The organism is Siculibacillus lacustris, assembly GCF_004328075.1.
GTDB lineage: Bacteria > Pseudomonadota > Alphaproteobacteria > Rhizobiales > Ancalomicrobiaceae > Siculibacillus > Siculibacillus lacustris.
In genome coordinates, this window is sequence record NZ_SJFN01000031.1 from 1 (window position 1) to 52,943 (window position 52,943).

General features: G+C 70.2%; 64 protein-coding genes (1 of these 64 running past the window's edge). 40 read left to right on the forward strand and 24 right to left on the reverse strand.

Annotated elements, in window-relative coordinates; translation table 11 throughout:
• Positions 1–173: ATP-binding protein (locus tag EYW49_RS17440; RefSeq protein WP_165498311.1), on the forward strand; the 173-nt coding region annotated here is incomplete at its 5' end.
• Between the two features lie 48 nt (positions 174–221).
• Here the strand turns inward: EYW49_RS17440 and EYW49_RS23055 are convergent.
• Both EYW49_RS23055 and EYW49_RS17450 read right to left on the reverse strand, forming a co-directional pair.
• Positions 222–521: a DUF992 domain-containing protein gene (locus tag EYW49_RS23055; protein WP_165498312.1), complete on the reverse strand. Its 300-nt coding sequence runs from the start codon at positions 519–521 to the stop codon at positions 222–224.
• 172 nt (positions 522–693) lie between these two features.
• Positions 694–1,896, reverse strand: a complete 1,203-nt coding sequence (locus EYW49_RS17450; RefSeq protein WP_131310910.1) for a pyridoxal phosphate-dependent aminotransferase — start codon at positions 1,894–1,896, stop codon at positions 694–696.
• 363 nt (positions 1,897–2,259) lie between these two features.
• On the opposite strand from EYW49_RS17450, the gene EYW49_RS17455 reads away from it, so the two are divergent.
• Complete coding sequence (locus tag EYW49_RS17455) at positions 2,260–2,514, forward strand: YjhX family toxin (RefSeq protein ID WP_131310911.1); 255 nt, start codon at positions 2,260–2,262, stop codon at positions 2,512–2,514.
• An 85-nt stretch (positions 2,515–2,599) separates the two neighbouring features.
• Here the strand turns inward: EYW49_RS17455 and EYW49_RS17460 are convergent, their stop codons facing one another.
• From EYW49_RS17460 to EYW49_RS17470, 3 genes are all read right to left on the reverse strand, one after another.
• Positions 2,600–3,190, reverse strand: a complete 591-nt coding sequence (locus tag EYW49_RS17460; RefSeq protein WP_131310912.1) for a TetR/AcrR family transcriptional regulator — start codon at positions 3,188–3,190, stop codon at positions 2,600–2,602.
• Positions 3,191–3,214: 24 nt separating this feature from the next.
• Positions 3,215–4,225, reverse strand: a complete 1,011-nt coding sequence (locus tag EYW49_RS17465) for an aldo/keto reductase (RefSeq protein ID WP_131310913.1) — start codon at positions 4,223–4,225, stop codon at positions 3,215–3,217.
• A 197-nt stretch (positions 4,226–4,422) separates the two neighbouring features.
• On the reverse strand, positions 4,423–4,686 hold the full coding sequence (locus tag EYW49_RS17470; RefSeq protein ID WP_131310914.1) for a SemiSWEET transporter: 264 nt from the start codon (positions 4,684–4,686) through the stop codon (positions 4,423–4,425).
• A gap of 335 nt (positions 4,687–5,021) precedes the next feature.
• On the opposite strand from EYW49_RS17470, the gene EYW49_RS17475 reads away from it, so the two are divergent.
• On the forward strand, positions 5,022–5,402 hold the full coding sequence (locus tag EYW49_RS17475) for a DUF3775 domain-containing protein (protein ID WP_131310915.1): 381 nt from the start codon (positions 5,022–5,024) through the stop codon (positions 5,400–5,402).
• Between the two features lie 19 nt (positions 5,403–5,421).
• On the opposite strand, the gene EYW49_RS17480 is transcribed toward EYW49_RS17475, so the two are convergent.
• Entirely contained in the window at positions 5,422–6,102 is a 681-nt protein-coding gene (locus tag EYW49_RS17480; protein WP_131310916.1) for an MBL fold metallo-hydrolase, read from the reverse strand.
• 191 nt (positions 6,103–6,293) lie between these two features.
• On the opposite strand from EYW49_RS17480, the gene EYW49_RS17485 reads away from it, so the two are divergent.
• The 7 genes from EYW49_RS17485 to EYW49_RS17515 all read left to right on the forward strand — a co-directional run bounded on the left by EYW49_RS17485 (position 6,294) and on the right by EYW49_RS17515 (position 12,074).
• Entirely contained in the window at positions 6,294–6,920 is a 627-nt protein-coding gene (locus EYW49_RS17485) for a DM13 domain-containing protein (protein ID WP_131310917.1), read from the forward strand.
• 295 nt (positions 6,921–7,215) lie between these two features.
• The gene (locus EYW49_RS23670; RefSeq protein WP_131310918.1) at positions 7,216–7,839 is read left to right on the forward strand and encodes a cold-shock protein; all 624 of its coding nucleotides are present in this window, start codon (positions 7,216–7,218) and stop codon (positions 7,837–7,839) included.
• Between the two features lie 176 nt (positions 7,840–8,015).
• A complete protein-coding gene (locus EYW49_RS17495; protein WP_131310919.1) occupies positions 8,016–8,888 on the forward strand; it encodes a 23S rRNA (adenine(2030)-N(6))-methyltransferase RlmJ in 873 nt (290 codons plus the stop codon).
• A 120-nt stretch (positions 8,889–9,008) separates the two neighbouring features.
• A complete protein-coding gene (locus EYW49_RS17500; RefSeq protein ID WP_131310920.1) occupies positions 9,009–9,491 on the forward strand; it encodes a hypothetical protein in 483 nt (160 codons plus the stop codon).
• Positions 9,492–9,529: 38 nt separating this feature from the next.
• A complete protein-coding gene (locus tag EYW49_RS17505) occupies positions 9,530–10,201 on the forward strand; it encodes a ribonuclease T2 family protein (protein WP_131310921.1) in 672 nt (223 codons plus the stop codon).
• Positions 10,202–10,203: 2 nt separating this feature from the next.
• Positions 10,204–11,445: a DUF1176 domain-containing protein gene (locus EYW49_RS17510; RefSeq protein ID WP_131310922.1), complete on the forward strand. Its 1,242-nt coding sequence runs from the start codon at positions 10,204–10,206 to the stop codon at positions 11,443–11,445.
• A gap of 29 nt (positions 11,446–11,474) precedes the next feature.
• Positions 11,475–12,074 (forward strand): glutathione S-transferase family protein, encoded by a 600-nt coding sequence (locus EYW49_RS17515; protein WP_131310923.1) that lies wholly within the window; start codon positions 11,475–11,477, stop codon positions 12,072–12,074.
• Between the two features lie 63 nt (positions 12,075–12,137).
• On the opposite strand, the gene EYW49_RS17520 is transcribed toward EYW49_RS17515, so the two are convergent.
• Together EYW49_RS17520 and EYW49_RS17525 are read right to left on the reverse strand one after the other, a co-directional pair.
• Positions 12,138–12,770, reverse strand: a complete 633-nt coding sequence (locus tag EYW49_RS17520) for an outer membrane protein (protein WP_131310924.1) — start codon at positions 12,768–12,770, stop codon at positions 12,138–12,140.
• Between the two features lie 221 nt (positions 12,771–12,991).
• Positions 12,992–13,675: an outer membrane protein gene (locus tag EYW49_RS17525; protein WP_131310925.1), complete on the reverse strand. Its 684-nt coding sequence runs from the start codon at positions 13,673–13,675 to the stop codon at positions 12,992–12,994.
• 349 nt (positions 13,676–14,024) lie between these two features.
• On the opposite strand from EYW49_RS17525, the gene EYW49_RS17530 reads away from it, so the two are divergent.
• The 10 genes from EYW49_RS17530 to EYW49_RS17575 all read left to right on the forward strand — a co-directional run bounded on the left by EYW49_RS17530 (position 14,025) and on the right by EYW49_RS17575 (position 23,197).
• The gene (locus tag EYW49_RS17530; protein ID WP_131310926.1) at positions 14,025–14,795 is read left to right on the forward strand and encodes an SDR family oxidoreductase; all 771 of its coding nucleotides are present in this window, start codon (positions 14,025–14,027) and stop codon (positions 14,793–14,795) included.
• 10 nt (positions 14,796–14,805) lie between these two features.
• On the forward strand, positions 14,806–15,792 hold the full coding sequence (locus EYW49_RS17535) for an acetylxylan esterase (RefSeq protein ID WP_131310927.1): 987 nt from the start codon (positions 14,806–14,808) through the stop codon (positions 15,790–15,792).
• 10 nt (positions 15,793–15,802) lie between these two features.
• Complete coding sequence (locus EYW49_RS17540) at positions 15,803–16,531, forward strand: esterase family protein (protein ID WP_131310928.1); 729 nt, start codon at positions 15,803–15,805, stop codon at positions 16,529–16,531.
• Positions 16,532–16,646: 115 nt separating this feature from the next.
• Positions 16,647–18,587: an excinuclease ABC subunit UvrC gene (gene uvrC, locus EYW49_RS17545; RefSeq protein ID WP_131310929.1), complete on the forward strand. Its 1,941-nt coding sequence runs from the start codon at positions 16,647–16,649 to the stop codon at positions 18,585–18,587.
• A 100-nt stretch (positions 18,588–18,687) separates the two neighbouring features.
• On the forward strand, positions 18,688–19,689 hold the full coding sequence (locus EYW49_RS17550; protein WP_131310930.1) for a hypothetical protein: 1,002 nt from the start codon (positions 18,688–18,690) through the stop codon (positions 19,687–19,689).
• A gap of 78 nt (positions 19,690–19,767) precedes the next feature.
• Positions 19,768–20,349, forward strand: a complete 582-nt coding sequence (gene pgsA / locus EYW49_RS17555; RefSeq protein ID WP_131310931.1) for a CDP-diacylglycerol--glycerol-3-phosphate 3-phosphatidyltransferase — start codon at positions 19,768–19,770, stop codon at positions 20,347–20,349.
• On the forward strand, positions 20,346–20,597 hold the full coding sequence (gene moaD / locus EYW49_RS17560) for a molybdopterin converting factor subunit 1 (RefSeq protein WP_131310932.1): 252 nt from the start codon (positions 20,346–20,348) through the stop codon (positions 20,595–20,597). Before pgsA ends, moaD begins: the two co-directional genes overlap by 4 nt.
• Before the next feature lie 158 nt (positions 20,598–20,755).
• Positions 20,756–21,079, forward strand: a complete 324-nt coding sequence (locus tag EYW49_RS17565) for a hypothetical protein (protein ID WP_131310933.1) — start codon at positions 20,756–20,758, stop codon at positions 21,077–21,079.
• Positions 21,080–21,082: 3 nt separating this feature from the next.
• Positions 21,083–22,543, forward strand: a complete 1,461-nt coding sequence (locus EYW49_RS23290) for a methyl-accepting chemotaxis protein (protein ID WP_131310934.1) — start codon at positions 21,083–21,085, stop codon at positions 22,541–22,543.
• A 183-nt stretch (positions 22,544–22,726) separates the two neighbouring features.
• Positions 22,727–23,197 (forward strand): molybdenum cofactor biosynthesis protein MoaE, encoded by a 471-nt coding sequence (locus tag EYW49_RS17575; RefSeq protein ID WP_131310935.1) that lies wholly within the window; start codon positions 22,727–22,729, stop codon positions 23,195–23,197.
• Positions 23,198–23,254: 57 nt separating this feature from the next.
• Here the strand turns inward: EYW49_RS17575 and EYW49_RS17580 are convergent, their stop codons facing one another.
• Complete coding sequence (locus EYW49_RS17580; protein WP_131310936.1) at positions 23,255–24,127, reverse strand: branched-chain amino acid aminotransferase; 873 nt, start codon at positions 24,125–24,127, stop codon at positions 23,255–23,257.
• Between the two features lie 209 nt (positions 24,128–24,336).
• On the opposite strand from EYW49_RS17580, the gene EYW49_RS17585 reads away from it, so the two are divergent.
• The 4 genes from EYW49_RS17585 (at position 24,337) to EYW49_RS17600 (ending at position 29,431) form a co-directional block, all read left to right on the forward strand.
• Positions 24,337–24,897: a MarR family winged helix-turn-helix transcriptional regulator gene (locus EYW49_RS17585; RefSeq protein ID WP_131310937.1), complete on the forward strand. Its 561-nt coding sequence runs from the start codon at positions 24,337–24,339 to the stop codon at positions 24,895–24,897.
• 49 nt (positions 24,898–24,946) lie between these two features.
• A complete protein-coding gene (locus EYW49_RS17590; protein ID WP_131310938.1) occupies positions 24,947–25,669 on the forward strand; it encodes a response regulator transcription factor in 723 nt (240 codons plus the stop codon).
• Complete coding sequence (locus EYW49_RS17595) at positions 25,666–27,081, forward strand: ATP-binding protein (RefSeq protein WP_131310939.1); 1,416 nt, start codon at positions 25,666–25,668, stop codon at positions 27,079–27,081. Before EYW49_RS17590 ends, EYW49_RS17595 begins: the two co-directional genes overlap by 4 nt.
• Before the next feature lie 262 nt (positions 27,082–27,343).
• Positions 27,344–29,431 carry a methyl-accepting chemotaxis protein gene (locus tag EYW49_RS17600; protein WP_131310940.1) on the forward strand — a complete coding sequence of 696 codons (2,088 nt, stop codon included), beginning with the start codon at positions 27,344–27,346 and terminating at the stop codon, positions 29,429–29,431.
• A gap of 45 nt (positions 29,432–29,476) precedes the next feature.
• Here EYW49_RS17600 and EYW49_RS17605 read toward each other — a convergent pair whose 3' ends face one another.
• From EYW49_RS17605 to lgt, 6 genes are all read right to left on the reverse strand, one after another.
• Positions 29,477–30,130: a TetR/AcrR family transcriptional regulator gene (locus tag EYW49_RS17605; RefSeq protein WP_131310941.1), complete on the reverse strand. Its 654-nt coding sequence runs from the start codon at positions 30,128–30,130 to the stop codon at positions 29,477–29,479.
• Positions 30,131–30,199: 69 nt separating this feature from the next.
• Positions 30,200–31,132 carry a ribose-phosphate pyrophosphokinase gene (locus EYW49_RS17610; protein WP_131310942.1) on the reverse strand — a complete coding sequence of 311 codons (933 nt, stop codon included), beginning with the start codon at positions 31,130–31,132 and terminating at the stop codon, positions 30,200–30,202.
• A 166-nt stretch (positions 31,133–31,298) separates the two neighbouring features.
• Positions 31,299–31,853, reverse strand: a complete 555-nt coding sequence (locus tag EYW49_RS17615) for a hypothetical protein (protein ID WP_131310943.1) — start codon at positions 31,851–31,853, stop codon at positions 31,299–31,301.
• An 82-nt stretch (positions 31,854–31,935) separates the two neighbouring features.
• On the reverse strand, positions 31,936–32,703 hold the full coding sequence (gene pgeF, locus EYW49_RS17620; RefSeq protein ID WP_131310944.1) for a peptidoglycan editing factor PgeF: 768 nt from the start codon (positions 32,701–32,703) through the stop codon (positions 31,936–31,938).
• On the reverse strand, positions 32,700–33,824 hold the full coding sequence (locus tag EYW49_RS23485) for a class I SAM-dependent methyltransferase (protein ID WP_131310945.1): 1,125 nt from the start codon (positions 33,822–33,824) through the stop codon (positions 32,700–32,702). Before EYW49_RS23485 ends, pgeF begins: the two co-directional genes overlap by 4 nt.
• The gene (gene lgt / locus EYW49_RS17630) at positions 33,821–34,651 is read right to left on the reverse strand and encodes a prolipoprotein diacylglyceryl transferase (RefSeq protein ID WP_131310946.1); all 831 of its coding nucleotides are present in this window, start codon (positions 34,649–34,651) and stop codon (positions 33,821–33,823) included. Before lgt ends, EYW49_RS23485 begins: the two co-directional genes overlap by 4 nt.
• Positions 34,652–34,840: 189 nt before the next feature.
• Between lgt and EYW49_RS17635 the strand changes: the two genes are divergently transcribed.
• The 4 genes from EYW49_RS17635 to proC all read left to right on the forward strand — a co-directional run bounded on the left by EYW49_RS17635 (position 34,841) and on the right by proC (position 37,243).
• A complete protein-coding gene (locus tag EYW49_RS17635) occupies positions 34,841–35,161 on the forward strand; it encodes an accessory factor UbiK family protein (protein ID WP_131310947.1) in 321 nt (106 codons plus the stop codon).
• A 3-nt stretch (positions 35,162–35,164) separates the two neighbouring features.
• The gene (locus tag EYW49_RS17640; protein ID WP_131310948.1) at positions 35,165–35,674 is read left to right on the forward strand and encodes a DUF523 domain-containing protein; all 510 of its coding nucleotides are present in this window, start codon (positions 35,165–35,167) and stop codon (positions 35,672–35,674) included.
• Positions 35,675–35,921: 247 nt separating this feature from the next.
• The gene (locus EYW49_RS17645; RefSeq protein WP_131310949.1) at positions 35,922–36,422 is read left to right on the forward strand and encodes a type III secretion system chaperone family protein; all 501 of its coding nucleotides are present in this window, start codon (positions 35,922–35,924) and stop codon (positions 36,420–36,422) included.
• Positions 36,419–37,243, forward strand: a complete 825-nt coding sequence (gene proC / locus EYW49_RS17650) for a pyrroline-5-carboxylate reductase (RefSeq protein ID WP_131310950.1) — start codon at positions 36,419–36,421, stop codon at positions 37,241–37,243. Before EYW49_RS17645 ends, proC begins: the two co-directional genes overlap by 4 nt.
• 61 nt (positions 37,244–37,304) lie before the next feature.
• Here proC and EYW49_RS17655 read toward each other — a convergent pair whose 3' ends face one another.
• Positions 37,305–37,931 (reverse strand): glutathione S-transferase family protein, encoded by a 627-nt coding sequence (locus EYW49_RS17655; protein ID WP_131310951.1) that lies wholly within the window; start codon positions 37,929–37,931, stop codon positions 37,305–37,307.
• Between the two features lie 301 nt (positions 37,932–38,232).
• Between EYW49_RS17655 and EYW49_RS17660 the strand changes: the two genes are divergently transcribed.
• The 5 genes from EYW49_RS17660 to ychF all read left to right on the forward strand — a co-directional run bounded on the left by EYW49_RS17660 (position 38,233) and on the right by ychF (position 41,544).
• Positions 38,233–38,835, forward strand: coding sequence for a 50S ribosomal protein L25/general stress protein Ctc (locus EYW49_RS17660; protein WP_131310952.1), 603 nt, complete (start codon positions 38,233–38,235; stop codon positions 38,833–38,835).
• 26 nt (positions 38,836–38,861) lie between these two features.
• Positions 38,862–39,548, forward strand: coding sequence for an aminoacyl-tRNA hydrolase (gene pth / locus EYW49_RS17665; RefSeq protein ID WP_131310953.1), 687 nt, complete (start codon positions 38,862–38,864; stop codon positions 39,546–39,548).
• Positions 39,549–39,753: 205 nt separating this feature from the next.
• Positions 39,754–39,963, forward strand: coding sequence for a cold-shock protein (locus tag EYW49_RS17670; protein WP_131310954.1), 210 nt, complete (start codon positions 39,754–39,756; stop codon positions 39,961–39,963).
• A 107-nt stretch (positions 39,964–40,070) separates the two neighbouring features.
• Positions 40,071–40,349, forward strand: coding sequence for a translation initiation factor IF-1 (gene infA / locus EYW49_RS17675; protein WP_131310955.1), 279 nt, complete (start codon positions 40,071–40,073; stop codon positions 40,347–40,349).
• Between the two features lie 97 nt (positions 40,350–40,446).
• The gene (gene ychF / locus EYW49_RS17680) at positions 40,447–41,544 is read left to right on the forward strand and encodes a redox-regulated ATPase YchF (protein ID WP_131310956.1); all 1,098 of its coding nucleotides are present in this window, start codon (positions 40,447–40,449) and stop codon (positions 41,542–41,544) included.
• 45 nt (positions 41,545–41,589) lie between these two features.
• Here ychF and EYW49_RS17685 read toward each other — a convergent pair whose 3' ends face one another.
• Complete coding sequence (locus EYW49_RS17685; protein WP_131310957.1) at positions 41,590–41,880, reverse strand: DUF4282 domain-containing protein; 291 nt, start codon at positions 41,878–41,880, stop codon at positions 41,590–41,592.
• 115 nt (positions 41,881–41,995) lie between these two features.
• Between EYW49_RS17685 and EYW49_RS17690 the strand changes: the two genes are divergently transcribed.
• From EYW49_RS17690 to EYW49_RS17700, 3 genes are all read left to right on the forward strand, one after another.
• Positions 41,996–42,442, forward strand: a complete 447-nt coding sequence (locus EYW49_RS17690) for a MaoC family dehydratase (protein ID WP_228259661.1) — start codon at positions 41,996–41,998, stop codon at positions 42,440–42,442.
• Positions 42,439–42,927: a MaoC family dehydratase gene (locus EYW49_RS17695; RefSeq protein WP_131310959.1), complete on the forward strand. Its 489-nt coding sequence runs from the start codon at positions 42,439–42,441 to the stop codon at positions 42,925–42,927. Before EYW49_RS17690 ends, EYW49_RS17695 begins: the two co-directional genes overlap by 4 nt.
• 116 nt (positions 42,928–43,043) lie before the next feature.
• Positions 43,044–43,970, forward strand: coding sequence for a pirin family protein (locus EYW49_RS17700; RefSeq protein ID WP_131310960.1), 927 nt, complete (start codon positions 43,044–43,046; stop codon positions 43,968–43,970).
• A 91-nt stretch (positions 43,971–44,061) separates the two neighbouring features.
• On the opposite strand, the gene efp is transcribed toward EYW49_RS17700, so the two are convergent.
• Positions 44,062–44,628, reverse strand: a complete 567-nt coding sequence (efp, locus tag EYW49_RS17705; RefSeq protein ID WP_131310961.1) for an elongation factor P — start codon at positions 44,626–44,628, stop codon at positions 44,062–44,064.
• Positions 44,629–44,823: 195 nt separating this feature from the next.
• On the opposite strand from efp, the gene epmA reads away from it, so the two are divergent.
• The gene (epmA, locus tag EYW49_RS17710) at positions 44,824–45,927 is read left to right on the forward strand and encodes an EF-P lysine aminoacylase EpmA (RefSeq protein ID WP_131310962.1); all 1,104 of its coding nucleotides are present in this window, start codon (positions 44,824–44,826) and stop codon (positions 45,925–45,927) included.
• 116 nt (positions 45,928–46,043) lie between these two features.
• Entirely contained in the window at positions 46,044–47,066 is a 1,023-nt protein-coding gene (locus EYW49_RS17715) for a cation diffusion facilitator family transporter (protein WP_131310963.1), read from the forward strand.
• 30 nt (positions 47,067–47,096) lie between these two features.
• Here EYW49_RS17715 and EYW49_RS17720 read toward each other — a convergent pair whose 3' ends face one another.
• The 6 genes from EYW49_RS17720 to petA form a co-directional block, all read right to left on the reverse strand.
• Entirely contained in the window at positions 47,097–47,624 is a 528-nt protein-coding gene (locus EYW49_RS17720; RefSeq protein WP_131310964.1) for an adenine phosphoribosyltransferase, read from the reverse strand.
• Positions 47,624–48,085, reverse strand: coding sequence for an SAM-dependent methyltransferase (locus tag EYW49_RS17725; protein ID WP_131310965.1), 462 nt, complete (start codon positions 48,083–48,085; stop codon positions 47,624–47,626). Before EYW49_RS17725 ends, EYW49_RS17720 begins: the two co-directional genes overlap by 1 nt.
• Entirely contained in the window at positions 48,082–48,966 is an 885-nt protein-coding gene (locus EYW49_RS17730; RefSeq protein ID WP_131310966.1) for an S-methyl-5'-thioadenosine phosphorylase, read from the reverse strand. Before EYW49_RS17730 ends, EYW49_RS17725 begins: the two co-directional genes overlap by 4 nt.
• Positions 48,967–49,150: 184 nt before the next feature.
• Positions 49,151–50,014, reverse strand: coding sequence for a cytochrome c1 (locus EYW49_RS17735; RefSeq protein ID WP_131310967.1), 864 nt, complete (start codon positions 50,012–50,014; stop codon positions 49,151–49,153).
• 26 nt (positions 50,015–50,040) lie between these two features.
• A complete protein-coding gene (locus EYW49_RS17740) occupies positions 50,041–51,273 on the reverse strand; it encodes a cytochrome b (RefSeq protein WP_131310968.1) in 1,233 nt (410 codons plus the stop codon).
• A 23-nt stretch (positions 51,274–51,296) separates the two neighbouring features.
• Positions 51,297–51,821 (reverse strand): ubiquinol-cytochrome c reductase iron-sulfur subunit, encoded by a 525-nt coding sequence (gene petA, locus EYW49_RS17745; protein WP_131310969.1) that lies wholly within the window; start codon positions 51,819–51,821, stop codon positions 51,297–51,299.
• A 351-nt stretch (positions 51,822–52,172) separates the two neighbouring features.
• Between petA and EYW49_RS17750 the strand changes: the two genes are divergently transcribed.
• Entirely contained in the window at positions 52,173–52,709 is a 537-nt protein-coding gene (locus EYW49_RS17750) for a tRNA (cytidine(34)-2'-O)-methyltransferase (protein WP_228259662.1), read from the forward strand.
• Positions 52,706–52,943, forward strand: partial view of an oxygen-dependent coproporphyrinogen oxidase gene (gene hemF / locus EYW49_RS17755; protein ID WP_131310970.1) — the beginning only. It continues 653 nt past the right edge of the window; the window shows 238 of its 891 coding nt (coding positions 1–238); it begins with the start codon at positions 52,706–52,708; its stop codon lies off the right edge, out of view. The genes EYW49_RS17750 and hemF overlap by 4 nt, the downstream gene beginning before the upstream one ends.

Here is a 52,943-nt window from a genome sequence, read left to right on the forward strand (position 1 = left end):
GTGAATGGGCGACCGTCTTCGGCGATGCCAAGAYGACGACCGCGTTGCTCGACCGGCTCACCCACCACTGCCACATCCTGGAGACAGGGAACGACAGCTTCCGCTTCAAGAACAGTTCGGCGAAAACGGCCAAACCAACCAGGGAGAAGACGAGGAACTTGACCGCCAACTGACCAACCGACCATCATCAAGGCGGGTCAGTTCTCAGTGGAAAGCCTGGGTCAGTTCTCCGCGGAAATCAACATCCAGCGGATGTCGGTGTTGCGCGCCTCGCCGATTTCCACGCCGATCCGGGTGATTTCGCCGTCGTAGGTCTCGGGGCGACGGCCGTCGGCCGGCTCGAACAGGCAGCGCAGGGTGCGGTTCGAACCGGCCAGGAAGTTGTCGCCGGTGGCGACGCGACACCGGAGGACTCCGATCTCGACCCTCTCCGGTGCCGCGAGCGCCGGCAGGCTCACGAGCCCGAACCCGCTCGCCACGCCGAGGGCGGCGGCGAGACGACGGGCGGCGATCTTGATCATGGAATTCTCCTCGTCGGACGGGCGGCCGCCGCCGGGCCGGACCGTGATTCGGCCGGCACACGGGGGCGGACTTCGATCCCGGCCTCCTCGGCAACGCGGCAGGGCCCGGAACGTTCCCGTCCCGAGCCCCTTTATTTTCAAGATCTTTCCACGTCGTCGCGCGGACGCCCGCTCAGCGCAGGTTGCCGCAGAAGCGCTGGATGCGGCGGCCGGCTTCTTCGAGCGCCGAGGTCGCGGTCGCATAGGAGATGCGGAAATGCGGCGCCAACCCGAAGGCCGAGCCCTGCACCACCGCCACGCCCTCGACCTCGAGCAGTTCGGTGACGAACACGTCGTCGGAAGTGATCACGGTGCCCGACGGCGAGGTCTTGCCGATCGTGCCGGCGCAGGACGGATAGACGTAGAACGCCCCTTCCGGCGTCGGGCAGGAGATGCCGTTGGCCTGATTGAGCATCGACACGATCAGGTCGCGCCGCTCCTTGAACACCGCGTTGTGGCGCGCGATGAAGTCCTGCGGCCCGTTCAGCGCCTCGACCGAGGCCCACTGGGCGATCGACGAGGGGTTGGAGGTCGACTGCGATTGCAGCGTGGCGATCGCCTTGATCAGCTTCTCCGGCCCCGCGCCGTAGCCGATGCGCCAGCCGGTCATGCAATAGGCCTTGGACACGCCGTTGAGCGTCAGCGTGCGGTCGTAGAGGCCCGGCTCGACCTGGGCCGGGGTGGTGAATTCGAAGTCGTCGTAGACCAGGTGCTCGTACATGTCGTCGGACAGCACCCACACCTGCGGATGACGCAAGAGAACGTCGGTCAGCGCCTTGATCTCGGCACGGGTATAGGCCGCGCCCGACGGGTTCGACGGCGAGTTGAAGATGAACCACTTGGTCTTCGGGGTGATCGCCGCCTCGAGCGCCGCCGCTGTCACCTTGAAGCCGGTGTCGATCGAGGTCGCCACAGCCACCGGCGTGCCGCCGCCGAGCAGCACGATGTCGGGGTAGCTGACCCAATAGGGCGCCGGGATGATCACCTCGTCACCGGGGTTCAGCGTGGCGAGCAGGGCATTGTAGAGCACTTGCTTGCCGCCGGTGCCGACCGACACCTGCGACGGCTTGTAGGTCAGGCCGTTCTCGCGGGCGAACTTGGCGACGATCGCCGCCTTCAGCTCCGGGATGCCGTCGACCGCGGTGTACTTGGTCTGACCGTCGCGGATCGCCTTGATCGCCGCTTCCTTGATGTTGTCGGGCGTATCGAAGTCGGGCTCGCCGGCCCCCAGACCGATCACGTCGCGGCCCGCCGCTTTCAGCTCGCGCGCCTTGTTCGTCACGGCGATCGTGGCGGAGGGCTGGATGCGCGAAAGACTGTCGGCGAGGAATCCCATGACGGTTCTCCAGATGAGGGGGTTCTCGGGGAGGGAAACCCACGCGGACGGACACGAGGCTCACGCGGCGTGGGACGGCTCGGACCCTAATCCCCGCTCCCGGCCCCGGCAAGATTTTTCCTCTGATCGATTCGATCGCCGCCGTCGATGAGTCGTGCGTCCGCGCGGGTCTTGCCGCGGCGCGCCCTCCGGGTGTAGGCACTCGCCATCGATGGAGGCTGGATGCCGCAGATTGCGGGAACCGATCGACGCGGGCGCGGCTGAGGCCGTGCGATCCCGCGTCTCGTGAGCGACGACCGCGCTCGATGCGTCAGCATCCGGCGCCGGGTCGTCATGCCCCGGTTCCCGTTCGAGTCCTCATCCGTGAACATCTCCCGAATCGAGCAGCGCGTGCTCCACGTGCTCGCTCAGGGCGGACGCATCCGCCATCTCCGCGACGGCGCCCATGTCGTCGCCGTCGACTGCTTCGATCGTGACGACCGCCGTCTCGCCGACTGCGACCTCGCCACCTTCCAGGCGCTGCGCCGCAAGGGCCTCGTCGCCTCGTGCGGCGGCGCGCCCTACGTGATCTCGGCCCGCGGCCGCCGCAGCGTCCGCGCCCAGGCCGACAATCGCTGACGGCTCCGAAACAGGGCGTCGACGGTCATCGCCGACGCCCCGATTTCACCGCGGTAGCGGTCACAGATCGCGAAGGCACTGAGGGTCAGTCCGGCCGCGCCCGCAGCCCGGCGATCACCAGGCGCCACACCCCCTCGAAGGCGGCGTCGTTCTCCGGCGTGCCCCATTCGCCGGCATGGGCGGGATTGTGGAACCGCGACGTGGCGTCCAGCACCGCCGCGGCCAACGCCGCCGGATCGCCGGGGGCGAACCGGCCCTCGGCGATGCCCTCGGCGACGATCGCCGCGATCTGGTCGATCAACTCGGCGACATGGGCGGCGACCACCTCGCGGGTTTCCGCGACGATCGCCCCGTAGGTGGTGAACACCTCGGGATCGTCGAGGACCTTCGCCCGCTTGATCTCCCGCAGCGCGTCGAACCACGCCCGCAGCTTGACGTCGGCCGGCCCCGGCGCGGCGACCACGACGCGAAGCGGCGTGACCACCCGATGCAGCCAGGCCGCCACCACCGCGTCGCGCAGCGCCGCCTTGGACGGGAAGTGGCGATAGATGCTGCCGTGGCTGACCCCCAGGGCGCGGGCCACATCGACCACCGTCGCCTTGGCCGGCCCATAGCGGCGCAACACGTCCTCGGCCGTGTCCAGGATCATCTGCGCCGTCAGGGTCTGTTCGGTCATCGCGTCCTCACCGGACGCCGGCGCTCACCCGGCGCCGGTCGTCCGCTCGCTGTCGAGATGGGCCATCATCGCCGTCGGGTAGCGGTCGCCCGCCGCGGCCCCCGGCGGCACCGCCCGTTCGATGGCCGCGAAGTCTTCCGCCGTCAAGACCACGTCGAAGGCGCCGAGCGCTTCGTCGAGCCGATCGCGCCGCCGCGCGCCGACCAGCGGCACGATGTCCTCGCCCTGCCCCAGCACCCAGGCGATGGCGATCTGGGCGACGCTCGCCCCCTTCTGTTCGGCGATGACCCGCAGCGCCTCGACCAGCGTCAAGTTGCGGTCGAGATTGTCGCCCTGGAAGCGCGGCGAATGGGTCCGGAAGTCGCCCGCGGCGAAGCCCGCATCCTTCGACCAATGGCCGCCGATCAGACCCCGCGACAGCACCCCGTAGGCGGTGATGCCGATCCCCAGCTCACGGCAGGTCGGCAGGATCGCCGCTTCGATACCGCGGGTGAGCAGCCCGTATTCGATCTGCAGATCGACGATCGGATGTACCGCCGCCGCCCGCCGCAGGGTCGCCGACCCGACCTCGGACAGACCGATGTGGCGCACCCAGCCGGCCTTCACGCAGTCGGCGATCGCTCCGACCGTCTCCTCGACCGGTACCTGCGGATCGAGGCGGCCCGCACGATAGATGTCGACGTGGTCGACCCCGAGCCGCTGCAGCGTATAGGCGAGCGCCGTCTTGACCGCCGCCGGCCGCCCGTCGAAACCGAGCCAGGCGCCGGCCGGGTCGCGCTGCGCCCCGAACTTGACGCTGAGCTGCACCGCGTCGCGATCGACCCCCTTCAGGGCCTCGGCGATCAGCAACTCGTTGTGGCCCATGCCGTAGAAATCCCCGGTGTCGAGCAGGGTGACGCCGGCCTCGAGCGCCGCATGGAGCGTGGCGATGCTCTCCGCCCGATCCGACGGCCCGTAGGCGCCCGACATGCCCATGCAGCCGAGCCCCATCGCCGAGACGATCGGCCCTTCGCTTCCCAGACGACGCGTGTCCATGACGGCTCCCTCCGTTGTGTGAGGAGCACAATGAAATATGCACTGACAGATGTCAATATCTGTCAGTACGATTTACGCCAGAGCACTCGCTCGCCGCAACTCCGCGGCGAGCGGCCCGCACCGCGGCGAGCGGCCCGCGCCCCGGCGCCTCCGCTCGGCACCCGCGCCGCCGGTCACGCCGGGACCGCACTGCCGGCTCAGCCGTGGCGCAGCTTCTGCGCCAGGATCACCAGATTGAGCATCAGGGTCAGGACGTTGGCGACGATGATCGGCCAACTGCCGATCAGAATCCCATAGATCAGCCACAGAATCAGCCCGCCGACGAACACCGAGAAGGTCGCCAGCGACAGCGACGCGGTGTCCCGCGTCCGGATCGACCGGATCGTCTGCGGCAGCCAGCACAGCGTCGTGAACAGGGCCGCGCAACTGCCCAGAAGCTCCACGTAGAGAGGTTGACCCATCGCGACCACCCGTTCCGGAAGACCATGCCCGCACCGTCGGCGATCGGAGCGACCCCGACGCGACTCCGATCGATCGGGTCTCCGCGAGGGAAGGCCGACAATACGGCGAAGGCGAGGGCCGTCCCACCCCGCATCGCGCCCTGCGACACGACGGCAGCAGCGCTTTCCCGGGTCGTCGACCGCGACGTCGCCGATCGCCCGCCGCCGTCGGCCTATGCGACCAAAGCCGGGCCGTCGCAGCCGCGCGGTTTGATCCCGCGCAAGGCCCTGGGGCGCGCTTCGTTCCATGATGTTGCGACCCGCCGGACGAAATCCCGTCGGCGATGGAGGTCGAAATGGAGATCGCGGTCGAAAAGGTCCACGAACTCGTCGAGTATTTCCGCTTCCTCGACGCCAAGAGCGGCGACGGCGACATCGAAGGTGAGGAAGAAGGCAGCCGCTCGCCTTCCGGTCATCTCTTCGAAGACGGCGCCGACGACGGCACCGAAGACCAGATCCGCGGCGTCATCGAAGGACTGAACGTCGACGAGAAATCCGACCTGGTCGCCCTGATGTGGATCGGCCGCGGCGACTTCGAAGCCAAGGAATGGCCGGTCGCCGTCCGCCGCGCCCAGGAACGCTCGATCCGCAACACCGCCCGCTATCTGATGGGCATTCCCAACGTCGGCGACCTGATCGAAGAGGGCCTCGCCGCGATCGAAGCCTTCGATCGCTGAGCCACCGGCCGGTTCGATCTCAGTCTTCGACCAGGAAGGGATTGCTCGCCCGCTCCGCCCCGAAGGTGCTGGTCGGGCCGTGGCCCGGTAGGAAGCCGACGTCGTCGCCGAGCGGCAGCAATTTGTCGGTGATCGAGGCGATCAGATCGGCGTGATTGCCGCGCGGCAGGTCGGTGCGGCCGATCGAACCGGCGAACAGCACGTCGCCGACGATCGCGAATCGCGCCTCGCGCTGGAAGAACACGACGCTGCCCGGCGAATGGCCCGGGCAATGGATCACCTCGAAGGCGATGTCGCCGACCTCGACCCGGTCGCCGTCGTCGAGCCAGCGATCCGACGCCACCGCCTTGAGGCCCGGCACGCCCCAGCGCGCCCCCGATTCGGGGATCCGCTCGAGCAGGAACGAATCGTCGCGGTGCGGTCCCTCGATCGGCACCGGCCGGCCGTATTCGCGTTCGAGCAGCACCTTCAGGTCGGCCGCGCCGCCGGCGTGGTCGAAATGGCCGTGGGTCAGCAGGATCCGCTCGACGGTCACGCCGAGATCGCCGATCGCCCGCCGAATCGTCGCGACGTCGCCGCCGGGATCGGTCACCGCGCCGCGGTGGGTCACTTCGTCGAAGATCACCGCACAGTTCTGTTCGAGCGGCGTCACCGGCACCACGGCGAGCCGCAGGCGGGGTTCGGGAGCGGAGTCGGGCATGAGATCCTCGTGATCGCCCCGCCGCGGTCGATCCGACCGTCGTGCGGGGACAGATTCGTCGCCGGAGCTTCCCGAGCGTCGGGAAGGGACTCGCAAGGCGACCCGGGAACGATTATGTCGTAGCCTGTCGACCCCGTCGAGATCAGCGGTCCGCCGCGTCGGACGACGGGCCGTGAGCTGGAGAGACGTCGATGCGCGCGACCACCCTGGCGGTCATCGCCGTCTTGACCGCTGCCGCCGCCCTCGCCGGCAATCTGCTGCCGAACGACCCCGGCGCGTCCGTCCGCGACTGGGCGATCGGCCCCTCCTCCGCCGCCGCGCTGCCCGACGCCGACGACGAGCCGACGGTCGTGCCCGGCCCGATGCGGGCCGCCGACGGCGGCGTCCTGCCCGCCCTCCCCGCCGCCCGCCGCGCGCCGCCGCCGCCGCGCGCCGAACCGGCGGTCAAGCCGCCGCCGCGCGCCGTGCTCGCCTGGGAGGGCCGCTTCCGCCCGAGCCGCCCGCAGGACGCCGACGCCGGTGCCGGCCGCGCCCTGGTGCGCCTGCCGGCCCGCGAATTGTCCTTCGCCGACTTCACCGTCGCCGATCTGCCCGACCTCGAAGTGTGGCTGGTCGCCGCCGATCGCGTCGCTTCCGCCGACGATGCGCTGGGCGCCAAACGCGTCTCGCTCGGCCGCCTGAAGAAGCCGCGCGGCAACCAGACCTATCGATTGCCGCCGGAAATCGACGTGTCGGTCTATCGCAGCGTCATCGTCTGGTCGCGACGCGAACGCGCCCCCCACGTCACCGCCCTGCTGGTGCCCCAGCGCACCCCCTGACGGGCCGTCGGAGGGCGCGCCCGGGCGACCTCACGTCCGGGCATCGCACTTGCCCTTTTGCGGCATTTCGTCCATAAATCGAAGAGGCGGCGGTTCGGAACTGGGCGAGACGGTCGGCGCGACCGGTTCCCTCGGCGGGTGGTATTCTTCGTGAAACCCTCGGTCGACGGGAAAAACAGCGCATATCATGTCCCGACGTGTAACGTGACTGCCTGGTCTTTCGCCCCCGTGTCGATCACGGCGACGGGGCGAAGTGTCGTGCAACGGGGCAGACCCCCGCGGGAAAGGACTTGGAATGAGGGATCGTGGTTTCGGCGGCGGACGTGGCGGCGACCGCGGCGGTTTCGGACGTGAGCGCGGCGGCTTCGGCGGCCGCGACGAGGGTTTCGGCGGCGGCGGTGGCGACCGTGGCGGCTTCGGCGGCGGTGGTGATCGCGATCGCGGCGGATTCGGTGGCGGGCGGACCGGCGGTTTCGGCGGCGGCGACCGTGGTGGTTTCGGTGGTGGTGATCGCGGCTTCGGCGGCGCTCCGGCCGGCGGCGGCGATCGTGGCGGCTTCCGTCCGCGGCGCCCCTTCGGTGAAGACGGCGGCGGCTTCGGCGGCGGCGCCGAGGCCGGCGGCTTCGCGCCCCGGACTCCGCGTCCGACCGTGGAACGCGGCCCGCGCCAGAACGGCACCGTGAAGTTCTTCAATGCCGAGAAGGGCTACGGCTTCATCACCCCCGACGAGGGCGGCGCCGACGTGTTCGTGCACGTCAGTGCGGTCGAGCGCTCCGGCCTCGGCACCCTCGACAAGGGTCAGAAGGTGTCCTTCGAGACCGAGCCGGACAAGCGCGGCAAGGGCCCCAAGGCGGTCAACCTGCAGCCGCTCGAAGGCTCGCCGGAAGCCGAAGGCTTCGTGGTTCCCGACGAGGATTGAGACACCAGCGGCCCTTCCGGGGGACGCGACCGGCCATCGACGGTGCGCGGACGACCTCGTCGTCGCCCGCCCGATGGAGACACACCGAACCCTCCCGCCCTCGGTCGGGGGGGTTTTTTCTTGGCGCGCGCACCGCCGAGAGCCGCCGCGGGCGCCCCGCCGACGAGGATCCGACCATGAACTATCGCCACGCCTTCCACGCCGGCAACTTCGCCGACGTCGTCAAACACGCGATCCTCGCCCGCATCCTGGTCCATCTCGCCGCCAAGCCCGCCCCCTTCCGGGTGATCGACACCCATGCCGGCATCGGCCTCTACGATCTCGCCGGATCGGAAGCCCGCCGGACCGGCGAGTGGCGCGGCGGCATCGGCCGCCTGCTCGCCGCGCCGCTGCCCGACGCCGCCGCCGCCCTGCTCGAGCCCTATCTCGCGGCGGTCGCCACCACCGCCGGCGTGACCACCCCGAGCCGCCTCGACCCGGCGCACCTCGCGACCTATCCCGGCTCGCCGCTGATCGTCCGCGCCGGTCTGCGCCGGGTCGATCGCGCCACCGCGGTCGAGCTCCACCCGGCCGACGCCGCGACGCTCGCCGCCCTGTTCGCCGGCGACGCCCGCCTCAAGGTGGTCGAACTCGACGGCTGGCTGGCGTTGAAGAGCTTCCTGCCGCCCAAGGAACGCCGCGGGCTGGTGCTGATCGATCCGCCCTTCGAGAACGTCGACGAATTCGACCGCGTCGTGCGCGGCCTGATCGAGGCGACCCAGCGCTTCGCCAACGGCATCTACATGGTCTGGCACCCGATCAAGGGCGCCGCCGATCTGCGCCGCCATCACCAGGACCTCGTCGACACCGGCCTGCGCCGCATCCTGACCGTGGAATTCGCCGTCGACCGGCCCGACGCCGAGGGACCGCTGGTCGCCTGCGGCCTGACGATCGTCAACCCGCCCTGGACCTTGCCCGAAGAACTCGACGTGCTGCTGCCCGCCCTGATCGATCGCCTGGCGATCGGCCCCGACGCCTTCGCCGGTTGGCGCTGGCTGGTGCCGGAATGACCACAGCGACCGCCGGTCGCGCCGCACCACGGGAGCGGGACGATCTGGCGGCTTGACCCCCGTCTCAGGGTCGCTCATCGTCGCCTCGGCCCTGCACGGGCCGCGTAGAGGAGTCGTTCCATGTCTCAGTCCCGCCGTTCGTCCCGCGGCGCCGTCCGGATCGCCGTCTTCGCGTCCCTGGCCGTCCTCGCCCTGTCCGGTCCGACCCTCGCCGCCGACCTCGGACCGAGCGTCGCCGCGGCCCCGATCGCCGGCCTGCCCGAATGCGGCGACGACGGCATTCTCGGCACCATCCGCTCGCGCTTCGCCTATGGCGCCGCCCATGTCGAGTCGCGCGCTCTCGAACTGGTGACCATCGAAAAGGTCCGCCAGATCGATCTGTCGATCGACCAGCCGAGCCCGATCGCCCGGCGCACCTGCGCCGCCGCAGTGGCGCTGTCCGACGGCACCCGCTCGCGCCTCGCCTATCGCATCGAGCGCGGCACCGGCTTCGCCGCGCCGGGCTATTTCGGCTGGCCGTCCAACGTCGAATTCTGCGTCGTCGGCCACGATCCCTGGCACGTCCACGACGGCGCCTGCCGCGAGCTGACCCGCTTCTGGTGAACCGCCGCCACGTCCCCGCCGACCCTCCGGAGGTCCCGATGCCGCGTGCTCCGTGGCGGCTCGCCGCCGTCGTCCTCGGGCTCGTCCTCGCCCTGGCGAGCGCGCTGCCGGCCGCCGCCCAAGGGCGCGGCCGCGCCGGCGACTTCGATTTCTGGGTGCTCTCGCTGTCGTGGTCGCCGAGCTACTGCGAAGCCACCGGCAACGCACGCCACGACGCCCAATGCGCCCGCCCCTTCGCCTTCGTGGTCCACGGCCTGTGGCCGCAGTACGAGCGCGGCTTTCCCGGCGCCTGCGACGCCGTGGTGCCGCCGCCCGGCCCCGATCTGGTCCGCTCGATGCTCGACGTCATGCCGAGCCCCGGCCTGATCCGCCACGAATGGGACAAGCACGGCACCTGCTCGGGCCTGAAGGCCGAGAGCTATTTCACGGTGATCCGCCGCCTCTTCGAGAAGATCCGGATCCCCGCCGACTATGCGGTCGCCGACCGGCCACGCACCGTCGCCCCGAGCGAGGTCGAGCGCGCCTTCATCGCCGCCAACCGCGGCCTCGATCCGGCCGAGATCTCGGTGCTCTGTGACGGCCGCCGGCTGCAGGAGGTCCGCTTCTGCCTGAAGAAGGATCTCTCGGCCTTCCGCGCCTGCCCGGAGGTCGAGCGTCGCTCCTGCCGCCTCGAGCGGGTCTACCTGCCGGCCGTGCGCGGAGGAAACTGACCATGCGTCTCGCCCTCGCCCTCGCCGCCGGCCTCGCCTGCGGTCTCGCCGCCCCGTCGGCGGTCCGCGCCGAGGTCGTCGAGGCGACCGTGCGCGGCTGGACCGCCCGCTGCGATGCGCCGACCTGCCGCGCCAGCCTGCCCTCGGCCTCCGGCAAACAGGCGCTGATGATCGGCCGCTTCGAGGCCGGCGACGGCGTCGCCCTCGGCCTCTCGACCCCCGGCGCCATCGCCGACCGCGATCGCCCGATGACCCTGCGCATCGACGGCCGCCGCGTCGCCGATCTGGAGCCCGGCCGCGGCTTCGCGCCGCGCGAACGGGTCGAGGCGCTGTGGATCGTCGACGCCCGCCTCGCCGAGACGGTGGTCGCCGCCCTCGACGGCGCCAAGCAACTGCGATTCGAATACATCGACGTCACCGGCGCCCCCTACGACGCCGACTTCGACGTCTCGGCCTTCCGCGACCTCCTCGCCTGGACCGATGCCCGCCTCGGCCGCGCCACCCGCCGCGCCAAGGGCGTGGTGCCGGTCGGCCTCGCCGAAGCCCCCGCCCCGAGCCGCGCCGACCTCGTCGTGCGCCAGGGCGTGCCGCCGCGGCTCATCGCCAAACATGTCGCCGCCAGCGACTGCGAGGCGCCCAATTCGCCCTTGCTGCGGACCTTCAAGCCGGTGATCGGCGTCCTCTCCTCGACCGCCATCCTCTATGCCGTGCCCTGCACCGCCTCGTCCGGCAACGTCTCGTTCCGCGCCTGGGTGGTCGAGAGCGGCGAAATCGGCGGCATCACCCCGCTCTATTTCGCCATGGCCGACCCGGTGCTGGGCTGGCGCGGCACCGACCTCGTCCACAACGTCGAATACGACGACAAGACCCAGCGCCTGACCTCGACCCAGCGCACCGGCGCCGGCTGCGGCGTGCGCGGGGTGTGGCGCTGGAAGAAGTGGGCCTTCGCGATGGAGGAGATGCGGGTCGCCGAGGACTGCGTCGAAGGCCGCTCGCCCGCCGACTGGCCGCGCGTCTGGCCGCTCGACAAGGCCGCCCCGCTCCGCCCGGCCTCCCTGCCCGCCGCGCCGGTCGCCGTCATGCCGGCGCCGGCCCAGATGCCGGTGCCGCCCACCGCGCCGCCCGCCCCCGAGTCGCCCGCGGAAGCGCCGCCGGCCGCCGCCGCGCCGGTCCCTGTCCCGGCGCCCGTCCCTGCCTCGCCGCCGCCCGCCGATGCCCCGGCGGCGACCGCACCGCCCACGTGACCCGTCCTTCCGTCGCCCAGGAGTCGACCATGCCCGTGCTGCGTACCGTCCATCCCTCGCCCTTCGGCCGCAAGGTCGAGATCGCCGCCGCCGTACTCGGCCTCGGCGCCGTCGTCACGGTGCGCAAGGCCGACACCAACGATCCGGCCGACAGCCTGCGCGAGGAGAATCCGCTCGGCAAGATCCCGACCCTGATCCTCGACGACGGCTCCACTCTGTTCGACAGCCGGGTGATTCTCGAATGGCTCGACCAGCGCGCCGGCGGCGGCCGCATCCTGCCGACCGAGCCCGAGGCGCGCTTCGCCGCCCTGCGTCTGCAGGCGCTGGCCGACGGCCTGCTGGATGCCGCCCTGCTCTGTCTCTACGAGGTCCGCATGCGCCCCGAAACCGAGCGCAGCCCCGGCTGGGTCGAGCGGCAGCAGGGCAAGATCGACCGCACCCTCGCCCATCTCGAGGCCGCAGTGCCGCCGCTCGCCCCGGTCACCGTCGGCACCATCGCCCTGGCCTGTGCGCTCGGCTATCTCGACATCCGTTTCGAAGGCAAGTGGCGGGCCGCCCATCCGCGGCTGGTCGCCTGGCTCGACGGCTTCGCCACCATCGTCCCGGCCTTCGCCGCGACCGCCGGCTGACCCGGAAACGCCGACGGGGGCCGATCGTCCGATCGGCCCCCGTCGCGTCGCAGTCGTCGCCGCTCAGAAGTGGAAGGCGGCGCCGCCCCGCAGGATGTTGCTGTTGACCGACGAACTGGCGCCGCCGATGCCGTGGTTCTCGCGGCCGAAGCCCTCGTGGATCAATTCGCCCTTGAGCGTCACCCGATCGACGACCTGACCTTCGACGCCGCCGCCGAGCGCATAGCCGACGCTGGTGGTCGAGCTGGAGCGCCCCAGCGCCTTCAGAGTGTTGTCGGCGAAGGCCACGCCGCCGGTGGCGTAGGGCATCACCTTGTCGAAGGCGACGCCGACGCGGCCGCGGATCGAGCCGTTCCAGTCGGAGCGATACTTGTAGAGGTTGCCGCTGACGACCCGGTCGGCGGTCTGGCCGGAGATGTTGAGATCGGCTTCGGCGCCGACCACGACGTTCTTGCCGACCGTCGAGTTGATGCCGCCGTAGACGCCGACCTGCAGACCGTCGAGGCTGTTCGGACCCCAACCGTGGCCGACCTGGCCACCGAGGTAGGGGCCGTTCCAGGCCGGGGCGGACGCCACCGGCGCCGCATAGCCGTAGCCGGGGGCCGGCGGCGGCGCGCCGTACATGTCGGCGGCGAGGGAGGGGCCGATCGCCGCGATCGAAGCAGCGACGGCGAGGGCGAGCGTGACGCGGGACATGATCGTACCTTCGCTGTGGGTGTTCGCGAGGATCCGACGGAAGACCGTAGGATCATGTTCACCAAGATACGACCACCGCGGTTAAGCGCAGGTTCAGAAACGCAGTCAATTTTCGGTAAATGCCCAAACTCTCAAGTAAACCTGTAAGGCAAAAAGAAGAAGCCCGCCGCGAGCATCGGGTTTCCGACGCCTGCGGCGGGCTTCTATGCGAAGTCGCTCGATCAGAACTTGTAGTTCAGACCGACGCGAACCAGATGATCGCTGACGTCCTGGCGCACCGGACCGACATTGCCGAAGTTGTGGTTCTCGCGGCCGTAGTCCGAATAGAGATATTCGCCCTTGACCGAGATGTTCCGCGCCACGGCGTATTCGACACCGCCACCGATCGTCCAACCGGCGCGAACGTCGCTCTTCTTTTCGGTGGTGAAGCCGTCGGAAGCCTTGGTGCGGAAGTTGGCGACGGCGAGACCGCCGGTGCCGTAGACCAGGAAGTTGTCGAAGGCATAGCCGGCGCGAGCGCGCGCGGTGCCCGACCAATCCTTCTGGGAGTTCAGCGTGCCGCCGATCACCGACTTGGTCTTCGACGAGTCGCCGTAGCCGATGTCGCCTTCGACGCCGAGCACCCAGGGCCCGGTCTGGAAATTGTAGCCGGCCTGCACGCCGCCGAACACGGTGGCGCCGTCGATGTTGGTGTTGCCGCCGCCGACGCGGGCCTTGTCGAGGACCCAGTCACCGCCGAGGTTCACACCGGCATAGAGGCCCGTCCAGTTGTAGGCGGACGCCTGAGCGACCATCGGCTGCTGGGCGACCGGCGCGCGGCGCGACAGGTCGGCAGCGAAGCCCGTGGCGGTCGCCGTGGCGAAGGCCAGGGATCCGACGGCCACACGAAGGAAGAAGGAGTTCATCGCAAGTCCTCACTGTATGACACGGTTGTCGTCCGGCTCCCGATGCCGATCGGATTCGAGACACCACCACAACGCGAACGCAGCCCGGTTGGTTCCGAAGGCGGCGTCGAAGAGGGAGGCTAGGCGCCGAATGGGGCGACAAACCGTGAAGAATGTGGCGAACTGGGTCCGAATTCGTGATCCGGGGGCTTTGCGCCTGCGGTCTGCCATGTGAGTGGTGCAATGGTTAGCGATGCGTAAATGCTGGGATTTCGCCCCTGCGACCGCGTTCGAGTGGTCCGATCGGCGCGGCTGCGCGTAGGATGGCGAGGACAATTCACATTCTCGAGATCGACGGCTACCCGACGCCATGACCCCGACCGCCGCCCCTCGCACCGCCCTCGTCACCGGCGCCGCCCGCCGCATCGGTGAAGCGATCGCCCGTGATCTCGCCGCCCACGGCTGGGCGGTCGCCGTTCATTACAAGGCCAGCCGCGACACCGCCGAAACCGTGGTCGCCGACATCGCCCGAGCCGGCGGTCGCGCCGTGGCGATCGGTGGCGATCTCGCCGATCTCGCCGCCCTGCCCGATCTGGTCGCCGCCGCCACGGCCGCCCTCGGTCCGATCGGCCTGCTGGTCAACAACGCCTCGGAGTTCGAGCCCGACGAGATCGGCGGCCTCGACGCCGCGACGATGATGCAGCGGCTCGCCCTCGACCTCGCCTCGCCCTGCCTGTTGACCGATGCCTGGGTCCGCGCCCTGCCCGCCGGCATGGCCGGCAGTTGTGTCCACATGATCGATCAGCGGGTGTTGAAGCCGGTGCCGGGCTTCTTCACCTATACGCTCGCCAAATCGGCGCTGTGGACCGCCACCCGGACCATGGCCCAGGCGCTGGCGCCGCGCATCCGGGTCAATGCCATCGGCCCCGGCCCGACCTTTCCCGGGCCGCGCCAATCGGTCGGCCAGTTCGAGCGCCAGGTCGCGGCGGTGCCGCTCGCCCGCGGCCCGGGTCCGGAGGAGTTCGGCCGCACCGTCCGCTACTTCGCCGAGACGCCGTCGGTCACCGGCCAGATGATCTGCCTCGACGGCGGCCAGCATCTCGCCTGGGCGACGCCCGACGCCGTCGACATCGGCGAATGAGGCGCCCGCGATGACCCGATCCGCCACCGCCGGCCCCGCCCTCGGCTTTCGCCACGGCCATCCCTTCGATCCGAGCTACGGCCTGACGCTGGCCGAGCTCCTGCGGATCGAGCCGCCGGCGCCGCCCGCCGGCTTCGCCGAATTCTGGCGCGCCCGCCATGCCGCCGCCCGCGCCGTCGATCCCGCCCCGCGCCTGAACGAGGTCGCCCTCGACCATCCGACGCGGCGGGTGTTCGATCTCCGCTATGCGTCCACCGGCGGCGTCGCCATCGGCGGCTGGCTGACCCTGCCGCGCCGGGCTCCGCCGATTCGCGGCCTCGTCGTCGGCCACGGCTACGGCGGCCGCGACGGTCCCGATCTCGCCTGTCCCGGCGGCGACGAGGCGGCTGTGATCTTTCCCTGCGTGCGCGGCCTGTCGCGCTCGGCCCGCCCCGATCTCTCGTCCGATCCCGGCGTCCACGTCGTCCACGGCATCGCCGACCGCGCGACCTACGTGATCGGCGGCTGCGTCGACGATCTGTGGCTCGCCGTCTCGGCGCTGCTGGTGCTCCATCCCGAGCTCGCCGGGCGGATCGGCTATTCCGGCCTCAGCCTCGGCGGCGGCCTCGGCGCCCTGGCGCTGCCCTGGGACGACCGCATCGCCCGCGCCGAACTGCTGTTGCCGACCTTCGGCCATCAGGCGCTGCGCCTGACCTTGCCTTCGACCGGCTCGGTCGCCGGCCTCCAGGCCCACGAGGCCCGGGTCGGCGGATCGATGGCGACCCTGCAATGGTACGACGCGGCGATGGCGGCGGGCTTCGTCGATCGCCCGCTGCTCATCGGCTGCGCCCTGTTCGATCCGGCGGTCGCCCCGCCGGGCCAATTCGCGGTCCACAATGCCGCGGCCGGACCGAAGGATCTCGTCATATTCGATGCGGGTCATTTCGATTATCCTGGGGCGGCCGCCCAGGAAACCGCTCGAATCGCGCGATCGACGGAGTTCTTCGCGGCCCTGTGAAGGCCGCCCGATGAAACGAGACCATCACCGCTGGTATTCCGATCGCCTCCACCGCGACATGGACCTCCTGATCTTCGGAGAGAGCGGCGCGCGCGTCCTGATCTTCCCGACCCGCGACGGCCGTTTCTGGGAATACGAAGACATGGGCGTGGTCGCTCGCCTCGCGCCGCGGGTCGCCGCCGGCCACCTGCAATTGTGGTGCGTCGACAGTCTCGACCGCGAGACCCTCTACGGCACCTGGGGCAGCCCGGCCGATCGCCTGCACCGCCATCTCGCCTTCGAATCCTACGTGCTGGAGGAGGTGCTGCCGCTGATGGAGCGGATCAATCCCCATCCGGCGACCATCGCCCACGGCTGCAGCCTCGGCGCTTTCCACGCCGCCAACATCGCCTTCCGCCATCCCTGCCGCTTCCAGAAGCTCGCCGCCTTCTCCGGTCGCTACGACCTGACCCGGGCGATGGAGGATTTCGCCGATCTGTTCGCCGGCCACTACGACGACGCGGTCTACTACAACACCCCGAATCACTTCCTGCCCGGCCTCGAGGATCCCGACGCCCTCGCTGCGCTGCGCCGCATGGACATCGTCCTGACCATCGGCGCCGAGGATCCGTTCCTCGAGGACAATCGCCATCTGTCGCGGGTCCTCGCCGCCAAGGGCATCGGCCATCGCTTCGAAGTGTGGGACGGTCGCGCCCATTCGGCCGGCGCCTGGCGCCGCATGGCCGAGCTCTACGTCTGAACGCCGGGGACGAGCGGACGTCGCCGCTGGCGGTGCGGCCCGACCTGCGCCATATGGGAGGGAGCGGCCGCCCCCGCAGACTCGGGGGCCCGCCGCCCCGGACCCGCGCAGAGCCATGACCGACGACGCCCCCGCCCCCACCGACACCGCCGACGAACCGGTCGAGACGATCGTCCGCGCGCCGCTGACCGGGGCCGACGTGATCGCCGATCAGGTCCGCCGCCTGCCCAACGCCCCCGGCGTCTACCGCATGCTCGACGACACCGGCGCGGTTCTCTACGTCGGCAAGGCGCGCAATCTCAAGAAGCGGGTCGCCAACTATGTCCGCGGTCAGGGCCTGACCAGCCGCATCCTGCGCATGGTCCGCGACACCGCGTCGATGGAATTCGTCCAGACCCGCAGCGAGACCGAAGCGCTGCTGCTCGAGGCCAACCTGATCAAGCGCCTGCGGCCGCGCTACAACGTGCTGCTGCGCGACGACAAGAGCTTCCCCTACATCCTGGTGTCCGCCGACCACGACGCCGCCGCGCTGATCAAGCATCGCGGCCCACGCAAGCGGAAGGGCTGCTACTACGGCCCCTTCGCCTCGGCCGGCGCGGTCGGGCGCACCATCAACGCCCTGCAGAAGGCCTTCCTGATCCGCACCTGCTCGGATTCGATGTACGAGAGCCGCACCCGGCCCTGCCTGCTCCACCAGATCAAGCGCTGCGCCGCGCCCTGTACCGGCGAGATCGCCCTGGCCGACTACCGCGTCCTGGTCGACGAGACCGAGCGCTTCCTCTCCGGCAAGAGCTCGGCGGTCAAGACCGAGCTCGCCGAGGCGATGCACGCGGCGGCCGAAGACCTCGACTTCGAACGCGCCGCGGTCTACCGCGACCGCCTGACCGCGCTGTCGCAGATCCAGGCCCATCAGGGCATCAATCCGCAGGGCGTCGAGGAAGCCGACGTCTTCGCCCTCCACCAGGACGGCGGCCAGACCTGCATCCAGGTGTTCTTCTTCCGCACTGGCCAGAACTGGGGCAATCACGCCTTCTATCCGCGTGCCGACCGTAGCCTCGAACCGGAGGAGGTGCTGGAGAGCTTCGTCGCCCAGTTCTACGACGACAAGCCGGTGCCGCGGCTGATCCTGCTGTCGCACGAGACGCCGGAGCGGGAACTGCTCGAACTGGCCCTGTCGGAGCGCGCCGACCATCGCATCGAGGTCTCGGTGCCGAAGCGTGGCGAGAAGAAGGACCTCGTCGACCACGCGCTCCTCAACGCCCGCGAGGCGCTCGGCCGCCGTCTCGCCGAGACCTCCAGCCAGGAGACCCTGCTCGCCGGCCTCGGCCGCGCCTTCGGGCTTCCCGAGGCGCCGCGCCGCGTCGAGGTCTACGACAACTCCCATGTCATGGGCACCCATGCGGTCGGCGGCATGATCGTCGCCGGGCCGGAAGGCTTCGTGAAGGGCCAGTACCGCAAGTTCGACATCAAGGCCGCCGAGACCGCCCCGGGCGACGACTACGCGATGATGCGCGAGGTGCTGTCGCGCCGATTCTCCCGCCTCGTCAAGGAGACCGGCGGCCGCGATGCGGCGCCGCGCGACGACCAGGGCTTCGGCCCCTGGCCCGATCTGGTGCTGGTCGACGGCGGCAAGGGCCAGTTGGAGGTCGCCCGCCAAGTGCTCGAAGAGCTGGCGATCCTCGATCAGGTGCCGATCGTCGGCATCGCCAAGGGCCCCGACCGCGACGCCGGCCGGGAAAAGTTCTTCTTCATCGATCGCCCCGACATCATGCTGCCGGAGCGCGATCCGGTGCTCTATTTCGTCCAACGCCTGCGCGACGAGGCCCACCGCTTCGCCATCGGCACCCACCGGGCCAAACGCTCCAAGGCGATCCGCCAATCGACCCTCGACGAGATCCCCGGCATCGGCCCGACCCGCAAACGCGCCCTGCTCGACCACTTCGGCACGGTCAAGGCGATCGGCCGCGCCGGTCTCGGTGACCTGATGGAGGTCGCCGGCATCTCGCAGTCGATGGCCGAGACCATCCACGGCTGGTTCCACCAGGGCGAAGGGTGACCTCGCCCGCCGCGCGAATCGTGGCGATCACGTACGGAAAAAACCATATTCGCTTCGCACTCTGCGCCGGTCCGTCCCTCCCATCGACAGGATGCGGTCCATGGCCCGAGCGACTCCCGCCGAGTATCTGCGCAATTACCACGGCATGTACTTCATGGACCTGACGTTGGAGCGCGCGATCCTGATCGACATGCGCCTCTACGTCTCCGGCAGCGACCTCCACCCCGACTTCGGCCGGGTGATGCAGGCCGTCCTGCCGTTCTGCACCGCCGGATCGTCGACCGGTTCGGCGTCGCTGCAACTCGACCCGGCCAAGGTCGGCGCCCTCCTCGCCAAGACCGGCGGCAGCCTCGGCGCCGCGCAGGTCGACACCGAGGGCACTTGGAGCGTGCCCTCGCTCAAGCGCGCCTACATGGGCCGCGGCTCGCCCCAGGAGGTGTTCGACGCCACCCGGCTGGCGATCTACGCCGGCGTGACCAACCTCACGGATGCCTCGACCTACATCACCAAGACCTTCGGCCAGGACTGCAACGCCTTCGTCGGCAACTACCTCGGCCTCTCGCCGATGATCGGCATCGGCTACTACTGCGAGAAGTGGCGCCCGCCCAACGAGGGCGGCGAGACCGGCGCCGCCGGCAAGGTCTCGGTCTGCCCGCCGATCGGCGACGTCGCCCGGATCGAGACCGGCGACATCTTCGTGGTCTACGGCGACCGCGACGCCCGCGGGCTGCCCTACCGCCACATCGGCCTGGTCGGCAGCTTCACCCCCGGCGCGCCGCGGCCGGTCGCCGCCAAGCCCGGCGCCAAGCCCGGAACCCCGGCGCCGCCGCCGGTGGTGTCGAGCGGCATGCTGTCCAAGGTCGAATGGGGCGCCGCCGGCGGCTGGGACACCCACTGCTCCGCGGAAACGCCGATCGAATTCGTCGTCGGCACCCGCGCCCCCTGGCCGCCCGGCGAGCCGGCGGTCTACAGCCCGATCACCGACGAGAAGCTCCAGGCGATCTACGGCAAGACGGCGCGCCTCTATTTCCTCTCCACCGCGGCGATTCGCGCCGCCTATCAGCCGCGCACTTCACAGATCGCCGGGCGCACGGATCTGTGACGGCAACCCTGCCGTCCGTCCGGACCCGGTTGACGTCCCCCCGCCCGGCGTGCTCACACTCCGGACGGTGAGGATCCCATGTCCGCTCTGAATCTGCCCAATATTCTGACCTACGGCCGGATCCTGGCGGTTCCGGCGGTGGTCGCCTGTTTCGCGCTGCCGGGAACGCCGACCGACACCTCGCGCTGGGTGGCGCTGGCGATCTTCGCGGCCGCCGCGATCACCGACTTCTTCGACGGGTATCTCGCCCGCGCCTGGAAACAGCAGTCGTCGCTCGGCCGCATGCTCGATCCGATCGCCGACAAGCTGCTGGTCTCCGCCAGTCTGATGGTCCTGGTCGACGCCCAGACCATCCACGGCCTGTCGCTGATCGCCGCGGTGATCATCCTGTGCCGCGAGATCCTGGTCTCGGGTCTGCGCGAATTCCTCGCCGAACTGCGTGTCTCGGTCCCGGTCACCCGGCTCGCCAAGTGGAAGACCACCGCCCAGCTGGTCGCCCTCGGCTTCCTGATCGTCGGCGACGCCGGCAACGTGGTCTATCCCTGGACCACCCTCACCGGCATCCTGCTGCTGTGGGTCTCGGCCCTGCTCACCCTCTACACCGGCTGGGATTATTTCCGGTCCGGCGTGGTCCATCTGATGGCGGACGAACCGAAATGAAGATCCGATACTTCGCCTGGGTGCGCGAGCGCATCGGCCGCGACGGCGAAGAGCTCGAGCCGCCCGCCGAGGTGGTCACCGTCGCCGACCTGCTGACTTGGCTGCGCGGACGGGGCGAAGAATACGAATACGCCCTGGAGCGCCCCGAGGTGATCCGCGTCGCCCTCGACCAGCGCCATGCCGCCGCCGGCACGGCGCTCGGCGCGGCGCGCGAAGTCGCCCTGTTCCCGCCGATGACCGGCGGTTGAGCGGCCGATCGAACGGCCCCGGCGTCACGACCCGCAGCGCCGCTCCGGCCGACCGCGCCGCCGCTCCGGCTGGAATTTCACGATTTCCGTCAAACCCTTAAGCCTTTCTTGACCATGAACGAGCATGGTCGGTGGACCCTGTCCGAGGTTCGCCGACGATGCTCGCCTTACTCCGTTCCTGTCTGGTCGTCGTCGCCTTCGCCCTGCCCCCGGTAGCCATGGCGCTGTGGCCGCACGCCGATTCGGCCGTGGTGGTGATCGGCACCGCCCCCGCCGGCGAGGTCGTCGCGACCGCGGCGGGAACCCTCCTCGGCCTCTCCGATTCCGGCCGGACCGCGGTGACGCGGGCCGCACGGCCGGACGACACCGGGTTTCTCGCGCGCCTCAGGGCCGCCGGCGCCCGCCTCGTCCTCGCCGCCCCCGACGACCTCGCCTGCCTGACGACCAAACCACGCCATGCCGCTCTCTCCATGAGGAACTGAACGATGTCCGACACGCGGCTCTCCGAGCTCCACCGCCTGTTCTCGCGCGCCTTCCTGGCGATCCTGCCGATCGTTGCGGCGATCGCCGTGGTGACGGCGATGCTCTCCGGCCGCAACCTCGGCGCCACCGCCGGTCTCGGTGTGATCTTCGTGATCGCCGGCCTGCTGCCGCTGGTCACCGCCGGTCCGACCGCGCTCGCCCGCCAGATCGCCTCCGGCGCCCTGATCGGCTGCATCGCGCTGATGGTTCTGGCGACCGCCGGTACGCCGTGGCAGATCGACATGCACATGGCCTTCTTCGCCGCCCTGTCGGTGGTCGCCGGCTGGTGCTGCTGGCGCTCGATCGTCGTCGCCGCGGCGATCGTCGCGGTCCACCATCTGGTCCTCAACGTCGTCTATCCCGCGGCGGTGTTCCCCGACGGCGCCGACTTCGGCCGCGTCGTGCTCCACGCGGTGATCCTGATCGTCCAGGCCGCCACCCTGGTGTGGACCACCAGCCAACTCGCCCACGCCCTGGAGAGCTCGGCCGAGGCCGCCGATGCCGCACTCGCCGCCCAGGAGGCCGCCGCCGCGACCGCCGGCCGCGAACGCGACGCGGGCCTCGCCCTCGACCGCCGCCGCGAGTCCGTCGACCGCTCGATCGCCGCCTTCGAGACCCGCATCGGCTCCGTGATCGCCGATCTCGAGCACCGGTTCGCCGAGATGGGCACCACCGCCCAGACCCTGTCGACCTCCTCGGGCGCCACGGAAGCCCAGGCCCGCGACGCCGGCGACATGTCGCAGCAGGCGTCCCACAGCGTCGGCTCGGTCGCCGTCGCCGCCGAACAGCTGAGCGGCTCGATCGACGAGATCGCCCGCCAGATCGACCAGACCGGCGAGGTCGTGGCCGCCGCCAATCGCGAGGCCGAGGCCGCCAACCACGAGATCGGCGGGCTCGCCGCCGCCGCCGAGAAGATCGGCAACGTTGTCGCGCTGATCCGCGACATCGCCGCCCAGACCAACCTCCTGGCGCTCAACGCCACCATCGAGGCGGCGCGGGCCGGCGAGCTCGGCCGCGGCTTCGCCATCGTCGCCGCCGAGGTCAAGGGGCTGGCGACCCAGACCGGTAGCGCCACCGAGGAGATCGCCGGCCAGATCGCCGCGGTCCAGTCCTCGACCAGCACCGCCGTCGAGGCGATCTCCAAGATCGTCGGGCGGATGCGCGAGATCGATGCCTTCACCGGCGCCGTCGGCCAGTCGATCGACCAGCAGAAGGACGCCACCCGCGAGATCGCCACCAGCGTCGAACGCACCGCCGACGGGGTCCGTCGGGTCGTCGACAGTCTCGGCTCGGTCTCCGCGGCGTCCGGCCGCACCGTCGCCGCCTCCGCCACCGTGTCGCAGACCGCCGCCGCCGTGGCCGGCGCCGCCGGCCGCATCCGCGGCGAGATCGACGCCTTCCTGCGCGAGGTCCGCGCCGCCTGATCGCCGGATGCCGTCGAGGGTGCGCCCTGAACGCGCCCGCGACCGAGCCTCCCGCGACGGGCGGGGATTGGAAGCCGCCGCCGCTCGGACTATCGTCACGCGCCGCCCGCCCCGCACGGGGTCGGCGGCGCGATCGTCCCGGGTCCGCCGTCGGACGACCCCTCCCACCGGAACCCGCGTGCCATGACCACGACCGCCCCGCTCCTCGTCCGCGTCCAGGCCGAGCCCTTCGACGTCGAAGCCGAGACGCGCCGCCTCACCGCCGGCCGCACCGACGTCGGCGCGGTGGTGACCTTCACCGGTCTGTGCCGCTCCGAGGACGGCCGCCTCGCGGCGCTGGAACTGGAACATTATCCGGGCATGGCCGAAGCCGAGATCGAGGCGACCGCCCAGGCGGCGCTCACCCGCTGGCCGCTCCTCGGCGTCACCGCGATCCACCGCCACGGCCGCATCGCCCCGGGCGAACCGATCGTGCTGGTGATCGTCACCTCGTCGCATCGCACCGCCGCCTTCGCGGCCGCCGAATTCCTGATGGATTTTCTGAAGACCCGCGCCCCCTTCTGGAAGAAGGAGGTGGCGCGCGACGGCACCGACATGGGCTGGGTCGACGCCCGCGAAGCCGACGACGCGGCCGCCGCGAAATGGGGGGCGTGACGCCGGACGCCGGCGCGGCGTCGCCGCCGCGCCCTTCGGCTCACCGGAGAACCGACCTCACTTCGGCTGGACCGCCGCCATATAGTCTTCGAGCAGGCCGAGCGAGATCGCGCCGGGTTTGAAGCGCCAGTCGGCGATCTCCGACACCGGGGTCACTTCCGCCGCCGTGCCGGTCAGGAAACACTCCTCGAACCCGTCGAGCTCCTCGGGGCGGATCCGCCGCTCGATCACTTCGAGGCCCTTGGCACGGGCCAGCGCGATCACCGTCTGGCGGGTGATGCCGTCGAGGAAGCGGTCGGCGAGCGGCGTGTGGATCCGACCGCCCTCGACGAAGAACACGTTGGCGCCGGTCGCTTCCGCCACGTAGCCCTCGAAGTCGAGCATCAGCGCGTCGGCATAGCCCTTCTTCTCGGCGGCGTGTTTGGAGATGGTGCAGATCATGTAGAGCCCGGCCGCCTTCGAGCGCGACGGCGCGGTGCGCGGATCGGGCCGGCGGTATTCGGCGAGATCGAGGCGGATGCCCTTCATGCGCTCTTCCGGCGCGAAGTAGCTCGGCCACTGCCAGGCGGCGATCGCCACGTGGATGGTGTTGTCCTGGGCCGACACGCCCATCATCTCCGACCCGCGCCAGGCGACCGGCCGCAGATAGGCGTCGCGGAAGGCCATCCGCCGCAACAGCTCCTCGCAGGCCGCATCGAGCGTCGCGACCGAATAGGGCACGGAAAAGCCGAGCATCTCGGCCGAGGCGTGCAGCCGCTCGTGGTGGCGGCGCTGCTCGAACACCACGCCGCCATAGGCACGCTGACCCTCGAACACGCAGGACCCGTAGTGCAGACCATGGGTCAGAACGTGGATCTTGGCATCGCGCCAGTCGACGAATTCACCGTCGAACCAGATGACACCGTCGCGATCGTCGAAGGGCAGGGCCATGTCGTCGTCCTCGAAGTCCGTTGCTCAGGCCGGCACCCACCTCGGGTCCGCCCGTATCGCCCCCGTCTTGATGGAAAGCGCGTTCGGGTGCAAGCCTCGGCCCGGCGACGGCGCGGCGTTTTGCTTTGCGGCGCCACAGCCGATAGTCTGATGCGATCTCGCGCCCGCCCTCGGGTGCGCCGAGCCCCAACCGAAACGAAACGCGCTCCATGGCCGACACCACCCCGCGCGAGACGCCCGCTCCGATCGCCGCTCCGGCCGATCGCCGGCCGGCCGCGCCGCCCCGCGGGTCCGCCCGCCCCGACATCCCCTCCGCCGCCTTCCTCGAGATGCTCGAGCTGTTCTATTTCGCCTATCGCGACTTCGTCGCCGATCCCGACGCGATCCTCGGCCGCCTCGGCTTCGGCCGCGCCCACCACCGCGTCCTGCACTTCGTCGATCGCAATCCCGGGCTCGCCGTCGCCGAGTTGCTCGACATCCTCAAGATCACCAAGCAGAGCCTCGCCCGCGTCCTCAAGGACCTGATCGAGAGCGGCCACGTCGAACAGCGGCCCGGCGCCACCGATCGCCGCCAACGCCTGCTCACCACCACGCCGAAGGGCCACGCGCTGGCGCGCAGCCTGTCGCTGCCGCAGATCGGCCGGATCGCCGCCGCCTTCCAGGCGATGGGCCCGGACGGCGCGGCGCGGGCCCGCGACTTCCTCCGCCTGATGATCAATGCCGACGAGCGCCCCCGGGTCAGCCGCTACACCAACCGCCCCGACGTCTGACGCCCCCGTGCGCGCCGCCGCGCCCCGAGATCCCCGCCCCGAGGACCCCATGACCGAAGCCCTCGCCTCGCCGCCCTCCGACGCCGCCCCCCACCTGCTGGTGGTCGACGACGACAGCCGTATCCGGACGCTGATCTCGCGCTTCCTCGGCGAGAACGGCTTCCGCGTGACCAGCGCCGAGTCGGCCGCCGACGCCCGCAAGAAGATGGCGGCGATCGATTTCGACCTCCTGGTGCTCGATCTGATGATGCCCGGCGAGAGCGGCATGGACTTCACCGCGTCGCTGCGTCGCACCTCGACCGTGCCGATTCTGATGCTGACCGCCCGCGCCGAGACCGAGAACCGCATCCGCGGCCTGGAGATCGGCGCCGACGACTATCTCGCCAAGCCCTTCGACCCGCGTGAGCTGCTGTTGCGGATCAACAACGTCCTGAAACGCGGCATCGCCCCGCCGGTGCGGGTGCGCGCCGCCGAGATGCGCTTCGGCCCGTTCCTGTGGGACGGCGACCGCGACGAGTTGCGCCGCGACGACGAGGTCGTCCGCCTGACCGACAGCGAGCGCCGCCTCCTGCGCATGTTCGCCGAGCGGCCCGACGAGACCGTCGCTCGCCACGAGATCGTCCAGGGCGAGAGCGCGCTCGGCGACCGCACCGCCGACGTCCAGATCAACCGCCTGCGCCGCAAGATCGAGACCGATCCGGCCAATCCGATCCATCTGGTCACCGTCCGTGGCCAGGGCTATCGCCTCAAGACGGATCCCCCGCCCGGATGACCCAGCCCCGCACGCCCGCCCCACCGCCGGGACCGCCGTCGCTCTGGAGCCTGCGCAACGAGCCGCTGGTGCGCGCCCGGCTGGGCTGGCGCCGCTTCACCCGGGCGCTGGCCGACCGCATGCCCAAGGGGCTCTACGCCCGCTCGCTGCTGATCGTCCTGCTGCCGATGCTGATCCTCCAGTCGGTGGTCGCCTATGTCTTCATGGAGCGCCACTGGCAGCTGGTCACCCGCCGTCTGTCGGAAGCGCTGACCCGCGACATCGCCGCGGTGATCTCGGTGGTCGAGACCGCCCCGAAAGATTCCGACTTCGCCCGCATCACCGAGATCGCCCGGCGCGACCTCGGCATATCCGTGGCGATCCTGCCGGGCGGCGAACTGCCGCCGTCGATGCCCAAGCCGTTCTTCTCGCTGCTCGACAGCGCGCTCTCCGACGAGATCGTGACCCGCATCGACCGCCCCTTCTGGATCGACACGGTCGGCAAGTCGGACTGGATCGAGATCCGCATTCCGACTTCCGCCGGCATCCTCAAGGTGATCGCCCGCCGCTCCCAGGCCTATGCCTCCAATTCCCACATCTTCCTGGTGTGGATGTTCGGCACCTCGATCGTCCTATTGGCCATCGCCATCCTGTTCCTGCGCAACCAGATCCGGCCGATCCAACAGCTCGCCGACGCGGCCGAGGGCTTCGGCAAGGGCCGGCCGATCGGCGACTTCACGCCGCGCGGGGCGCGCGAGGTGCGCCGCGCCGGCGAGGCCTTCGCCGAGATGCGGCGGCGCATCGAGCGCCAGATCGAACAGCGCACCGCCATGCTCGCCGGCGTCAGCCACGACCTGCGCACCGTGCTCACCCGCTTCCGCCTGCAACTGGCGCTGTTGCCGCCCGGCACCGAGATCGAGGCCTTCGAGGCCGACGTCGGCGAGATGCAGGCGATGCTCGAGGCCTATCTCGCCTTCGCCCGCGGCGACGGCGGCGAGGCGGCGCAACCCACCGACATCGCCGAGATGTTGCGCTCGATCGCCGCCGAAGCCGATCGCGCCGGCTTCGAAGTGGTCCAGACCTTCGACGGCGAGCCCTTCGTCACCGTCCGTCCCAACGCCTTCAAACGCCTGGTCGGCAATCTCGTCGGCAACGCCTGCCGCCACGGCGAGCAGGTCACCGTCGCCGCCCGCCACACCCACGGCTGGCTGACCATCGTCGTCGACGACGACGGCCCCGGCATCCCCGAGGCCGAGCGCGACAACGTCTTCCGCCCGTTCTACCGGCTCGACGAGGCGCGCAACCAGGACGAGGGCGGCTCGGGCCTCGGGTTGGCGATCGCCCGCGACATCGCCCGCGGCCACGGCGGCGACATCACCCTCGACGACGGCCCGCTCGGGGGCCTGCGCGCGGTGATCCGCATCCCCGGCTGACCGGCCCGAGGAAGCCCGAGATTACCCGGCGTCATTCCGCCGACTACACGACCTCGCGACAGGTTCGTCGATTACAATTTTCACGAGATGTCGTTGCAGTTTACAGGGTTTCAAATCGAAATCCGAAGATCCGATTGATTTCCACTCTCCCGATGCCGCCTATCTTCCCTTTGCGCGAAAGAAGCCGGCTCTTCTTCACGGTTCGTTACACAAGTTCGAGGATCTTGGGGATACCCCTTATTCACAACGGAAGTTTCCCCGCATGAACACGGTGTCGGCAAATTCGATCCTGAGGCTCGTCATCGGCGCGCTCGCGGCCGTCGCGCTCGTCATGCTGGCGTCCGGCGCGATGTCGTCCTGGTCGCGACTCCAGTCCCAGAACCGGATTTCCGCCGTCGCGGAAACCTCGACCCACATTTTCACCGCGCTGCAGAACCTGCGGCTCGACCGCTCGACGTCCAATCGCGAACTGCTCGCCGACAAGACCGGGGGTCATACGCAGGCGGTCAAGGACATGCGCGAGAAGGAAGTTTCGGCGCTGACGCGCACGCTCGCCGGCATGAAGACCTTCGACTTTCCGCAGAAGGACGCGACCATCGCCGCGCTCGACGGCGCGCTGCGCAAGCTGACGGCGCTGCACGAGGAATCGACCGCCGCGATGCAGCGGCCCAAGGCCGAGCGTCGCGCCGGCCTCGCCACCGATCTCTCCGGCCACATCACCGCCCTGCTCGACCAGCTCGACGAGATCGGCGCGCGCTTCAATCAGTTGGTCGAGTTCGAAGATCCGCTGATCGACAAACTCTTCGACATCAAGCAGGAGGCCTGGGCCGGCCGTTCCGCCGCCGGCGACGCCTCGGTGGTCGTCTCCAACGCCACCGCCGGTCTCGCCCTGCCGCCTGACGTCGTGCTCAAGCAGGCGGTGGCCCGCGCCGCGGCGGTCGCCCATTTCGAGGCCCTGTCGGACCTCGCCAAGGGCCTGCCGCAGACGCCCGCCCTGACCGCGGCGATCCGCAAGGTCGCCGACGACTTCGTCGCGCCGACCTTCGCCGACACCCTGAACCGTCAGCTGTCGGCGGTCCTGGCCGGCGCCAAGCCGCCGCTCGACACCGACGGCTGGACCGGCTGGGTGGTGCCGCGCATCTCGACCTTCACCGCCGTCGCCGAAGCGGCGCTGAAGATGGCGATCGACCACGCCGCCGAGTCGAAGTCCGCCGCGACCACCTCGCTGGTGACCCAGATCGCCCTGCTGCTGACCGGCCTCGCGGTCGCCGCCGGCGCCATGCTCCTGGTGTCGCACCGCGTCACCCGCCCGCTGCTGATCATCGAGGGGCGCATGCTCCAGCTCGCCCGCGGCGACCTCGCAGTCGACGTGCCCTACACCACCCGCGGTGACGAGATCGGCGGCCTCGGCCGGGCGATGCAGACCTTCAAGACCAACATGCAGGAGACCGAGCGCCTGCGTGCCCTCCAGGTCGAGCAGGAGCAAACCGCCGGAGCGACCCGCCGGCGCGAGATGAACGACCTCGCCGATCGCTTCGATCGCGCCATCGGCACGGTGGTCGACACCGTCGCCACTGCCGCCACCGAGCTGCAGTCCGCCGCCCGGACCCTGACCGCCACCGCCGACGAGACCCAGGAACGCTCGGTCGCGGTCGCCGCCGCCTCCGAACAGGCCTCCGCCAACGTCGGCACCGTCGCCACCGCCGCCGATCGTCTGGCCGGTTCGGTCGGCGAGATCTCGCGTCAGGTCGCCCGCTCGGCCGAGATCGCCGCGGAAGCGGTGGTCGAAGCCGAGGACACCAATCGTCGGGTCGAGGGCCTCGCCGTCGCCGCCGACCGGATCGGCTCGATCGTCGGCCTGATCGCCGAGATCGCCGGCAAGACCAACCTCCTCGCCCTCAACGCCACCATCGAGGCGGCGCGCGCCGGCGAGGCGGGACGCGGCTTCGCGGTGGTCGCGGCGGAAGTCAAACAGCTCGCCGACCAGACCGCCAAGGCGACCGCCGACATCGGCACCCAGGTCGGGGCGATCCAGACCGCCACCGCCGAGGCCGCCCAGGCGATCGCCGGCATCGGCCGCACCATCGAGACGATGAACACCATCGCCTCGACCATCTCCCTCGCCGTCGACGCCCAGGGCACCGCCACCGGCGAGATCTCCGCCAACGTCCGCGAGGCCTCTCAGGGCACCACCGACGTCTCGTCGAACATCTCCGGGGTCACCGCCGCGGCCTCGCAGTCGAGCGCCGCTTCGTCCCAGGTGCTGGCTTCGGCGACCGCCCTCAGCCGTCAGGCCGAAGTCCTGCGCGGCGAGGTCGGCACCTTCCTGAAGACCGTCCGCTCCGCCTGATCTCCGCGCGCGGCGATGTCCCTCCCGGGGCATCGCCCGCCGGGCTCAGATGCTCGGGTCGAAGGCCGTCTCGCGGGCCGCCGCCGACGGCCGCCGGGCACGATCGCAGGCGCGGGTCGCGAGATCCTCGAACCACCGCACCCGCGCGTCGATGCGCTCCAGCCGATCGAGCGCCTTGTCCAGCGCCGCCATGGTCTTGGGCAGGCCCGGTTCGGCATCGTCGAGGAAGGTCGACAGCAGGCAGCCGAGCGACACGGCCAGCGCCGGCGCCCGCAGGCGACCGGTCAGCCCCACCGTCGAAACGCCCGCCGCCTCCAGCATCCAGTTCTGCGAGCCGACGCTGATCCGTGCCAGCCGGCAGGCGAGCAGCGGGTCGGTGCGCGCCGCTCGGTCGAGACCGGCGAGCCCCGCGCGGTAGGGCGCCAACAGATCGAAGCGCCGCATCAACACGTCGCGCAGCCGCTCGCGCGCGGGCTCGCCGGCCAGTTCCGGATCGCCGCCGGCCAGCACGCCAATGTCGATGCGCCGGGCGAAACTCTCGAGAATGTCGAAGGGACCGTCGAAGCTTCGCCGGAGGTCCGCCAGATCGATCCCCGCCCGCGCGGCGATGTCGCTCGGACGGATGTCGGCGAAGCGCTTCTCGCCCGCCAGCGCCAGCAGCGCCTCTTCGATCGTCTTCATCTGCTCGTCGTCGGCCATGATCGCCTCCATCGCTGAGCTCCCTAGATAGGGAGCCGCGACGGCCTCGACCAGGGCCGCGGCGTGACCTCAGTCGAACAGGCTCGACACCGACTTTTCCTGGGCGGTGCGGGCGATCGCCTCGCCGATCAGCGGGGCGATCGACAGGACGCGGATGTTGGCCGCCGCCCGGACCGCTTCCGTCGGCTGGATCGAATCGGTGATCACCAGTTCCTTGAGGTTCGACGCCGAGATGCGGGTCACCGCGCCGCCCGACAGCACGCCGTGGGTGCAATAGGCCGAGACGTCCTTGGCGCCGCGGGCGAGCAGCGCTTCCGCCGCGTTGCACAGGGTGCCGCCGGAATCGATGATGTCGTCGACCAGGATGCACGACCGGCCTTCGACGTTGCCGATGACGTTCATCACTTCCGATTCGCCGGCCCGTTCGCGGCGCTTGTCGACGATCGCCAGTTGCGCGTCGATGCGCTTGGCCAGCGCTCGGGCGCGGACCACGCCGCCGACGTCGGGCGAAACGACCATGACGGTGCCCGGCGCATAGCGCTCCTTGATGTCGCGCATCATCACCGGCGCCGCATAGAGGTTGTCGGTCGGGATGTCGAAGAAGCCCTGAATCTGGCCGGCGTGGAGATCGAGGGTCAGCACCCGGTCGGCGCCGGCATGGGTGATGATGTTGGCGACCAACTTGGCCGAGATCGGCGTGCGCGGCCCGGGTTTGCGGTCCTGGCGGGCGTAACCGAAATAGGGCAGCACCGCGGTGATGCGCTTGGCCGACGACCGACGCAGCGCGTCGATCATGATCAGCAGTTCCATCAGGTGGTCGTTGGCCGGGTAGCTCGTCGACTGGAGGACGAAGGTGTCCTCGCCGCGGACGTTCTCCTGGATCTCGACGAAGATCTCCTGGTCGGCGAAACGTCGCACCAGACAGCTCGACAGCGGAATCTCGAGATACTTGGTGATCGCCTCGGCGAGCGCGCGGTTCGAATTGCCGCAGACGAGCTTCATCGGATGCCTCTTTTCGACCGGGGGACCGCGACGATCGGCGTCCCGCTCCGAAACGCGTTGGACGCCCGCGGGGGGCGTCCTGTTGGCAGGCCTTTTAACAAGCACGAACCGCGCCGTAAACCGACCTTCTCGTCGACGCGCATCACGGCGACGGCACCACCGGCCGTCATCCGTCGGCGCGCGTCAGCCACGCCTTGATCGCCCGCACCGCCCGCGACGCCAGACGGGTCTGGCCGTCGACGGTCATGCCGGCCCAGGCGTCGCCCTCCGCCTGATTGCCGAGCTCCTGGCCGATGATCCGCTGCACCCGCCGCCCGCTGGCGTCGTAGATGTCGTAGGTGAACAGGAAGGTGGTCGCGGTGTTGTTGCCCAGCGCCACGAAATGCCCCTGAATCCGGTAGGTCGCCGGTTCCTCCAGGCGGTGCACCAGGGTGATCCCGGCGCCCGGCGCCTGCATCCGGAAGCGGGTGTAGATGCCGTCGCCGATGGTCACCGGCACGCCGGTGAAGGGCAGCATCTGTACCGTCACCATGCCCGCCGGCGGCTGCGCCTTCAGCGGCGGCAGCCGCGTCTCGCCGCTCAGCACCGAACCGGCGTCGCCGGAGGTACCGGCCGCGCCGCAGCCGACCAGCAGCGCGAGGCCACAGAGCGCCGCGCCGATCCGCACCGACGCGGCGAGACGCCGGCGGCGGCGATCGGGACGGGGAACGGATCCGGTCATGGCGCGATGCCTCTCGGGAACGGGGAATGCGTGGGGTTGTCTAGCCGGAAAGCGGGCGCCGGTCCACCACGCCGGCGGTGCTTCACGCCGCCCGCACCGTGATCGCCGCGACCAGACGGCCGTAGTCGGCCTCGCCACGCCGGGTGGTGCGACGATAGGAGAAGAATCGCGCCTCGTCGCCGTAGGTGCACAGACCGAGGTCACCGATCGCCCCGAGCTCTTCCGCCGCGAGTCGCAGCGCGATGAAGGCCGGCAGATCGAACATCGCATGCCCCGCGCGCTCGGACGGAGTGAAGAAGCGGGCGTGATCGGCCGATTCGGCGACGAAGCGCTCGACGAACTCCGGCCCGACCTCGTAGGCCGCCGCCGATATGGTCGGCCCGAGCACCGCGACGATTCGTCCGCGCCGTGCGCCGCACCCGACCATCGCCGCGACCGTCGCCGCGATCACCCCGGACAGCGCCCCTTTCCAGCCGGCATGGGCCGCCCCGACCACCCCGGCTTCCGCGTCGGCGAACAGGATCGGTCCGCAGTCGGCGGTGGCGATGCCGACCGCCAGCCCCGGCCGCGCCGTCACCAGCGCATCGACCCGCGGTCCCTCGCCCGGCGCCCACGGCGCCTCGACCACCGCCACGTCGGGCGAATGCACCTGCCACGGCATCAACAGCGCCTCCGGCCCGACGCCGAGCCGCGCCGCCACCCGGGCGCGGTTCTCGAATACCGCGGGCCGGGCATCGGCCGAGCCGAGGCCGATGTTGAGGCTGGCGTAGAGCCCTTCCGACACCCCGCCCTGGCGGGTGAAGAAGCCGTGCGACAAGGTCGGATGGTCGAGGAGCGGCGATCGGATCACGGTGTGGGGTTCCGGACGGGAGGACGGGGAGACGGCGGCGGAAAGCCCGGCATGGCGAGGCCCGGCGGGCCGACGGCGAGCACCTTGAACAGCGAGCCCATTTCTTCCGGCCCGACCAGCCGCGCCACCTGACCGACCAGCGCCTCGCGGGTCGCCGCGTCCTTGTCGGCACCGAGCCGGCCGGCCCGCTCGGCGAGCCCGAGGGCGAGGAGGAAGTCGCCCTGTTCGATCGGCCCCTGGACTGCCGCGCCGGTGCGCCATGCCGCCTGGGCCAGCGCCATGAAGTCGACATGGGCGGTGAGATCGGCCTCGCCCGGGCGGCCGAGCGGATCGACGTGGGTGTGCGAGCGGATCGCCTGGAAGGTGTCGCCGAAGGCCGGGCCGGCATAGCCGTAGTCGACCGCCAGGATCACCCCGCCGTCGCGCACCACGCGCTCGGCCAGCGTCGCCATCACCGCCACTCCGGCGGGCGAGACCTCGACGATCGCCCCTTCGGGCGCGCCGGCCATGAACACCGGCCGCCGCTCGGCCGGCAGGGTCGTGGGGCCCAACCCGAAGGCGAGGACGCCGTCGTCGTCGAGCCCGACCACCCGCTCGTGCCAGCCGCCGTCGGCCTTCTGGAACTGGCGGATCGGCAGGGCGTCGAAGAATTCGTTGGCGATCACCAGCAGCGGACCGGCCGGGATCTCCTCGATGCGTTCGTACCAGGTCGGGGTCAGCGGCCCGCCGGCCAGCGTCGCCGCCTGTCTGGCGCGCAGCCGCGGGCTGGTCTCGACCAGGCCGAGCCGCGCCGCGGCGAGGAAGGCCGGCACCCGCCGGGCCACCCGCAGCAGATCGGCCATCAGTGTGCCGCGGCCGGGCCCGAGCTCGATCAGCCGGAACGGCGCCGGGCGCCCGGCGCGCTCCCAGGCCTCGACGATCGCCGCGCCGATCACCTCGCCGAACATCTGCGACACTTCCGGCGCCGTGACGAAATCGCCGTCGGCGCCGAAGGGCTCGCGTGCCATGTAGTAGCCGTGCTCGGGATCGCCGAGGCAGAGCGCCATGTAGTCGTGGACGGCCATCGGACCGTTCAACCGGACGAGCGCCCTGATGCGGTGCTCGAGCGGGGTCGGGCTCATGGCGGATCGCTCCGCGGCACCCGCCGCGCCGCCCAGATCGCCAGCGCCAGCCCCGCCGCGACCATCGGCAGCGACAGCACCTGCCCCATGGTGACGCCGCCGGCGAGGAAGCCGAGTTGGGCGTCGGGTTCGCGGAAGAATTCGGCGGCGATCCGCGCCAAGCCGTAGCCGGTGGCGAACAGCCCGGCGAGCAGCCCCGGCCGGCGCAGTACGTCGGTGCGCGCGACGATCACCGCGAGAACCGCGAACAGCAGCACCCCCTCGAGCGCCGCCTCGTAGAGCTGGCTCGGATGCCGCGCCACCGGCCCGGCGTAGGGAAACACCATCGCCCAGGCGACGTCGCTGGTCCGCCCCCACAGTTCGCCGTTCACGAAATTGGCCAGCCGTCCGAAGAACAGGCCGATCGGCGCGGCGGCGGCGAACAGGTCGAACAGCGTCAGGAACGAAAAGCTGCGGCCGCGGGCGAACAGCACCATCGCCGCCACCGAGCCGAGGAAGCCGCCGTGGAAGGCCATGCCGCCCTTCCACACCATCACGATCTCGGACGGATTGGCGAGGTAGTGGGCGGGATTGTAGAACAGGACGTAGCCGATGCGTCCGCCGAGCACGATGCCCAGCGTCGCCCACAGCACGAAGTCGTCGATCTCCGGCGCGTTCGGCCGCGGCCGTCCGCCCCACGGGCGATCGTCGGCGATCAGCCGGCGCACCCACCACCAGCCGATGAGGATGCCGGCGATATAGGCCAGCGCATACCAGCGGATGGCGAGCGGCCCGAGTTGGACCGCGATCGGATCGAATGCCGGGAACGGCAGGACGTAGAGCGGCATGTCGGCGGGGTCTCGCGGGGATCCGGGGCGCGGCTCGGACAGTGGGATGCCCGGCGACCCGCGTCAAGCACCGCACCGCTGGCGAGGCCCCCGCCACCCTTGCGAGGTCGGACTCGGCACCCCATAACTGGATCGACGCGCAGCCCGCGGGCGCCCCGCGCCCGATCAGCCCCGGTCAGGAGACCCGCGATGACCCAGACCAACAACCGCTTCTTCGACGACATGGCCAAGCTGGTCACCGACGCCGCCGGCGTCGCCCAAGGCCTCGGCCGCGAAGTCGAGACCGCGATCCGCGCCCGCTTCGAGTCCTTCGTCACCGATCTCGACCTCGTCAAGCGCGAGGACTTCGAGGTGGTGCGCGATCTCGCCGCCGCCGCCCGCGCCGAGAACGAGGCCCTGAAGGCCCGCCTCGACGCGCTCGAGGCGCGGGTCGTCGCCCTCGAGGGCGGCAAGAGCGATCCCGCCCAGACCCTGATCGCCGGCGATCCCGTCGATCCGACCGTCGGCTGAGGCGTGGACCGGATTCTGGTCTCCGCCTGCCTGCTCGGCGCGCCGGTCCGCTGGAACGGCGCGGCGCGCCCCGTCGACGATCCCCGCCTCGCGACCTGGATCGCCGAGGGGCGAATCGTGAGCTTCTGCCCGGAATGCGCCGCCGGCCTCGCCGTCCCGCGCCCGGCCGCCGAGATCGCCCCCGGCGACACCGCGGAAACCGTCCTCGCCGGCCGCGGTCGGGTGATCACCGCCGCCGGCGCCGATCTGACCGCACCGTTCCGCGCCGGCGCCGCAGCGGCGCTGGCCCTGGTGCGCGAACACGGCCTGCGCTTCGCCCTGCTCGCCGAGGGCAGTCCCTCGTGCGGGTCGACGGTCGTCGCCGACGGCAGCTTCACCGGGCGCCGCCGCGCCGGCGACGGCGTCACCGCGCGGCTGCTCGCCGACCACGGCGTCGCGGTCCACGGTCCCGATCGTCTCGACGCGCTGGCCGCCGCCCTCGATCGCCCGGTTCGTCCCCCGCAAACGCTCTGACGCATCGGAATGTCCACATCTTTTCGATCCCCGGGGCGCCGCCCGGTGCGCGGAAGATGGTACTGCGCCTATACTGAAATCCGAGAGAGATTCGCGGCTCCGAGTGTGTCGGCCTCGATCGGTCGCGGTTCGTCGCGTGCCCCGCAATCCGGCGTCGTTCGTCGTCGCGGATCGTGGGGGGTGGTGAGTGCGAGTGGTGCGTATCCCCGGCCCAAGGCCCTTCCTCCCACGCGAGGCTTCGCCCCCGATGAGCCTGATCGAATTCGCAATCGAACGGCAATCCCACCCCGTCGACGTGATCGAACACGTCGCCGCCCTCGAAGACTGGTGCTTCGAACGGGCCGACGACGACGAGATCACCGTCTCGGTGACCGGCCGCTGGGCCGAATATCACGTCTCCTTCTCGTGGATGGAGAGCGTCGAGGCCCTGCATCTGGCCTGCACCTTCGACCTCAAGGTGACCGAACCGCGCCGCGCCGAAGTGACCCGGCTGTTGTCGCTGGTCAACGAACAGATGTGGATCGGCCACTTCGACCTGTGGTCGGGCGAGGGCGTGGTGCTGTTCCGCCATGCCATGGTGCTGGCCGGCGGCGCCGAACCTTCGGCGCGCCAGATCGCCGCGCTGCTGACCAATGCGGTGGACGCCTGCGACCGCTATTTCCAGGCGTTCCAATTCGTGGTGTGGGCGGGCAAGACCGCTCCGGAGGCGCTCGAGGGCGCCCTGTTCGAAACGGTGGGCGAAGCATGACCTTGGAACTCTCCGCGACCGAACCGCTGGTTCTGGTCGGTGCCGGCAAGATGGGCGGATCGCTGCTCGCCGGTTGGCTCGCCGAAGGCCTGGCGCCCGAGGCGGTGGTGGTCGTCGACCCGGCCCCGGCGCCCGAGACGCTGGCCCGCCTCGCCGCCCTCGGCGTGCGTCACAGCGCCGTCGCTCCGACCGACGTGGTCGCTCGTGTGCTCCTGGTGGCGGTCAAGCCGCAGGTCCTCGACGCCGTCCTGCCGCCGCTCGGGCCGCTGGTCGGGCCACGCACCATCGTGATCTCGGTGGTCGCCGGCAAGACCATCGCCACCTTCCGCGCCGCCCTCGGCGGCGGCTTGATCGTCCGCACCATCCCCAACACCCCGTCGCAGGTCGGCCGCGGCATCACCGCGGCGGTGGCCGGTGACGACGTCGGCGCCGCCGATCGCGACTTGGTCGGCCGTCTGCTCGCCGCCGTCGGCCGCGTCGAATGGGTCGACGAGGAGCGGCTGATCGATCTGGTCACCGCGATCTCCGGCTCCGGCCCGGCCTATGTGTTCCACATGGTCGAGGCGCTGGCCGCCGCCGGTACGTCGCTCGGGCTCGCCCCCGACCTCGCCGCGCGGCTCGCCCGCGCCACCGTCGAAGGCGCCGGCGAGTTGCTCTATCGCAGCGAGGACAGCCCCGAGACCTTGCGCCGCAACGTCACCTCGCCCGGCGGCACCACCGCCGCGGCACTGGCCGTGCTGATGGGCGACGACGCCCTCACCCGCCTGATGAGCGAAGCCGCCGCCGCCGCCGCGAAGCGCTCGAAGGAACTGGCCGGCTGAGCCGAGGCCGGACACTCCGGCGGGTCCGCCCCGCCGGCACCGCCTCGCCCACCCCCTCGCCTCACACCCCCGCGGCCGCCGCTTCCGCGTCGATCGCCTTGGCGCGCGCCAGAGCCGGCCGTTCGGCGATCCGCGCCACATAGGCGGAAACCTCGGGGATCGCCGGCAGCAGACCGAAGGCGGTGGTCCAGGTCAGGGCGCTGCCCCACAGCGCATCGGCGACGGTGAAGTGCTCGCCGAGCAGCCACGGGCCTTTCGCCAATTGTCCGGTGAGGGTGGCGATCATGTCCTCGAAGGTGCCGTAGGGCATCATGCTCGGCTTGCCCGGCTCGCGCTTCAGAGCCCGGTCGCACAGGGCCGGCTCGAAACACGAGCCGTAGAAGAACAGCCAGCGCAGCAACTCGCCGCGGTCGCGGTCGCCCATCTGCGGCGCCAGACCACGCTCGGGAAAAAGGTCGCCGAGATAGAGGGCGATCGCCCCCTGCTCGGTCACCACCGTGTCGCCGTGGCGGATCGCCGGCACCTTGCCCATCGGGTTGATCGCCAGATACGCCGGCGCCTTGTGCTCGCCCTTGGCGAAGGACAGCCGGTGGATCCGGTAGGGCACGCCCAGTTCCTCGAGCAGATAGACCATGCCGCTCGACCGCGTGTTGGTGGCATGGAACAGGGTCACGTCGGCTTCGCTCATCGTCGGTCCTCCCCGGAATGGTTTTCTCCAACATGGAACATTTCAAGAACGTACGCAAGTCCGAACACCCCCGCGACCCGACGGAATCGTCGCCCGACCGCCCCGCGCGGCCATGGCCGGAGGCGAGAAACCTTGCGCTTTTGGCCCACCGGTGCTATGAGCCCGGCCGTTCCCACACGCCGACACCCCTGGAGGCACCGTGAGGGACCCCCGACCCGTCCGCATCAGCGACCCGTCGGGTGGGCAGAGGCCGGATTTCCGGCCTTTTTCTTTTGACAGTCACTCGAAAGGTGAGCACCCCATGAGCCGTCAGTCCTACGAGCTCGAGGCCACGGTGCGGGAACGGATCGGCAAGGGGGCCGCCCGTGAACTGCGTCGTCAAGGCCGTGTCCCCGCCGTGATCTACGGCGACAAGAAGCCCCCGATCGCCATCTCGCTCGGATTCAAGGACGCCGACAAGCGTCTGCGCGCCGGCGGCTTCCTGACCACCGTCGCGACCGTGGTCGTCGGCGACGAGAAGGTCCGTGTGATCCCCAAGGATTACCACATGGATCCCGTGCGTGACGTACTCACCCACGTCGACTTCCTGCGCATCGGCGACAACACCGTGGTCACGGTCTTCGTCCCGGTCCATGCGATCAAGCAGGAACAGTCGACCGGCATGAAGCGCGGTGGCGCCCTGTCGATCGTCCATCACGAAATCGAGCTGCAGGTGCGGGCCGACCAGATCCCCGACGCGATCGAAGTCGACATCACCGATCTCGACATCGGCGATTCGGTGCACATCGAGGACGTGGTCTTCGCGCCCGGCATCAAGCCGGTGATCCACGAGAAGAACTTCACCGTGCTGGCGATCACCGCGCCGGTCGGCTTCACCGAAGTCGCCGCCACGCCGGTGGCGTGATCCGGCCTTCCGCATCGGAGAAGCCCATGCTGCTCTTCGTCGGGCTCGGCAACCCCGGTGCGGACTACGCCGGCAATCGGCACAACATCGGTTTCATGGCGGTGGACGCGATCGTCCGCCGCCATGGCTTTTCGCCCTGGCGCGCCAAGTTCCACGGCGCGGTCTGCGAAGGCACCATCGCCGGCGAAAAGGTCGTGGCGCTGAAGCCCGCGACCTACATGAACGACAGCGGCCGCGCGGTCGTCGCCTGCACCGGTTTCTACAAGATCGAGCCCAAGGACGTGATCGTCTTCCACGACGAACTCGACCTCGCCCCCGGCCGCCTGCGCGTCAAGATCGGCGGCGGCCACGCCGGCCACAACGGCCTGCGCTCGATCCAGGCCCACATCGGCCCCGATTTTCGCCGCATCCGCCTCGGCATCGGCCATCCCGGCGCCAAGGAACGGGTCACCGGCCACGTGCTCGGCGACTTCGCCAAGGTCGACCGCGAGTGGCTGGAGCCGCTGCTCGACGACGTCGCGGCGGCCGTCGACAAGCTGGTCGCCGGCGACGACACCGGCTTCATGAACGCCGTCGCCAGCCCGCCGCGCCCCTTGGAAGCCCCTGCGGCGCCCGCCCGCGCCGCCGCGCCGTCCGGGGAGGGGCCTCCCGCTTCGGCCCGCAACGCCATGGCGGAGACCCTGCGGCGCCTCCTCGCCGCCAAGAAACGCTGAGCCCTCGCGTACGCCCGCGCTTGCGGACTTGCCAGACGCGTCGGGGACGATTATGGTGCGGCATCGGATTTCGGCCGGACACTGGGCTGTTTCGCTCGGGCTCATCCGGGCGCGCTTGTCAGATCTCTCCAAAATTCGACTGAACGAGCGGGAGGCGCCGTCGCGCCCGCTCGCGTTTGCACAAGCGACGAAGAGGATGACTACTATGCCGATCGGAACCGTCAAGTTCTTCAACGAAACCAAGGGATACGGCTTCATCCAGCCGGAAGACGGGGCGAAGGACGTGTTCGTCCACATCTCCGCGGTCGAGCGCTCCGGCCTGCGCTCTCTCCACGAGGGCCAGAAGGTCTCCTTCGAGATCGAAGTCGATCGCCGTTCGGGCAAGGCTGCCGCCGCCAACCTCGCGGCCGTCTGAGCTTCCGCACGGGCCGGAGACGCGGGATTCCCTTCCGCGTCTCCGGCCCGTCGCATTTTCGGTCTGACAATACGGCCGGCAGAACAACAGGGATATGGATCTCGTTCATGGCCAAGGAAGAATTGATTCAATTCGACGGGCTGGTTTTGGAAATCCTGCCTGACGCTCGCTTTCGCGTCCGCCTCGAGAATGGTCACGAAATCGTCGCCTACACCGCGGGCAAGATGAAGAAGAACCGCATCAAGACCTTGGCCGGAGATCGCGTCACCGTCGAGATGAGCCCCTACGACCTGGAAAAGGGCCGCCTGGTGTTCCGCCATCGCGAAGTCCGCCCCGATTCGGCGCCCCGGCCGGCCGGCGGCAATCCCCAGTTCCGTCGTCGCTGAGACCCGCCGCGCCGCCGACGCGCGGCGCCGGCGCTTCGCCGACCTCGACGCGTGAGCCGGCTGTCCGCCACGCGACCAAGACCGGAAAGATCCGCCCATGGGTTTCAAATGCGGGATCGTCGGCCTGCCGAACGTCGGCAAGTCGACCCTCTTCAACGCCCTCACCCGGACCGCGGCCGCCCAGGCCGCCAACTACCCCTTCTGCACCATCGAGCCGAACACCGGCGAGGTCGGGGTTCCGGATCCGCGTCTCGACAAGATCGCGACGATCGGCAAGTCGGCGCAGATCGTGCCGACCCGAATCACCTTCGTCGACATCGCCGGTCTGGTCCGCGGGGCTTCGAAGGGCGAGGGCCTCGGCAATCAGTTCCTCGCCAACATCCGTGAGGTCGACGCGGTCGTCCACGTCCTGCGCTGCTTCCAGGACGACGACGTGACCCACGTCGAAGGCCGCATCGATCCGGTCGCCGACGCCGAGACCGTCGAGACCGAGCTGATGCTGTCCGATCTCGACAGCCTGGAACGCCGTGTCGTCGCCGCCCGCAAGAAGGCCGCCGGCGGCGATCGCGACGCCAAGGCGCTGCTGCCGGTGATGGAGGCGGCGCTCGCCTGCCTGCAGGCCGGCCGCCCGGCCCGCACGCTGGACCTTTCGCCCGAAGACCGTGAGATGCTCGCCGGCCTGACGCTGCTCACCGCCAAGCCGGTGCTCTACGTCTGCAACGTCGACGAACCCTCGGCCGCCACCGGCAACGAGTATTCCCGCGCCGTCGAGGCGATGGCCAAGACCCAGGGCGCCATGGCCGTGACCATCTCGGCGGCCATCGAGGCCGAGATCGCCCAGCTCTCCGACGCCGAAGAGATCGAGTTCCTCGAAGGCATGGGTCTGCACGAGCCGGGCCTCGACCGGCTGATTCGCGCCGGCTACGACCTGCTCGGTCTGGTCACCTACTTCACGGTGGGCCCGAAGGAAGCGCGCGCCTGGACGATCACCCGCGGCACCAAGGCGCCGGGCGCCGCCGGGGTGATCCATTCCGACTTCGAGCGCGGCTTCATCCGCGCCCAGACCATCGCCTACGACGACTACGTGGCGCTCGGCGGCGAAGCGGCGGCCAAGGAAGCCGGCAAGGCCCGCGACGAAGGCAAGGAATACGTCGTCCAGGACGGCGACATCCTGCTGTTCCGCTTCAACGCCTGACCCGAGAGACGAAACGGGCGGCCGCCGCGCGGCCGCCCCACACCCTCAGCGCGGCACGCGGTCCCAGGGCCCACCGCCGATGAAGCGCTGATGCATGCGGAACACCGCGATCACCGTCTCCGCGGCGATGCGCACGCCGAGGAAGATCAGCGCGGCGAGCAGGGTGACGGTCACCAGGACCAGCCCCCCGACCAGCGGCGACTGCAACAGCGCCGCGACCCCGAACAGCCAGCCGATCAAAGCGACCAGAACCGCGAAGGCGCTTCCCAGAAGGTGGAACGGACGAACCAGGCGATCGACGAGAAAATCGTCGAGGTTGGTGAGTTTCGACAACATGCGACCGATTTCCTCTGTCATCCTCGACGCTTCGAAAGGCGGCGGTCGGGCCTTGCCGCCGGTTTTCGCGCGCCTCTTATGACACGGACGCGGGCTCGGATCGACGGGGGAAATGATGTTGCACTTCGAGGACTTCGCCGCCGGGGCGGTCTTTCCGCTGGGCGCCCGGCGGATCGACCGCGACGAGATCGTCGCCTTCGCCGAGCGCTGGGATCCCCAGCCGATGCATCTCGACGAAGCCGCCGGTGCCGCCTCGATGCTCGGGGGCCTCTCCGCCTCCGGCTGGCACACCGCCTGCGTGATGATGCGCCTGTTCGTCGACGGACTGCTGTCCAAGGCCGATTCGCGCGGCTCGCCCGGCATCGAATCGTTGAAGTGGATGCGACCGGTGCGCCCCGGCGACACCCTGTCCGCCGATCTCACCATCCTCGACACGCGCCTGTCGCGCAGCCGGCCGACCATCGGTCTGGTGCGCGGGCGCTTCGAGACGGTCGACCAGAACGGCGCCGCGGTGCTGGTGATGATCGCCACCGTGATGATGGGAACGAGGGCCGCGGCATGATGTATCTCGAGGACTATCGAGCCGGCGCCACCCTCGACCTCGGCCGGCACACCTTCAGCGCCGAAGAGATCGTCGACTTCGCCCGCCAGTTCGATCCCCAGCCCTTCCACATCGACGAGGAGGCCGGCCGCGCCTCGCTGTTCGGCGGCCTCGCCGCCTCCGGCTGGCACGTCGCCTGCGCCTGGATGCGGCTGTGGATCGACCACCAGAACGCCGAGATGGCCGCCGCCGACGCCCGCGGCGACGACGTCGTGGTGTCGGGCCCCTCCCCCGGCTTCGAGGACATGCGCTGGTCCAAGCCGGTGCTCGCCGGCCACACCCTGTCCTACCGCTCGACGGTGATCGCCACCCGCCCGTCCGGCTCGCGCCCCGGCTGGGGCACCCTGGTCAGCCGCAACTCGGCGACCGACGAAGCCGGCGACGAGGTCTTCAGCTTCGTGGTCAACGTCTTCGTGCCGCGCCGCCCGCGCGCGCCCAAGGCCTGAGCGAACGATCGATCGCGGTCGTCCGTCGCCGGCGGACGCACCGTTCGACGGATGCCCCGTTTCCCCCGCGTGCGCTCCGCCCTAGATGTCGGTTCGAGCCCTCGAGGAGATCCGACATGACCGACGCCGTGCCCGACCCGACCGCCCCCGCCGCGCAGGTGATCCTGCCGCGGGTCCACGACCTCGGCGACGGCTTCCAGGTGCGCCGCGCCCTGCCCTCGGCGATGCGCCGCATGGTCGGCCCCTTCGTGTTCTTCGACCAGTTGGGGCCGGTGATCCTCGGCCCCGGCAGCGGTCAGGACGTCCGCCCCCACCCCCACATCGGCCTGTCGACCCTGACCTGGCTGTTCGAGGGCGAGATCCGCCACCGCGACAGCGCCGGCCATGTCGAGACCATCCGCGCCGGCGAGGTCAACTGGATGACCGCCGGCCGCGGCATCGTCCATTCCGAGCGCACCCCGCCGGAGCGCCGGGTGACCGGCGGCGGATTGTTCGGTCAGCAGATCTGGATCGCCCTACCGCGGGCGTCGGAAGAGACCGATCCCGGCTTCACCCATCACACCGCCGACAGCCTGCCGCGCCTCGACGGCGACGGCGCCACCGCGACGATCGTCGCCGGCGAAGCCTTCGGCCTGCGCTCGCCGGTGCCGACCTTCTCCGACCTGATGTTCGTCGACGTGGTGCTCGCCGACGGCGCCCGCTTCCACGTGCCCGCCGATCACGCCGAGCGCGCCGCCTTCGTGATCTCCGGCGCCGTGTCGATCGCCGGCCAGACCGGCACCTTCGAGGAGATGCGGCTGGTGGTCTTCGCCCCCGGCGCCGAGATCGTGCTCGAGGCCCACGGCCCCACCCGCCTGACCCTGATCGGCGGCGAACCCTTCCCCGAGAAGCGCCACATCTATTGGAACTTCGTGTCGAGCTCCAAGGACCGCATCGAGGCGGCCAAGGCCGACTGGCGCGCCGGCCGCTTCCCCGGCATCGCCGGCGAGACCGAGTTCATCCCGCTCCCCCCCGACCCGCCGGGCGTGGTGTGGAAGGACTGAGCGACGCGAAAGGCCCGGCGCGAGCCGGGCCTTCGTCATACGCTTCGATCGTCGGGCTGCGCCCACCCCGTGGGGAGCGCGGTGGCGATCCTCAGTCCTTGGCGCGCTCCACGTAGGAGCCGTCGACGGTCATCACCACCACGCGGGTGCCGATGCCGACGTGCGGCGGCACCGCCGACTTGACGCCGTTCGACAGCATCGCCGGCTTGTAGGACGACGAGGCGGTCTGGCCCTTGGTCACCGGCTCGGTATCGACGATCTCGAGGGTGACGCGCGCCGGCAGTTCGATCGACACCGGGATGTCCTGGTAGATCGCCACCTGGACTTCCATGTCTTCCTGCAGATAGACCGACTGATCGCCGACCACGTCCTTGGAAACCACGATCTGATCGTAGTTTTCCTTGTTCATGAAGTGGAAGCCCTCGTCGTCGGCATAGAGGAAGGCATAGGCGCGCTCGTCGAGCATCGCCCGCTCGACCTGCTCGGTGGTCTTCCAACGCTCGGACACCTTCACGCCGTCGGAGATGCGCCGCATGTCGATCTGCGTCGTCGGCGTCCCCTTGCCGGGGTGGAAGCTCTCGGCCGACAGGACGACGTAGAGTTTGCCGTCCATGTCGACGACGTTGCCCTTGCGGAGATTCTGCGCATTCACTCTCATGGGGAAGGGACCTCGACTGTCTCAAAAGACCTCACGCGCGCGCACCCGACGGCTCGCACGTTGTGTTGCGTCTCCTCTGGCACTTCTCGGCCGCGAAGGGAAGCGAAAACTCGCCGATCCCCGCCGCCGAGGGCTTGCGGAGGGCCGCGCCGGAAGGGAAACTCGACGACCCCATCGCCGAAGGCCGCGCCCCGCATGACCCCGGAAGCCCCCCGCCCGCCCGCGCCCCGCACTCCGGATGCGCCCTCGCCCTGGTGGGATCGCACCCGTCATGCCGACCGGCGCCCCCTCCTCCTCGCCCGCAACCGCATCCGGAGCGCCTTGCGCCGGCATTTCGAGGAGCGCGGCTTCACCGAGGTCGAGACCGCCGCGCTGCAGGTCTCGCCCGGCAACGAGGCCCATCTCCACGCCTTCGCGACCACGGCGATCGACGCCGACGGAAGCCGGCGGACGATGTATCTCCACACCTCGCCGGAATTCGCGATGAAGAAGCTGATCGCCGCCGGCGAGACGCGGATCTTCGATTTCGCCCGGGTGTGGCGCAACCGCGAGGCCACCCACCGCCACGCCGCCGAATTCACCATGCTCGAATGGTATCGCGCCGGCGAGCCGTGGCAGGCGTTGATGGACGACTGCACCGCCCTCCTGCGCCTGGCCGCCGAGGCCGCCGGCGCCCCGCGTCTGGTCCACCGCGGGGTGAGCTGCGATCCCTTCCTGCTGCCGCGCCGCCTGACCGTCGCCGAGGCCTTCGCCACCCATGCCGGCATCGACCTGTTCGCCACCCTGGGCAGCGGCGCCGGCGCGGCGCCCGACCGCGCGGCCCTGGCCGCGGCGGCGCGCGCCGCCGGCCTCGGAATCGCCGCCGACGACGGCTGGTCGGACATCTTCTCGCGCATTCTGGTCGACCGCATCGAGCCGCGGCTCGGCATCGATCGCCCCACCTTCCTCACCGAATACCCGACCCACGAGGCGGCGCTGGCCCGGCCATGCGCCCACGACGGCCGCGTCGCCGAGCGTTTCGAGCTCTACGTCTGCGGCGTCGAACTCGCCAACGGCTTCGGCGAACTGACCGACCCGGTCGAGCAGCGCCGCCGCTTCGAGGCCGAGATGGACGAGAAGCAGCGCGTCTACGGCGAACGCTACCCGATCGACGAAGCCTTCCTCGCCGCACTCGCGGACATGCCGGCGACCAGCGGCATCGCGCTGGGCTTCGACCGGCTGGTGATGTTGGCGACCGGGGCGCCGCGCCTCGACGACGTCGCCTGGACGCCGGTCGAGCGGGCGCCGGATCCCCGCTGAGCCGGCGCCCGCCCTCCGCTTCGCACCCCTCCGGACGCCGGCGCGCCGCCGCGCCTGTGATAGTATCCGCTGCGATCTCGGGCCACTCTGTTGCGACTGCGAGGGACCGGGACACGATGCACGACGACCACGATCACGCCGACCACGACCATGGGCACGCCGCCCACGGGTCTCACGATCATGCCGCTCCCGCGGCCGAATCCCACGACCACAGCCATGCCCACGACCACGGCCACCACCATGGCACCGGCCACAGCCACGCCCCGACCGACTTCGGGCGCGCCTTTCGCGTCGGCATCGTCCTCAACACCGCCTTCGTGGCGGTCGAGGCGGGTTTCGGCTTCTACGGCAATTCGGTCGCCCTGCTCGCCGACGCCGGCCACAATCTCTCCGACGTGCTGGCGCTGATCGTCGCCTGGATCGCCGCCCGCGCCGCTGCCCGGCCGCCGAGCCCGCGCTTCACCTACGGGTTGGCCGGCTCGTCGATCATGGCGGCGCTGTTCAACGCCGTCGTGCTGCTGATCGCCGTCGGCGCCATCGTCTGGGAGGCGATCCAGCGCCTGATCGCCCCCGAACCGGTGTCCGGCCCGACGATGATCGCCGTCGCCCTGGTCGGCATCCTGATCAACGGCGCCACCGCCCTGATGTTCGCCCGCGGTCGCGACGGCGACCTCAACATCCGCGGCGTCTACCTGCACATGCTGACCGACGCCGCGGTCTCCGCCGCCGTGGTGCTCGCCGGTCTGACCATCCTCGCCGGCGCCGGCACCTGGATCGATCCGCTGATGAGCCTGATCGTCGCCGGCGTGGTGGTGTGGGGCACCTGGGACCTCCTGGTGGAGAGCTCGGCCCTGTCGATCGCCGCGGTGCCGTCGCGCATCGACCCGGTCGCGGTGCGCGCCTGGCTCGCCGAGCGCCCGGGCGTCGCGGCCCTGCACGACCTCCACATCTGGGCGATGTCGACCACCGAGACGGCGCTGACCGCCCATCTGGTGATGCCCTCGGGCCATCCCGGCGACGCCTTCCTGGCCGAGACCACCGAGCTTCTGCGCAGCCGCTTCGCCATCGGCCACGCCACGCTGCAGATCGAGACCGACGCCGCCGACTGGTGCCGGCTGGCCCCGGAAGACGTGATCTGAGGAACCGTCGGGGGACGGATCCGCCCTACGTCAATGTCCTTCGAACTCGACCAGCGCCCGGACCGGCACGTCCATGCCGCGCAGCTTGGCGGCGCCGCCGAGATCGGGCAGGTCGATCACGAAACAGGCCGCGACCACTTCGGCGCCGAGGTTGCGCAGGAGCTGCGCCGCGGCGCAGGCGGTGCCGCCGGTGGCGATCAGGTCGTCGCAGAGGATCACCTTCTCGCCGGCCAACACCGCGTCGCGATGGATCTCCATCTGATCGACGCCGTATTCGAGGCTGTAGGCGATCGACACCGTCTCGTGCGGCAGCTTGCCCTTCTTGCGGATAGGCACGAAGCCGGCCGAGAGCTGATGCGCCACCGCTCCCCCGAGGATGAAGCCGCGCGCCTCGATTCCCGCCACCTTTTCCACGCCGGTCCCGGCGTAGGGCTGCACCAGCTCGTCGACGCTCTGGCGGAAGGCCCGCGGATTGCCGAGCAGGGTGGTGATGTCGCGGAAGATGATCCCCGGCTTCGGATAGTCGCGAATCGAGCGGATCGTGTCCTTGAGGTTCATCACCAGTAGTCCTTCATGATTTCGGTAGCCCAGGCGGGCTCGCGGATCGCTCCGCGCGGTTCGAAGCCGCGCATCACCGGCTTGATGTCGAGCACCGGCGTGCCGTCGATGGCGTCGAGGCCGCGCACCCGGAGGCGTCGCCCCGAGACCGACAGGATCTCGACCGTGGTCACCCCCAGCCGGTTCGGCCGCGGACTGCCGCGCTGGGCGAAGATGCCGACCTTCGGCCAGTCGGTCCGCCCGCGCGGATGGCGGTCTCCGATCGCGATGGTCTCCGGATCGATCATGTCGAAGTGGAACACCACCACCGCGTGGCTGAAGTCGCCGAGCCCGGCGAAGGCCGCCTCCGGATAGGCGAGATCGAGCACGATCTCCGACTCCACCGCGCCCCAATGGTCGTCGTCGGTCTCGATCCGACCGCCGTGCACCCGGCCGATCGGCTCGAGCGTGATCCCGGTCATGGCCGCACCTTGTTCAGCACCCGCCCGGCGACCGCGTCGAGCTTGGCGAGGAGCGCCGGATCGCGCTTGTCGTGGGCGGTCATCAGCGCGTGGTCGAGGGCCCGATCCGAGCCGATCGGACAGGGCGGATGCTCGGCGGGAAAATCATGGGCGAAACGGGCGATCAGCCGGCGCGCCTTGTCGGCGTTGTCGTAGACCACCTTGATCACCGAGGCGACGTCGACATGGTCCTCGGACGGATGCCAGCAGTCGTAGTCGGTGACCATCGCCACCGTCGCATAAGGCAGCTCGGCCTCGCGGGCGAGCTTGGCCTCCGGCATGTTGGTCATGCCGATCACGTCGAAACCGGCCGACTTGTACCACAGGCTCTCGGCCAGCGTGGAGAACTGCGGCCCCTCCATGCAGACATAGGTGCCGCCGCGCCGCACGTCGATGTCCTCGGCCAGCGCCGCGACCTTCAGCCGGTCCATCAGCCCCGGGCTGACGGGATGGCCGAAGCCGACGTGACCGACGCAGCCGGTGCCGAAGAACGACGAGGCGCGCGCCACCGTGCGGTCGACGAACTGGTCGATCAGCACGAAGGTGCCGGGCGCCAGATCCTCACGATAGGAGCCGACCGCCGAGATCGAGACGAGATCGGTGACCCCGGCCCGCTTCAGCGCGTCGATGTTGGCGCGGTAGTCGATCTCCGAGGGCGGAATGCGGTGGCCGCGGCCGTGGCGCGGCAGGAACACCAGCTTATTGCCGCCGATCGTGCCGATCAGCAACTCGTCGGAGGGCGTGCCCCAGGGGCTGTCGACCCGCGTCCAGGTCGCATCGACGAGACCCGGCAGGTCGTAGAGCCCCGAGCCGCCGATCACCCCGATCACCGATGCCGCCATGCCGTCCTCCATCGCGCGCCGCGCGTCCAGCCCCCGTCGCGGGGCACCCGCGAGTTTCACCATTCCCCGGCGAGATGCAATCCGTGAAGGCCACCTCGCGGTGTCCGCGTCGTCGCGGGGGCCCGGACGGACGAAGGGCCCCCGGTCGCCCGGGAGCCCCTGTCGCGATGCGAGGATCGGTCGCTCAGTGCGGGACCGTCGACCACAGCTTGCGCTTGGAGAAGTACAAGAGGCCGGCGAACACCACCAGGAACAGCATGACCTTGAGGCCGGTCTGCTTGCGCTGCTCCAACTTCGGCTCGGCCGCCCACATCAGGAAGGCCGAAACGTCGCGGGCGTAGGTCTGCAGCGTACCGGGCGTGCCGTCGTCATAGGTGACCTGCCCGTCGGACAGCGGCGGCGGCATGGCGATGCAGGTCGAGGCCAGGAAGGCCTTGTTGTACTGCAGACCGTCGGCGCAGGTGATGCCGTGCGGCGCGTCTTCGTAGCCGGTCAAGAGGTTGTAGACGTAGTCCGGCCCGTTCTCCTGATACTGGAGGAAAGCGTCGAACACGAACCACGGGAAGCCGCGGTGCACCGCCCGCGCCTTGCCCATCAGCGACAGATCCGGCGGCAGCGCGCCGTTCATCGCCGAGCGCGCCGCCTGCTCGTTGGGGAACGGCGAGGGGAAGCGATCGGACGGCCGGCCCGGCCGTTCGAACATGTCGCCGGCGTCGTTGGGCCCGTCCGGAACCTTGACCGTGGCGGCGAGCGCCTTGGCCTGATCGGCGGTGAAGCCGGGGCCACCCTCGTCCGCCAGCGTCCGGAAGGCCGCCAGCTTCATCGAATGGCAGGAGGAGCAGACCTCCTTGTAGACCTTGTAGCCGCGCTGCAACTGGCCCTTGTCGAAGCGACCGAAGGGGCCGGCGAAGCTCCAGGACTGCTTCTCGATCACCGGCCCGTGCGCCTCCTCCGCCGAAGCCGGGGCGGCGAGCGCGAGCCCGAGCCCCAGGACGGCGGCGGCGGCGGCGGCGAAGCCGAGTTTCGAACCCGAAAGGATCATGGTCATGGTGAGTGTCTCCCGATCTCTTCGGTTCAATGCACGGAGGTCTTGGCGAGGACCGCCGCCGTGATCGATTCCGGCAGGGGCTTCGGCTTCTCGATCAGACCGAGCACCGGCAGGATCACGAGGAAGTGGAAGAAGTAGTAGGCGGTGAGCACCTGCGACCAACGCACGGTCTCGTCGCTCACGGCCTGCGAGCCGAGCCAACCGAGCACGATCGCCACCACCACCAGAACCCAGAAGAACGTGCGGTACATCGGCCGATAGGTCGCCGAGCGAACCTTCGAGGTGTCGAGCCACGGCAGCACGAACAGCACCGCGATCGCCCCGAACATCGCGATGACGCCGCCGAGCTTGTCGGGGATGGCGCGCAGGATCGCGTAGAACGGCAGGAAGTACCATTCCGGCACGATGTGCGCCGGGGTCACCATCGCGTTCGCCTCGATGTAGTTGTCCGGGTGGCCCATGAAGTTCGGCACCCAGAACAGGAACCAGCCGAACAGCACCAGATAGGCGACCGAGGCGAAGGCGTCCTTCAGCGTCGCATAGGGCGTGAAGGCCACGGTGTCCTGCTCGGACTTGACCTCGACGCCGGTCGGATTGTTCTGGCCGACCACGTGCAGCGCCCAGACGTGCAGGATGACGATCCCGCAGATCACGAAGGGCAGCAGGTAGTGCAGCGAGAAGAAGCGATTGAGCGTCGGATTGTCGACCGAGAAGCCGCCCCACAGCCAGGTGACGATCGGCTCGCCGACCAGCGGGATCGCCGAGAACAGGTTGGTGATGACGGTGGCGCCCCAGAACGACATCTGGCCCCACGGCAGCACGTAGCCCATGAAGGCGGTGGCCATCATCAACAGGAAGATCAGCACGCCGAGGATCCACAGGATCTCGCGGGGCGCCTTGTAGGAGCCGTAGTACATGCCGCGGAAGATGTGGACGTAGACGGCGACGAAGAACATCGAAGCGCCGTTGGCGTGCATGTAGCGCAGCAGCCAGCCCCAGTTCACGTCGCGCATGATGTGCTCGACGGACGCGAAGGCGAGAGTGACGTGCGGCGTGTAGTGCATCGCCAGCACGATGCCGGTGACCAGCTGGACCACCAGCATCATCGACAGGATGGCGCCGAACGTCCACCAGTAGTTGAGGTTGCGGGGCGTCGGGTAGGCGACGAAGGAATCGTACCCGAGCCGGACGATCGGCAGGCGCGCATCGAGCCAGCGCGTGAAACCGTTCGAAGGAACATAGGTCGAAGGACCGCTCATGTCTTGCTTCTCCCGAGGCGGCGTCAGCCGATCTTCACGACCTTGTCGGACAGGAACTCGTACGGCGGCACCGGCAGATTGAGCGGTGCCGGGCCGGCGTGAATGCGGCCCGAGGCGTCGTAGACCGATCCGTGGCAGGGGCAGAACCAGCCGTCGTATTCGCCGGCGTGGCCGAGCGGCACGCAGCCGAGATGCGTGCACACCCCGACCACCACCAGGAGGTTCTCATGGCCCTTCTTGACCCGGTCGGCGTCGGTCTGCGGATCGCGCAGCGCCTTGACGTCGGTCTTGGCGAGCTCGGCCATTTCCTTGTCGGTGCGGTTGCGGACGAACACCGGCTTGCCGCGCCACTTGACCGTGATGATCTGGCCCGGCGCGACCGCCGAGATGTCGACTTCGGTGGAGGCCAGCGCCAGCGCGGAGGCATCCGGGTTCATCTGGTCGACGAACGGCCAGACCGCCGCGCCGACGCCGACCGCGGCGACGGCGCCGGTCGCGATGTAGAGGAAGTCGCGGCGCGACGGTTCTGTGGTGTCCATGGTCGTCAAGGTCGGATCCTCTCGAAGGTCGTCGGATCGATCACCCCCGTCCGTCGAGACCGAGCTGCGGTATCCTGGGAGGGATGGGCGAAGCCGGCGACACGCAGGAAGGAAGTTCGCGGTGGTCCAGCACCGGGCGACCACGAAGTGCCCAGTGTCCGATCGGCGCCGTTTTTGACATCACATCGGCCCCTTGTCCAGGGATCAGGCACCCCTCGCCCCCCCGACCTTTGAACGGTTCCGATCTGCCTCGTCGGCCGTCCCGGACCCGGCTTCGCGCACGCCGTCGATTCCGACTTGCGCCCGGCGCCGAAAACCCGGACGAAGGTCGATCCCCCGGACGAGGAAGCCCCAGAGCCCGTGTCGCCCGCCCCCGCCCCCTCCGATCCGCGCCTCGGCTGCCGCCTGCGTCTGGCCCTCTACGAGCCGGATATTCCGCAGAATACCGGCACGTTGCTGCGCACCGCCGCCTGTCTCGGCCTCGCCGTCGACCTGATCGAGCCGGCCGGCTTCGCCGTCACCGACCGCAACCTGCGCCGCGCCGGCCTCGACTATCTCGACGCCGCGGTGCTCACCCGCCACAGCGGCTGGACCGCCTTCGACGCCGCCCGCCGCGCCGAGGGCCGCCGCCTGATCCTGCTCACCACCGCCGCCGCGGAGCCCTATCTCGACTTCGCCTTCCGCCCCGACGACGTGATCCTGGTCGGGCGCGAATCGGCCGGCGTGCCCGAGCGCGTCCACGCCAGCGCCGACGCCCGGCTGATCGTGCCGATGCGGCCGGGCCTGCGCTCGCTCAACGTGGCGATCGCCGCGACCTTCGTGCTCGGCGAGGCGCTGCGCCAGACCGCCGGCTTCCCGCCGCTCGTCCCCGCCCACGGCCCCGGAGATCCCCGATGACCTCGTCCCCGCGCGACCTCGACGCTCTGAAGACCGCCGCCTCGGCGTGGTTCGAAACCCTGCGCGATCGGCTCTGCGCGATCTTCGAGGCGCTCGAGGACGAGATCGCCACGCCGGGCGTCGACGCCGCCCCCGGCCGCTTCCGCCGTGAGCCCTGGGCCCGCACCGATGCCACCGGCGAGCCCGGCGGCGGCGGCGTCATGGCGATGATGCACGGGCGGGTGTTCGAAAAGG

Excerpts from the sequence above, each read along its gene's own strand:
- EYW49_RS23055 (WP_165498312.1), bottom strand. The coding sequence starts at position 521 with ATGATCAAGATCGCCGCCCGTCGTCTCGCCGCCGCCCTCGGCGTGGCG.
- EYW49_RS17450 (WP_131310910.1), bottom strand. The coding sequence starts at position 1,896 with ATGGGATTCCTCGCCGACAGTCTTTCGCGCATCCAGCCCTCCGCCACG.
- EYW49_RS17460 (WP_131310912.1), bottom strand. The coding sequence starts at position 3,190 with ATGACCGAACAGACCCTGACGGCGCAGATGATCCTGGACACGGCCGAG.
- EYW49_RS17465 (WP_131310913.1), bottom strand. The coding sequence starts at position 4,225 with ATGGACACGCGTCGTCTGGGAAGCGAAGGGCCGATCGTCTCGGCGATG.
- EYW49_RS17470 (WP_131310914.1), bottom strand. The coding sequence starts at position 4,686 with ATGGGTCAACCTCTCTACGTGGAGCTTCTGGGCAGTTGCGCGGCCCTG.
- EYW49_RS17475 (WP_131310915.1), top strand. The coding sequence starts at position 5,022 with ATGGAGATCGCGGTCGAAAAGGTCCACGAACTCGTCGAGTATTTCCGC.
- EYW49_RS17480 (WP_131310916.1), bottom strand. The coding sequence starts at position 6,102 with ATGCCCGACTCCGCTCCCGAACCCCGCCTGCGGCTCGCCGTGGTGCCG.
- EYW49_RS17485 (WP_131310917.1), top strand. The coding sequence starts at position 6,294 with ATGCGCGCGACCACCCTGGCGGTCATCGCCGTCTTGACCGCTGCCGCC.
- EYW49_RS23670 (WP_131310918.1), top strand. The coding sequence starts at position 7,216 with ATGAGGGATCGTGGTTTCGGCGGCGGACGTGGCGGCGACCGCGGCGGT.
- EYW49_RS17495 (WP_131310919.1), top strand. The coding sequence starts at position 8,016 with ATGAACTATCGCCACGCCTTCCACGCCGGCAACTTCGCCGACGTCGTC.
- EYW49_RS17500 (WP_131310920.1), top strand. The coding sequence starts at position 9,009 with ATGTCTCAGTCCCGCCGTTCGTCCCGCGGCGCCGTCCGGATCGCCGTC.
- EYW49_RS17505 (WP_131310921.1), top strand. The coding sequence starts at position 9,530 with ATGCCGCGTGCTCCGTGGCGGCTCGCCGCCGTCGTCCTCGGGCTCGTC.
- EYW49_RS17510 (WP_131310922.1), top strand. The coding sequence starts at position 10,204 with ATGCGTCTCGCCCTCGCCCTCGCCGCCGGCCTCGCCTGCGGTCTCGCC.
- EYW49_RS17515 (WP_131310923.1), top strand. The coding sequence starts at position 11,475 with ATGCCCGTGCTGCGTACCGTCCATCCCTCGCCCTTCGGCCGCAAGGTC.
- EYW49_RS17520 (WP_131310924.1), bottom strand. The coding sequence starts at position 12,770 with ATGTCCCGCGTCACGCTCGCCCTCGCCGTCGCTGCTTCGATCGCGGCG.
- EYW49_RS17525 (WP_131310925.1), bottom strand. The coding sequence starts at position 13,675 with ATGAACTCCTTCTTCCTTCGTGTGGCCGTCGGATCCCTGGCCTTCGCC.
- EYW49_RS17530 (WP_131310926.1), top strand. The coding sequence starts at position 14,025 with ATGACCCCGACCGCCGCCCCTCGCACCGCCCTCGTCACCGGCGCCGCC.
- EYW49_RS17535 (WP_131310927.1), top strand. The coding sequence starts at position 14,806 with ATGACCCGATCCGCCACCGCCGGCCCCGCCCTCGGCTTTCGCCACGGC.
- EYW49_RS17540 (WP_131310928.1), top strand. The coding sequence starts at position 15,803 with ATGAAACGAGACCATCACCGCTGGTATTCCGATCGCCTCCACCGCGAC.
- uvrC (WP_131310929.1), top strand. The coding sequence starts at position 16,647 with ATGACCGACGACGCCCCCGCCCCCACCGACACCGCCGACGAACCGGTC.
- EYW49_RS17550 (WP_131310930.1), top strand. The coding sequence starts at position 18,688 with ATGGCCCGAGCGACTCCCGCCGAGTATCTGCGCAATTACCACGGCATG.
- pgsA (WP_131310931.1), top strand. The coding sequence starts at position 19,768 with ATGTCCGCTCTGAATCTGCCCAATATTCTGACCTACGGCCGGATCCTG.
- moaD (WP_131310932.1), top strand. The coding sequence starts at position 20,346 with ATGAAGATCCGATACTTCGCCTGGGTGCGCGAGCGCATCGGCCGCGAC.
- EYW49_RS17565 (WP_131310933.1), top strand. The coding sequence starts at position 20,756 with ATGCTCGCCTTACTCCGTTCCTGTCTGGTCGTCGTCGCCTTCGCCCTG.
- EYW49_RS23290 (WP_131310934.1), top strand. The coding sequence starts at position 21,083 with ATGTCCGACACGCGGCTCTCCGAGCTCCACCGCCTGTTCTCGCGCGCC.
- EYW49_RS17575 (WP_131310935.1), top strand. The coding sequence starts at position 22,727 with ATGACCACGACCGCCCCGCTCCTCGTCCGCGTCCAGGCCGAGCCCTTC.
- EYW49_RS17580 (WP_131310936.1), bottom strand. The coding sequence starts at position 24,127 with ATGGCCCTGCCCTTCGACGATCGCGACGGTGTCATCTGGTTCGACGGT.
- EYW49_RS17585 (WP_131310937.1), top strand. The coding sequence starts at position 24,337 with ATGGCCGACACCACCCCGCGCGAGACGCCCGCTCCGATCGCCGCTCCG.
- EYW49_RS17590 (WP_131310938.1), top strand. The coding sequence starts at position 24,947 with ATGACCGAAGCCCTCGCCTCGCCGCCCTCCGACGCCGCCCCCCACCTG.
- EYW49_RS17595 (WP_131310939.1), top strand. The coding sequence starts at position 25,666 with ATGACCCAGCCCCGCACGCCCGCCCCACCGCCGGGACCGCCGTCGCTC.
- EYW49_RS17600 (WP_131310940.1), top strand. The coding sequence starts at position 27,344 with ATGAACACGGTGTCGGCAAATTCGATCCTGAGGCTCGTCATCGGCGCG.
- EYW49_RS17605 (WP_131310941.1), bottom strand. The coding sequence starts at position 30,130 with ATGGCCGACGACGAGCAGATGAAGACGATCGAAGAGGCGCTGCTGGCG.
- EYW49_RS17610 (WP_131310942.1), bottom strand. The coding sequence starts at position 31,132 with ATGAAGCTCGTCTGCGGCAATTCGAACCGCGCGCTCGCCGAGGCGATC.
- EYW49_RS17615 (WP_131310943.1), bottom strand. The coding sequence starts at position 31,853 with ATGACCGGATCCGTTCCCCGTCCCGATCGCCGCCGCCGGCGTCTCGCC.
- EYW49_RS23485 (WP_131310945.1), bottom strand. The coding sequence starts at position 33,824 with ATGAGCCCGACCCCGCTCGAGCACCGCATCAGGGCGCTCGTCCGGTTG.
- lgt (WP_131310946.1), bottom strand. The coding sequence starts at position 34,651 with ATGCCGCTCTACGTCCTGCCGTTCCCGGCATTCGATCCGATCGCGGTC.
- EYW49_RS17635 (WP_131310947.1), top strand. The coding sequence starts at position 34,841 with ATGACCCAGACCAACAACCGCTTCTTCGACGACATGGCCAAGCTGGTC.
- EYW49_RS17645 (WP_131310949.1), top strand. The coding sequence starts at position 35,922 with ATGAGCCTGATCGAATTCGCAATCGAACGGCAATCCCACCCCGTCGAC.
- proC (WP_131310950.1), top strand. The coding sequence starts at position 36,419 with ATGACCTTGGAACTCTCCGCGACCGAACCGCTGGTTCTGGTCGGTGCC.
- EYW49_RS17655 (WP_131310951.1), bottom strand. The coding sequence starts at position 37,931 with ATGAGCGAAGCCGACGTGACCCTGTTCCATGCCACCAACACGCGGTCG.
- EYW49_RS17660 (WP_131310952.1), top strand. The coding sequence starts at position 38,233 with ATGAGCCGTCAGTCCTACGAGCTCGAGGCCACGGTGCGGGAACGGATC.
- pth (WP_131310953.1), top strand. The coding sequence starts at position 38,862 with ATGCTGCTCTTCGTCGGGCTCGGCAACCCCGGTGCGGACTACGCCGGC.
- EYW49_RS17670 (WP_131310954.1), top strand. The coding sequence starts at position 39,754 with ATGCCGATCGGAACCGTCAAGTTCTTCAACGAAACCAAGGGATACGGC.
- infA (WP_131310955.1), top strand. The coding sequence starts at position 40,071 with ATGGCCAAGGAAGAATTGATTCAATTCGACGGGCTGGTTTTGGAAATC.
- ychF (WP_131310956.1), top strand. The coding sequence starts at position 40,447 with ATGGGTTTCAAATGCGGGATCGTCGGCCTGCCGAACGTCGGCAAGTCG.
- EYW49_RS17685 (WP_131310957.1), bottom strand. The coding sequence starts at position 41,880 with ATGTTGTCGAAACTCACCAACCTCGACGATTTTCTCGTCGATCGCCTG.
- EYW49_RS17690 (WP_228259661.1), top strand. The coding sequence starts at position 41,996 with ATGTTGCACTTCGAGGACTTCGCCGCCGGGGCGGTCTTTCCGCTGGGC.
- EYW49_RS17695 (WP_131310959.1), top strand. The coding sequence starts at position 42,439 with ATGATGTATCTCGAGGACTATCGAGCCGGCGCCACCCTCGACCTCGGC.
- EYW49_RS17700 (WP_131310960.1), top strand. The coding sequence starts at position 43,044 with ATGACCGACGCCGTGCCCGACCCGACCGCCCCCGCCGCGCAGGTGATC.
- efp (WP_131310961.1), bottom strand. The coding sequence starts at position 44,628 with ATGAGAGTGAATGCGCAGAATCTCCGCAAGGGCAACGTCGTCGACATG.
- epmA (WP_131310962.1), top strand. The coding sequence starts at position 44,824 with ATGACCCCGGAAGCCCCCCGCCCGCCCGCGCCCCGCACTCCGGATGCG.
- EYW49_RS17715 (WP_131310963.1), top strand. The coding sequence starts at position 46,044 with ATGCACGACGACCACGATCACGCCGACCACGACCATGGGCACGCCGCC.
- EYW49_RS17720 (WP_131310964.1), bottom strand. The coding sequence starts at position 47,624 with ATGAACCTCAAGGACACGATCCGCTCGATTCGCGACTATCCGAAGCCG.
- EYW49_RS17725 (WP_131310965.1), bottom strand. The coding sequence starts at position 48,085 with ATGACCGGGATCACGCTCGAGCCGATCGGCCGGGTGCACGGCGGTCGG.
- EYW49_RS17730 (WP_131310966.1), bottom strand. The coding sequence starts at position 48,966 with ATGGCGGCATCGGTGATCGGGGTGATCGGCGGCTCGGGGCTCTACGAC.
- EYW49_RS17735 (WP_131310967.1), bottom strand. The coding sequence starts at position 50,014 with ATGACCATGATCCTTTCGGGTTCGAAACTCGGCTTCGCCGCCGCCGCC.
- EYW49_RS17740 (WP_131310968.1), bottom strand. The coding sequence starts at position 51,273 with ATGAGCGGTCCTTCGACCTATGTTCCTTCGAACGGTTTCACGCGCTGG.